Annotated in this window: 30 protein-coding genes and 5 pseudogenes; 17 read left to right on the top strand and 18 right to left on the bottom strand. The window is 58.3% G+C overall.

The annotated features are described in order from the left end of the window. Positions 1-92: 92 nt before the first annotated feature. Positions 93-1,043, top strand: a pseudogene (locus tag IVA96_RS00170) (IS3 family transposase); the annotation flags it as partial. 154 nt (positions 1,044-1,197) lie between these two features. On the opposite strand, the gene IVA96_RS00165 reads toward IVA96_RS00170, so the two are convergent. Next, positions 1,198-6,768 carry an ATP-binding sensor histidine kinase gene (locus IVA96_RS00165; protein WP_247414843.1) on the bottom strand — a complete coding sequence of 1,857 codons (5,571 nt, stop codon included), beginning with the start codon at positions 6,766-6,768 and terminating at the stop codon, positions 1,198-1,200. Positions 6,769-9,844: 3,076 nt separating this feature from the next. On the opposite strand from IVA96_RS00165, the gene IVA96_RS00160 reads away from it, so the two are divergent. The 6 genes from IVA96_RS00160 (at position 9,845) to nolL (ending at position 15,665) form a co-directional block, all read left to right on the top strand. Next, positions 9,845-10,528, top strand: coding sequence for a response regulator transcription factor (locus IVA96_RS00160; RefSeq protein ID WP_247333143.1), 684 nt, complete (start codon positions 9,845-9,847; stop codon positions 10,526-10,528). 91 nt (positions 10,529-10,619) lie between these two features. Further along, positions 10,620-11,009 (top strand): response regulator, encoded by a 390-nt coding sequence (locus IVA96_RS00155; RefSeq protein ID WP_247333144.1) that lies wholly within the window; start codon positions 10,620-10,622, stop codon positions 11,007-11,009. Between the two features lie 1,206 nt (positions 11,010-12,215). After that, positions 12,216-12,773 carry an aminotransferase class III-fold pyridoxal phosphate-dependent enzyme gene (locus IVA96_RS35435; protein WP_253075121.1) on the top strand — a complete coding sequence of 186 codons (558 nt, stop codon included), beginning with the start codon at positions 12,216-12,218 and terminating at the stop codon, positions 12,771-12,773. Continuing rightward, entirely contained in the window at positions 12,773-13,045 is a 273-nt protein-coding gene (locus IVA96_RS35430) for an aminotransferase class III-fold pyridoxal phosphate-dependent enzyme (protein ID WP_253075120.1), read from the top strand. The genes IVA96_RS35435 and IVA96_RS35430 overlap by 1 nt, the downstream gene beginning before the upstream one ends. Continuing rightward, a complete protein-coding gene (locus IVA96_RS35425; protein WP_253075119.1) occupies positions 13,036-13,323 on the top strand; it encodes an aminotransferase class III-fold pyridoxal phosphate-dependent enzyme in 288 nt (95 codons plus the stop codon). The genes IVA96_RS35430 and IVA96_RS35425 overlap by 10 nt, the downstream gene beginning before the upstream one ends. Positions 13,324-14,543: 1,220 nt before the next feature. Continuing rightward, on the top strand, positions 14,544-15,665 hold the full coding sequence (gene nolL, locus IVA96_RS00145) for a nodulation factor fucose acetyltransferase NolL (protein WP_247414841.1): 1,122 nt from the start codon (positions 14,544-14,546) through the stop codon (positions 15,663-15,665). A 439-nt stretch (positions 15,666-16,104) separates the two neighbouring features. On the opposite strand, the pseudogene IVA96_RS00140 reads toward nolL, so the two are convergent. Beyond that, positions 16,105-16,708: pseudogene (locus tag IVA96_RS00140) on the bottom strand (3-methyl-2-oxobutanoate hydroxymethyltransferase); the annotation flags it as partial. A gap of 434 nt (positions 16,709-17,142) precedes the next feature. On the opposite strand from IVA96_RS00140, the gene IVA96_RS00135 reads away from it, so the two are divergent. From IVA96_RS00135 to IVA96_RS00120, 4 genes and pseudogenes are all read left to right on the top strand, one after another. Then, positions 17,143-17,514, top strand: a complete 372-nt coding sequence (locus IVA96_RS00135) for a transposase (protein WP_247414838.1) — start codon at positions 17,143-17,145, stop codon at positions 17,512-17,514. Beyond that, positions 17,511-17,858, top strand: coding sequence for an IS66 family insertion sequence element accessory protein TnpB (gene tnpB / locus IVA96_RS00130; RefSeq protein WP_247414836.1), 348 nt, complete (start codon positions 17,511-17,513; stop codon positions 17,856-17,858). The genes IVA96_RS00135 and tnpB overlap by 4 nt, the downstream gene beginning before the upstream one ends. A gap of 45 nt (positions 17,859-17,903) precedes the next feature. Further along, a pseudogene (locus IVA96_RS00125) lies at positions 17,904-18,290 on the top strand (transposase); the annotation flags it as partial. Continuing rightward, a pseudogene (locus tag IVA96_RS00120) lies at positions 18,290-18,493 on the top strand (hypothetical protein); the annotation flags it as partial. The pseudogenes IVA96_RS00125 and IVA96_RS00120, both read left to right, overlap by 1 nt. Before the next feature lie 552 nt (positions 18,494-19,045). Here the strand turns inward: IVA96_RS00120 and IVA96_RS00115 are convergent. The 6 genes from IVA96_RS00115 to IVA96_RS00090 form a co-directional block, all read right to left on the bottom strand. Next, positions 19,046-20,311 (bottom strand): adenosylmethionine--8-amino-7-oxononanoate transaminase, encoded by a 1,266-nt coding sequence (locus IVA96_RS00115; protein WP_247414835.1) that lies wholly within the window; start codon positions 20,309-20,311, stop codon positions 19,046-19,048. Beyond that, on the bottom strand, positions 20,308-20,940 hold the full coding sequence (gene bioD, locus IVA96_RS00110) for a dethiobiotin synthase (RefSeq protein ID WP_247414833.1): 633 nt from the start codon (positions 20,938-20,940) through the stop codon (positions 20,308-20,310). The genes IVA96_RS00115 and bioD overlap by 4 nt, the downstream gene beginning before the upstream one ends. Next, positions 20,937-22,091: an 8-amino-7-oxononanoate synthase gene (locus IVA96_RS00105; protein ID WP_247414831.1), complete on the bottom strand. Its 1,155-nt coding sequence runs from the start codon at positions 22,089-22,091 to the stop codon at positions 20,937-20,939. Before IVA96_RS00105 ends, bioD begins: the two co-directional genes overlap by 4 nt. A gap of 86 nt (positions 22,092-22,177) precedes the next feature. Beyond that, positions 22,178-22,531, bottom strand: a complete 354-nt coding sequence (gene panD, locus IVA96_RS00100; protein ID WP_247333154.1) for an aspartate 1-decarboxylase — start codon at positions 22,529-22,531, stop codon at positions 22,178-22,180. Positions 22,532-22,581: 50 nt separating this feature from the next. After that, the gene (gene bioB, locus IVA96_RS00095; RefSeq protein ID WP_247333158.1) at positions 22,582-23,565 is read right to left on the bottom strand and encodes a biotin synthase BioB; all 984 of its coding nucleotides are present in this window, start codon (positions 23,563-23,565) and stop codon (positions 22,582-22,584) included. 579 nt (positions 23,566-24,144) lie between these two features. Then, a complete protein-coding gene (locus IVA96_RS00090; RefSeq protein WP_247333160.1) occupies positions 24,145-24,564 on the bottom strand; it encodes a hypothetical protein in 420 nt (139 codons plus the stop codon). Positions 24,565-28,311: 3,747 nt separating this feature from the next. Between IVA96_RS00090 and IVA96_RS00085 the strand changes: the two genes are divergently transcribed. The 6 genes from IVA96_RS00085 (at position 28,312) to IVA96_RS00060 (ending at position 35,984) form a co-directional block, all read left to right on the top strand. Next, a complete protein-coding gene (locus IVA96_RS00085; RefSeq protein WP_247302419.1) occupies positions 28,312-28,470 on the top strand; it encodes a hypothetical protein in 159 nt (52 codons plus the stop codon). 549 nt (positions 28,471-29,019) lie between these two features. Beyond that, positions 29,020-29,196, top strand: coding sequence for a hypothetical protein (locus IVA96_RS00080; RefSeq protein ID WP_247414829.1), 177 nt, complete (start codon positions 29,020-29,022; stop codon positions 29,194-29,196). A 355-nt stretch (positions 29,197-29,551) separates the two neighbouring features. After that, positions 29,552-30,637, top strand: a complete 1,086-nt coding sequence (gene gmd, locus IVA96_RS00075) for a GDP-mannose 4,6-dehydratase (RefSeq protein WP_247414827.1) — start codon at positions 29,552-29,554, stop codon at positions 30,635-30,637. Continuing rightward, a complete protein-coding gene (locus IVA96_RS00070) occupies positions 30,618-31,595 on the top strand; it encodes a GDP-L-fucose synthase (protein ID WP_275974883.1) in 978 nt (325 codons plus the stop codon). The genes gmd and IVA96_RS00070 overlap by 20 nt, the downstream gene beginning before the upstream one ends. Positions 31,596-31,815: 220 nt before the next feature. Continuing rightward, positions 31,816-33,642: a glutamine--fructose-6-phosphate transaminase (isomerizing) gene (glmS, locus tag IVA96_RS00065; protein WP_247414825.1), complete on the top strand. Its 1,827-nt coding sequence runs from the start codon at positions 31,816-31,818 to the stop codon at positions 33,640-33,642. Positions 33,643-34,634: 992 nt separating this feature from the next. Then, entirely contained in the window at positions 34,635-35,984 is a 1,350-nt protein-coding gene (locus IVA96_RS00060; protein ID WP_249816440.1) for an MFS transporter, read from the top strand. Between the two features lie 478 nt (positions 35,985-36,462). Here IVA96_RS00060 and IVA96_RS00055 read toward each other — a convergent pair whose 3' ends face one another. The 10 genes and pseudogenes from IVA96_RS00055 to IVA96_RS00010 form a co-directional block, all read right to left on the bottom strand. After that, positions 36,463-37,329, bottom strand: a complete 867-nt coding sequence (locus tag IVA96_RS00055; protein WP_247414823.1) for an electron transfer flavoprotein subunit beta/FixA family protein — start codon at positions 37,327-37,329, stop codon at positions 36,463-36,465. 417 nt (positions 37,330-37,746) lie between these two features. After that, positions 37,747-39,501, bottom strand: coding sequence for a nif-specific transcriptional activator NifA (gene nifA / locus IVA96_RS00050; protein ID WP_247414822.1), 1,755 nt, complete (start codon positions 39,499-39,501; stop codon positions 37,747-37,749). A gap of 260 nt (positions 39,502-39,761) precedes the next feature. Then, a complete protein-coding gene (locus IVA96_RS00045; RefSeq protein ID WP_247414820.1) occupies positions 39,762-40,598 on the bottom strand; it encodes an SDR family oxidoreductase in 837 nt (278 codons plus the stop codon). A gap of 929 nt (positions 40,599-41,527) precedes the next feature. Continuing rightward, a complete protein-coding gene (locus IVA96_RS00040; protein WP_247414818.1) occupies positions 41,528-42,502 on the bottom strand; it encodes a nodulation protein NodZ in 975 nt (324 codons plus the stop codon). 192 nt (positions 42,503-42,694) lie between these two features. Next, complete coding sequence (locus IVA96_RS00035) at positions 42,695-44,707, bottom strand: carbamoyltransferase (RefSeq protein WP_247414817.1); 2,013 nt, start codon at positions 44,705-44,707, stop codon at positions 42,695-42,697. Positions 44,708-44,906: 199 nt separating this feature from the next. Then, positions 44,907-45,695, bottom strand: coding sequence for an ABC transporter permease (locus tag IVA96_RS00030; protein WP_247414815.1), 789 nt, complete (start codon positions 45,693-45,695; stop codon positions 44,907-44,909). Between the two features lie 3 nt (positions 45,696-45,698). Beyond that, on the bottom strand, positions 45,699-46,613 hold the full coding sequence (nodI, locus tag IVA96_RS00025; protein ID WP_247281314.1) for a nodulation factor ABC transporter ATP-binding protein NodI: 915 nt from the start codon (positions 46,611-46,613) through the stop codon (positions 45,699-45,701). 4 nt (positions 46,614-46,617) lie between these two features. Further along, positions 46,618-48,330 carry a nodulation protein NodU gene (gene nodU, locus IVA96_RS00020; RefSeq protein ID WP_247414813.1) on the bottom strand — a complete coding sequence of 571 codons (1,713 nt, stop codon included), beginning with the start codon at positions 48,328-48,330 and terminating at the stop codon, positions 46,618-46,620. 11 nt (positions 48,331-48,341) lie between these two features. Beyond that, entirely contained in the window at positions 48,342-48,971 is a 630-nt protein-coding gene (gene nodS, locus IVA96_RS00015) for a nodulation methyltransferase NodS (protein ID WP_247281312.1), read from the bottom strand. 23 nt (positions 48,972-48,994) lie between these two features. Next, positions 48,995-49,269: pseudogene (locus IVA96_RS00010) on the bottom strand (chitooligosaccharide synthase NodC); the annotation flags it as partial.

The raw sequence follows: 49,269 nt of genomic DNA, 5'->3' as shown, positions 1-49,269 counted from the left end.
GCCGCGTCGTCGCCAACCTTCAGCGGAGGGCCAAATCGCTAGGCTTCCTGTTGCAGGCCATTCCGGGGGACGCCAATCCGGCTGTTTCTTAGGAAGGCCGCAGCCTACTTCGCGAAGGAAGCGACATGAAGTTCGCCTTCGTCGCGAAGCACCGGACGATCTGGCCGGTGGCATGGCTATGCGATGCGCTGGGAGTGTCGCGGTCGGGCTTCCATGCCTGGCTGAACCGCTCTTCCAGCGCCAGATCCCGCAGCGACGAGGAACTCGGCGGCAGGGTGAAGGCCAGCTTCATGGCGAGCGACCGCACCTATGGTGCGCGCCGGGTGTGGCGTGATCTGCTCGCCGATGGGGCGGACTGTGGCCTGCACCGGATTGAGCGGCTGATGCGCCTGCAAGGCTTGCGGGCACGGCCGCGACGTCGGCGCGTGCCGAAGGACAGCGGCGATCGACAGCTCGAGACGGTGCCGGCCAACCTTCTGGACCGGCAGTTCGCTGCCGAGCGTCCGAACCAGAAATGGATCGCCGACTTCACCTATCTCTGGACGGCCGAAGGCTGGCTCTATGTGGCAGCGGTGATCGACCTGTTCTCACGCCGCGTGGTGGGCTGGTCGATGAGTGCCGCCATGACGGCGCAGCTCGTGACCGACGCATTGTTGATGGCCGTCTGGCGGCGCGGCAAGCCGGATGCGCTGTTGCATCACTCCGACCAGGGTAGCCAGTACACCAGCGAACAGTTCCAGCGCCTGATGGCCGACCACGGCATCGTTTGCAGCATGAGCCGCTCCGGCAACGTTTGGGACAACGCGGCGATGGAGAGCTTCTTCTCCTCGCTCAAGACCGAGCGTACGGCCAACAAGATCTATCGAACCAGAGATGAGGCACGCGCCGATGTGTTCGACTACATCGAACGATTTTACAACACGACCCGCAGGCATTCGACCATCGGCTATCTCAGCCCGGTTGAGTTCGAGCGCAAGGTGGGATTAGCTAATCCTGGTGTCCATCAAACCGGCAGCAGCTCAGATGTTACGGTCAGACTGTAGATCTTCTGACAATTCGCGACAATCTGCGCTCGTTCCAACACTCCCCGATGGGCAGTAAGAAACGCGAATGTCTCAAATCCTCGAGGTCTCGCCGCTCGCTTCTGTCACGATGATCGGGGCTCCCGGAGCGCCCTGCTCGATATCGAACTCGAGCCTAAGACGTTGAAGAGACCTGTTCCGACCGATCCACGCCCTCCGGCGCAACCGGCATGCTGAACTGAAAGACGGCCCCGCGAGGATCATTGGCGCCCGCCCACATCCGGCCTCCGTGCGCCTCAATAATAGAATGGCAAATAGCGAGCCCCATGCCCATCCCTTCGGACTTGGTGGTGTAAAACGCCTCGAACAGGCGGTCAGCGCTGTTCGGATCGAGTCCTGGACCCGTATCCCGAAAAGTGACCACTACGTTATTCGAGTCATCTCTCCGCGCACTGATCAGTAACTCGCGGTCACCTTCGTTGATCTCGCTCATGGCCTCGATGGCGTTCGTGATCAAATTGAGAATCACCTGCCGGAGCTGGACGCGATCCGCGCGGACGAGCGGCAACGCCTCAGCCCGTCGCGTTTGCACCCATACATCATTTTTCGCAAGTTCCGCGCGAACTAGCGCCAGCACCTCTAAGATCAATTCGTCAATTGCGAGAAGCTCCGTTTGCATAGGAGCCTTATTCAAAAGAGCGCGGATCCGACGGATCACGTTCCCTGCACGCATACTGTCACGGACAATCAAACCGAAGGTCTGTCGAACTTCTTCCAGATTTGGCGGCTGAGCACCGAGCCAATTTAGCCCCGCCCCCGCATTACTGCTGATCGCGGCAATCGGCTGGTTGACCTCATGGGCGATTGAGGCGGCCAGCTGTCCCATTGTCGTGATCCGATTGGCGTGTGCCAGCCCCATCAGAGTCTCGCGATACCGTCGTTCGCTTTCACGGGCTTCCGCTTCCGCTCTCTTTCGCTCTGTCAGGTCGAGGACGAAGCCAACACCTTGGTCGTCGCGCGCATCGAAGACGGCGAGGCCAATTAGCACCGGCACGCGGCTGCCATCCTTGCGGACATACTCTTTCTCGAACTGCTGAACAGCTCCGGTCCGTTTTGCTTCTGTTCCAGCATCCAGTGTGCGCTCGTGCCATTCTGGCGGTGTCAGGTCGAGACCGTTCACTCGCCCCGCGACGAGATCCTCTCGGTCGTATCCAACCATCGTGAGGAAGGTTTGATTTGCCTCGATGATCTCGCCTCCTTCGCGGATGATAAATATTCCGATGATGTTAGCGTCGAGTAAGCGCCGGATTTTCGACTCCCGTTGCTGAACTTCGCTGTACAACCGGCTGTTTTCCAGCGCTGTTGCGGCTTGCGAGGCAAGCATTTTCAGCACCGAGTTGCGGGCAGCCGAGAATATGCGCGCGGCGAGATTATTCTCCAGATAAAGTACGCCGATCAGCTTGCCCTGCGTGATCAGTGGCAGGCAAAGAATAGAACGCGCTTTGCGCTCACGGATATACGGATCTTCCGCAAATGAAGCCTCGGCGGCAGCATCTTCGAGAATGACGTTTTCGCGGACACGTAGGACGAAATGCAGCACGGACTCGGGAAGTGCCATCGGAGTTACGGGTTCTTCATTCACCTTTACAAGCAGCGCATCCGCTACCGTTGCGGCTTCCGCCTCGATCCGCGGCTCGCCTCCATGCAGCAGAATTAACAAACCTCGTTCGGCGCCGGCCTGCTCAATGGCAGTCCGCATAAGCGTGTCGATTAGTTTTTGAAGAACCATCTCGCCGGAAATCGCCTGCGACACTTTTGTCACCGTCGCGAGATCAAGATGCTCAACCGGAGCTCCGATCCTCATTCCATTCGCGGCAGGAGTGGTCTCCTCATGGTTGAGATGGGGATTCAACTCGTCGAGCTGACGCACTTTGCCATCTGCTCCCCAACGAAGGTAGCCGCGCCGCGCGTCCTGCAGGTAAACCCGGGAGATTCTGTCAAAACCGCGCGCAGCATAAAAGCGCGCTGCAAGTTCGCAAGCGATTGCCTCGTGGTGGGCGAAACCGTCACGTGCTGCGGTCTGGATTGAGTGTTCATACAGTCGCATTGCGTCTGTATCGCGGTATTCCCGCCTTGCAATTTCAGCGCCGACCAAGGCAGCCCGATTCTCAAAATTTTCGGGGCAATTCGCCGCCCATATCTGCAGCTGTCTGTAATGGGCATCAATGATATCCCGATGTTGCTGTTGTTCGCTTTCGCCTGGCTTGTCGCAATAACATGAGTGAGACAGCGCACCATAGAAGTGAAACTCCGCGATCAACGGCTCTGTCGGCATGGTCCATAATTTGGGCTTCGCCTTGGAGCGAGCATCAACAGCCGCAGCATAATCGCCGGCTATAAATCGCGCCTGAAGTTTACGGATCCAGTAGACGGTTTCGCTAGGTGACAGCTCCGGACTCCGTGCCAACGATCGCTCGACGTCTAGCTCGTCAAATTGTTGGTCATCGAAGCAACCGAATGAGCGCGTGAGGCCGCGCATGCTTCTAATGATTGCCAGCTGAGCGGCTACGGTATCAGCAGCAAACTGAACCTTTCTATTCCGTATCGTAGCGAGGCTTTTCTCTATCTCGTTCTGTACCTCTTTCAGGGGATCTCCGGCCATGATCATATTTGAGGTTAAATGAAGCAAGCTGTACGCCTCATAGATGACATCGCCGCTGCTGACCGCAGCTGCGAGCGCTCGCCGGATCAAAACCCGGCCACCTCTTAGGGGCTTCGTCCACGGGATGACGTTGCACCCGAAGGCCAAATAGACGGGAGCCCGAAAACGGGAGAACTCACCGCGATCAACCAGGTCGCAAGCAAGACGACCAAATTTGTCAGCTGCTTGGTAGTCACCGAAGCGCCCGGCCAAGATTCGGCCTAGCCATGCGTAATGGGCGCAAGAAGCATCAGTGTTGCCGTATTCGAGGCTGATGGTGACAGCTCTGCAGATGACCAAAGCGGATAAATTGGCGTCCGTGAAACCTGCGGGCGGAAGAATCCGGGTCAAGACGGCAAGCGTGGCAAGCGTGGTCTGATCTGTCATTGCAGGCAAACTAGCAAGATCCTCGATTGCGTCGGGCAGTTGTGACCACATCCGCTGATATTCGGCTAATGTTTCCTGGTCCGTCGGATGCTGCGACCACTCGATCCCGACGTCGTGAAGATATTCGAGCCCTGTGAGCACTGCCCGCCCGTGCTGACCGAGCGTCAAGTAAAGATCGACCCGCAAACATGCGACCGTTGCTCGCTGGGGCGCGTTCAAGGCGCGCTTCGACAGTACGGACAGGAGGCTCTCTGCAATGTCCAGCTGGCCTACCAAGAATTCGCATTCGGCCCGGCCTGTCTCCAGTGCGAACGCGAGTTCGTGGCGCCTTTGCCAAGAGTGCTCCGCGAGCAGCGCAGCACCGACGGTGAGATATGTGAGTGCCGAGGCGTAGGCCGCCGACGCCCTGGCACGCTGCCCTGCGACTAAATTCAGCTCTGCGAGCTGCTCACGCTCCTGACCGGAGGCAATTAGCGCGACAGCTCGATTGAGTTGGCTGACGATGTCGAAGATAGCCTCTTCGCGTTTGTGCGCAGGGACGTGTGCCGCCAGCATCCTACCGATCCGCAGATGGGCAGAAGCGCGCGAGGATTCTGGCACCAGCAAGTAGGCCGCCTCTTGAACGCGATCGTGGAGGAAGCGGTAGGCTGTTCCGTGGCGCGCGATCAGTTCCTGCCGGATCGCCGGCCACAGGGTCGCGTGCACCTGCTCCTGCGAAATTTCGAGCACGATCGCAAGCTCCGCCGTCCCGGCGATGTTGCCGAAACAGGCCAGCTGTTGCAGCGCGTCCTGCGTTTCCTCGGGCAGGCGGATGAGCTTGCCGAGCATCAGATCCACGACGTTCTCGGTGTACGCTTTTGCGTGAATACGCTCGAGATCCCATCGCCAGCGCGCCGACTCGTGATCGAACGTCAATAGCTGCTCTTCGGCCAGTTCAGAAAGGAATTGAATGGCGAAGAACGGATTACCCATCGTCTTCTGATGCACCAACTTTGCAAGCGGGGCAGCGCGTTTTGGTCCGCAGCGAAGGGTATCCGCGACTAACTGCGCGACATCGTCTGCAGTGAGCGGCGAGAGCGTGATCTCCTCGAAATTTACGTCGGCTCCCCTGATGGAGTCGAGCTTGCGTTTGAGTGGATGGCCTGCATCAAGTTCGTTGCCGCGGTAAGCTCCAATGAGCAGCAGGTGCAGATCCGACTGGGTCAGGAGATCCTCGATCAAGTCGAGCGTTGCGGCATCATGCCACTGCAAATCGTCGAGGAAGAGCACCAAAGGATGGGTTCGCCGGGCGAACACGCCAATAAAGCGACGAAGCACCAGCTGGAAACGAATTTGCGCTTGCCGGGCTGGAAGCTCAGCAACCGCGGGCTGCTCGCCAATGATCAGGCTCAGATCGGGAATCAATTCGGCCATCAGTCGTCCATTCGCGCCGAGCGCCTCCCGGAGCGCTTGCCGCCAGGTGGCGAGTTCGCCCTCACTTTTGCTGAGAAGAGGACGGACAAGACTCTGAAACGTCTGCACTAGCGTCACATAGGGAACGTCGCGCTTCAGTTGGTCGAATTTGCCTGACACCAACTGCCCGCGCGAGGGCACCAGTGCTTTGTGTAGCTCGTGGACGAGCGAAGACTTACCGACGCCGGAGTAACCGGCGACGAGCACCAACCTCGGCGTGCCGCTCTTCACCGCGCGATCGAAAGAGGCAAGCAAAGCCTCGATCTGAAGGGCTCTGCCATAGAGCTTCTCGGGGATGAGCAACCGATCAGGTGTGTCGTCTGTGCCGAGCTCAAACGGGTCGATGCGACCGTGGGTGACCCATGCTGCGAGACAGTGTTGCAGATCGTGCTCAAGGCCAGCGGCAGTCTGGTAGCGTTCCTCGGCGGTTTTCGCGAGGAGTTTCATCACAATCTGAGATATCGGCTGGGGGAGGTTTTGTGATTTCTCGACGGGCGGTATTGCTGTTCTTGCAATATGACAATGGATCCACTCCAAGGGATCTGAGCCCGTGAACGGCAGCGCGCCGATCAGCATCTGGTAGAATGTCACGCCAAGTGAATAGAGATCACTGCGACAATCGACCGAGCGATTCATTCGTCCGGTCTGTTCGGGCGCCATGTAGGGCAGCGAGCCGGCGATGAACTCGGCAGGCTCAGGCGGCACGCGCTCGCGGGAAAGACGGGAAGCCAGACCAAAACCAGTGAGTCGTACCTGTTCGTCAGGACAATTGACCAGAATGTGAGCGGGTTTCAGGTCCTTGTGGACTAAGCTGTGCCGGTGAAGCTTGCCCACGGCCCTGGCAATACCAACAGCGAGGCGCAGGAAGCGCTTGGGTTCCATACGGACCCCGAGTAAATTTAGCAGTGGCTCGCCGCATGGATCCTCCAGGACCAACATAGTCCGACCAGCTTCCCGGATCAGTTCCAACGGCCGCACCGCCCATGCCTCGTCTAGCTCCTCCCTCAGCTCATACTCATGGGCGAGGCGGTCGAGCGTCGTTGGGTCTTCCGTGATGGGCCGCACGACAAGCACGACAGCCCTGCTGCCGTGGATTTGCCGGCGCCACGCACGGCAGAACGCGCGATCACCGTCCTCCCACAGGGGCTGGATGTCACTGTCGACATTTGACCCGAACAGAGTTCGGCTGAGGGGGTCCCGCGGCATTTGCCCGCCCGGTCAATAAGGACTGAGCCGAAACCTGACACATATGGGGCGAGCTTGTGAAGGGACTTCGCAAAACGGCGCGAGTACCGATTAAGGCCGCCAAAGAGTGGACCGCGGCACGCCGAGATGCGACTTACACACCCAATGCGTGGCCCGATCGTGTCGATCCAGCCCAGTCGTGCGCGCCGGCCGGGCCTGCACAGCATCGGCGGCGGGCGCTGCCGACTAGCGCAGTATGTGGGCGAAGGATTGTGTTCGATAGAGCGGCTCGTGGCCCGTTACCCGACCACGGCCCACTGCGCGACGTGCAGCAGCGCCCAGATCGCTGTTACCGCTCAAGCAGACAATGACATGTGAAACCTGATCGGTTTGCCCATGATCGGCACAACGCGCGAGGCCATTGGACGCCGGCTTCTGAGCGCTGCATCGGCCTGAGCGTCCGGGCCGCGATGCGCAACGCCATCCCATGAGCCAATTGCGAGATCTCCTGGCGAGAACTGAAGCCCCGAGCGCCACAACCCGGCGCGCGCTATCAGGACCTTAGCGTGCGCCCGGTCCGTCCCGGCGTTATCTGTGAAATGTCGATCCTGCTGTCCCCATGAAACAAGCAGCGCGGCGACACTGAGGTCGCCGTACCGAGCTAAGGAAGCACAGAGCCTGTGTATCCGACACGATATTGAAGGAGCTCGCCGTGCACAACATTGGACTTGAGGAAGGCTGCCCCTTCGACAACGCCTCTCAGACGCTAGTCACGAGCCTGATTCACGATCGCAGCAGAGACTTCGCTCCAACGAGACGCATCCAATGATGCGGCGGCGCGTTTGGACATTGACCAATAAACGACAACGCCTGATCGAGCGACTTGGGCCAAAGAACTGAAGCAGCTTCTTGGTTGCATGAGCCCCTCGAAATCGGATGTACTAGGGCTGGGAGCGCTCGGTCCATTGCAGCAAGTCGCACAGCTGGACCTTTCCGCCGCTTCGATGGCTACCCCGCGGACATAAGCGGCCGATATTGCTTTTTCGAGCTGAAACCGCACTGGCGCGGTATCAGCTCAGCCTATTCCCCTCGAGGCCGGCACGAAGCTGTCGATCTCCGGGCAGTCCCTAGATCTGAGGTCGATGCCGGCCGAGGAATACCGGACGGCAGGGCACTTACGCTGACCGGCGGAATGTCGCTTCCCTGGTTGACTATTGTGCGAACCGCTCTGAATGCGATCAGACGATCAGTGAGCTCGGCGATCGCCTTGCTGATATCTGGCATGTCGAACGACCCTTTCTCACAGAAGCTGGTCCCGAGAATTCACCCACGCTTAACAGCACTGTCGCCAAAGAAGTTTGCTCCACAATCGCCCATGAAGGCGTGCTTCTAAGGCCCGAGGAGAAGCAATATGCTTGTCGAATCACTGAACATAAACGCCGCAAGGGCGCTCAGGCTAGAAATCCGGCCGACAAGCGGGGTGCCGTTTTCGAGATCGACGTTCACTCCTGGCTCCATGTTGGAGGCGCCATGCAGTGATCGACTCTGAACCACAGCATCAAGGGCAAATCTGCGAGCCACTGTGAGCGAAACCGCGCTCATAACTATTCTCTTCATTGTTGCTCCCATTGATGGAGCAACTGACCCGCGACAAAGGCACCCCTGATGCTCACCGGGCGCCGCATAGGCTCTCGCTGATCGGAATGCCGCTCGCTGCGGTTCGCTGCTTGAACCGCTGTTCAAGAAAGGCGTAAGCTACCCCAAAACCGGTGAAGAGAACTGCAATTAAAATGAAGAACAGCGGAACGCCTTCTTTGCCAATAGATGTACACCGGCATCGTACAACCTGACGCTACGAACGATTCAAGCCCTTCCTGGCCGGTGCGAAGTAGCAGGCAGTCACTACCTACGCTGCCTTGCTGAGCGAGCCTCAGTTTTGCCGCGCTGGTTGCTCCATTCGAGGCAGCGTCACCACGGATGTCCTGGCGATGTGGGGCGAGCTCGACGCGCTTTCTGCTCAACGGAGGGCATCGGGCCGCCCGTAATGACCCTGCCTGAGCCGTAGGCCCTGAGCAAATCGATGAGCTACTGGCAGATCTGACAACAGCTTCAGGTTGACGCTCGGGGCGCGTTTTGTCGTTCCTATGTAGGTCAAAGAGTGGATCTTCAAGGTGCCCGGCACGGACCTGTGATGTCCGCCAATTCTGGTAGGAGAATGATTCTTTCGCTGGATCATCGGTTGTTTGGCTGAAGCAGGAGAGCAAATACTACTGCCTTTTGGCGAACTGGTCCGCAGCTGGACACCGAATGGAGTGTGTCCCGCCTCTCCATTCAGATTACGCCGCCTCATCTTGGGGTGCGAGCCTCGTGAAGGAAGCAACGGCACGAACGCACGTGAGCGCCCCTGCAGCAGCTCGAGTTCGAGCATCTTTACGGCAAACATGACGGAAAGGACTTGAATCTCACCTAGCGTCAGGTTGTACGAAGTCGGTGCAAGGTGCTTTCCTCAACCTCGCGAAGAGCAACTCACAGGCGCTCTGAGAAAAAGAAAAGTTCATGTGCTGATGCCGCTGCTACTCGTTCTGATGTCTATTTTCCTTAGTATGGGTGCGATAGTCTACGCCGCTTGCCGATCTCAACGCCGGCGGGATCGGCGCATGCACAGGCACCATAGCGCCAATTCGCTCAGCTCGCGCCCCCGCGTTCAACTACCAAGGCGCCGGGCATTCTGATCCTTCAGCCGCATAATGGGTCGTCCGCTGCAGCTTCATTCGCGAGGCCCAGGCGACACGCGCCGCCATGCTAAAGCGAGCGCCTCAAGTTCTGGAGTCGGTGCTTCTCGATCGCTGCTGATCGTTTGATCGATGCCGCGGGGCCGATCCGACGCGACGGCGGACAGACGCGAAAGGCAGTTCTCGACCAGTCGGGCGGTTTTTGCTAGACTTTCCTGTAATGTATGACGCTGGCGCGAATGGCTGACCCGTCACATACCTGGAAAATCTCAAACTTTGCACTGCGCGAAAGTCCTCGAAATGTCAATCAAAGGTTGTAGTGAGGCGACGATTCTACTGTAAATCGTACAAGTGAGGCTCTGATCGTGACCAAGCGCTCTGAACCGCGGAAGGAAGCCGCAAATGTCGTAGGGCCGGAGGTCAGGCCGAGCGTCTTCCTCGTCGACGATGACCTCTCAATGCGCGAATCGCTGGTCAACCTATTTCGTTCGATCGGTCTGGATGTCGTTGCTTACGGATCGGCCCGGGAAATGCTCCAGAGCGAGCTCCCTGATGTTCCTAGCTGCCTTGTGCTTGACATCAGGCTGCCGGGATTGAGCGGCCTTGAGCTCCAGAGTGAGTTAGCCAAACTGAAGATTCACATTCCTATTATTTTCATCACCGCTCATGGCGATATTCCGATGACTGTCAAAGCCATGAAGAGTGGAGCAATCGATTTTCTCAGCAAGCCGTTTCGCGATCAGGAACTACTCGATGGCGTAGTCGCAGCTATCGAACAGGATCGGAAGAGACGAGGTGTAGACAAGGTGGTCAGGAGGCTGCAGTCCTTGTTTGAGGCCCTAAGTCCACGAGAGCAGGATGTATTGAAACTAGTCGCCGCCGGCCTATTGAACAAACAGGTAGCTGCGGAACTCGGGCTCGCCGAGATTACAGTCAAAATCTATCGCGGTCACGTGATGAAGAAGATGGGAGCTCGATCGCTGGCCGATTTGATCAGGATGACTGAGAGGCTGGGAATTGGGACCGACCGTTTCAGGGTACAAACCTAGGTATGATTTTACAATTTCGTCGTGCAAGCGCATCCTTCTGCTGGCCGTCATGCTTTCGCCAGCGCCTCCGCCCAACTAAGAACGGGTCGTCTTGTCTAGGTATTCAACTGTTTCCGTTGTCGACGACGATCCTTCGATTCGTGCCGCACTGAACAACCTTTTGAAATCGCAGGGTCACAACGTTCGTACGTTTGCATCGGCTGAGGAATTCTTGCGGTCATCTCAATTGAACGATACGTCCTGTGTCATTGCAGACGTGCAGATGCCCATGATGAGCGGCTTTGAACTTTTGGAACAGATGCGGGCCCAGGGCCACGCTGCGCCATTCATCCTGATGACTGCCTTCGCAGATGATCGCACGCGAGCCCGCGCGTTGAGCGCCGGCGTAACCGGCTTTTTTGCCAAACCCTTTGCCAGCCTGGAGTTGATCGCCTGCGTCGATGAAGCGCTTAGCGAGCATCGTGGTGGAACGAACGCGTGAAAGATGGGGAAGCAGTCTGGACCAAGCCGCACCCGCGCGGCGCTTACGATGTCGATCAATGCGCGATTGCCCGTGCTACCGCGTGCCAGTGGCGATCCTCGCCTTTCGATCTTGCCGCATTCCTGTCGTTGTTGTTGCACTTTCGGCATCTGGTTGAAACACTTGCAACGTCGGGCTCCTGACAAGACGCCTCTGGTATGATCGCGCAATCAGACGAGGAGAGGCCCTCCTCGCTTTAACGAAGGAGCGCCCTACGTTCAGTGCTACGACTGAGCTTAGCGCGAAAGTGCCACGGCACCGACTTGCCGGCAGTACCTCGTTAGAACAAAGAACTCACCTAAAACTTGTGCGACCGCTCCAGATAGGTCGGGCACCGGAGTTTGTGGGAGGAAAGGCGCGGCGATCGCGGCCAAAATCACGCAGTCGGTCGAAACGATCGGTGCGGAATTCACAAAAGCCACAAAGATCGCATTTTGGCGATGTTGGCTTTCGCAGGATCGAGTGGTGTACGCCAAACTCGCCAACTTGCATTCGCTCCCAGCAACCCTTCGGCGGGCCGAAGCACCGGAAACCTACGCATCCGCTGCGGGGCAACACAAATGCCACTGGTCGAAGCGATTTCAAGCCCACGCCTTTGCTGCCGAACGCATCCACGCCTCTCCGCGCCGGTCCCGGCCAAACGCAAGGCCCAAAGCGGGGCTCTGGACGCGCGATAAGCCCGCGCGCCGGGCCAGATCTGCGGCGGCCGTGTCCCTTCTACTCGCCGGGACCGTGAGCGTGAGCCTCCAACACACGCTTCCGGCTGGCGGGCTCCGCCGTCGCCGGGAGCGCATCGGCCCCTCTGGTCGCGATGAAATTTTTCGGCCCACATACTTCCCCGTTTCCAAGCTAACCGCGCAGTACGCGCAAATTCTTCAATCGCGCGCGGCTAAGCAAATCTGCCCGCGAAGGACGACTTAGCCGGGGCCCTCGCCGGATGGGGACGAAACTACTAAACATAGTAGCTTTGTTCCGCCTGGTTCTCGGGTAAGCCGTTGGAGCTGATTTTCAGACGCCCTACGCATAGCCCAAAGGACGCCGAGAGGCGCCGGAACCGTGCGCTCGTGGTCTGCCAATCCTGTACGATGTTGGCCGCGCGCTTGTTCGTCGGGCAGATTTTCTTGTCTAGGAGACGACCACATGGTTGGAGGACACGAGCCGCACAGAATGAAGACGGTCGAAATGCTAGAGTCCAACGTGCGCTTGTACTCACGTTCCTTTCCTGCTGTCTTCAGCAGGGCGCGCGGCTCGATTATGTTCGCAGAGGGTGGCCGAAAGGTCATTGACTTTCTGTCCGGCGCTGGAGCGCTAAATTATGGCCACAACAATCAGGAGATCAAATCGGCAATCAGCGAGTATCTGGAGTCGGACGGGGTCGTCCACGGCTTGGACATGGCCACTCCAGCAAAGGTCGAATTCATGGAGACCTTTAGCTCTGTCATCCTTCGTGAACGGAATCTTTCCTACCGCTTTCAATTTACGGGGCCTACGGGAGCTAACGCTATTGAAGCAGCTTTAAAGCTCTCGCGTAAGATCACAGGACGTCACAACGTCATTTCTTTCACGAATGGATATCACGGCCAAAGTTTGGGAGCCAAAGCCGCGAGCGGTAACCGCTTTTACCGCAAAGGCAGCAGCATTCCTTTATCGGCACAACGTTCATGCCCTATGATGGGTATCTTGGCTCCGCTCACAGTGCGGCGGATTACGTGCGAAAGGTATTAATGGACGAGAGCAGTGGCACTGATCTTCCAGCCGCCATTCTCGTCGAAACCGTGCAAGGAGAGGGAGGCATTAACGTCGCTGGCGAGGAATGGTTGCAGTCAATTCAGGCTTTGGCAAAAGAGGTCGGAGCTATTTTCATAGTTGACGATATCCAAATGGGCTGTGGCCGTACAGGCGAGTTCTTCAGTTTAGAGTTCGCTGCGTTGTCGCCAGGCATTGTTGTAATGTCGAAATCGCTGAGTGGGTACGTTTGCCACTATCGATGCTCCTGATCAAAGAAGCGATTGACGCATGGGAACCAGGCGAGCACACGGGGACGTTTCGAGGAAACAACCTTGCACTCGTCTCTGGCAAAGCGGCTTTGAATCTGTATTGGCGCAACCAGACGTTCTCGCAACAGGTCCGACGCTTGAGCGCATTTATGCGGCGTCGACTCGATGCTATCGCGCACCAGCACGGAAACAGGTTTGCTGTTCGTGGACGGGGCATGGTATGCGGATTCGATTGCAAAACGACCGAAATCGCAGAGGCGACGTCACATGGCGTTTGAGAAGGGATTGATTATCGAGCGATGCGGACCGACCGATCAGGTTGTAAAGTTCTTGCCTGCACTTACGATCGAGCAAGAAACGTTGGGACAAGGGCCTAGACATATTCGAGGAGTCATTGACCGAAACGTTGGATTCAGCCCGAGCAAGCTAAACTTGTAGGCGCACGAGAGAACCTGTTGCTAGCGACCGCATCGCCGCACAAGTCGTGGCGTGTGTTCTCGCTTGCCGCCGAAATGGTCAGGAGTTTTGAGGCCATGATCATGAAGGTGAAGCCTGAAGGCCAAGGCTATCTGTGATCCGCCGAGTCGGCTGATGCGTGGAGAACGCCTGCTGCCCTCCTCGGTCCACAGCACGTGAGTGCGAGCAGCACCTTTGAACCTCGCAATCGCGAGCGACTTTGGTCGAGCTGGTTATCTAAAGTTTCCACTCTGAGGTCTGCCGAAGGTGAGCTCGCAGCGGAATGGAGTCGAATGGCGTGGTATGGCTTCTTGGTGGCCACGTGCCCAGCCGCACGGGCGCGGACTTTGTTAGGACCGTAGATTGTGCAGCAGCGATCCAGCCTGAGCCGTTTAGAGCATAGGTGCAGCAATAATCACTCCGGCGGCCGGCTTTGCGACGAAAGCCGTCAAGGAATGAGCGGTGGGGATGTCCCGGGTTCTGTTGAATTTCTGAAGAGGTCGGCGTTGTCACCTTGAGCCGGTAGGCTCGGGGTGCTGATTCCAAAGGAGAGCAACGCGATTACGAGAGATATCACACCGACTGGTTGGCCGGCGACCGGCGCTGTGGACGAAGCATTTGCAGAAGTGCAGGCGAGTGCCCGAGTTCAGCTATCAGAAGCCCCTATTTGGCGTGAGCGCCTCGGCGGCAAGCGAAGGTGACGGACCAAATGTCAACTATGCTGGGCCAACCGAAGAAGCCCGACGCATCTGCCGGGTCCGAGATGCGTCGGGCTGAGTGGAGGACTGAGCGCGACAGTCTTCCTCCCAGAACCGCGTCTGCAAGTAGTATGCCGTGCCCGTACTGCTACACAAATATCTCAAATTAGATATCTGCTCTGCCACAAAGTTCCGCGAGGCATTCAGAGACGCTCGGCCAGCTCCATCTTCAAGGCCTGACTATTCCCGTTCCAAAAACTCCCGCCATCACCTTTCGTTTGGATCAAAAATGAGGCAGAAGAAGCGGACAACGGGCCGCCGGCTCATCAACAACAGATATCTAGATGTTTGATACATTGCTACGCGTGACTGGAACGATCGCGCCGAGCTCGCGCACGACAGAGGCAAACGATCGAGATCTAAGCTTAGATTTCGCGAAAGGTGCGCTCATTGTTTTGGTGATCGTTGGGCACCTGATTCAGTATGTCATCTACCGAGACGACGGGTTTTGGTATTCGCCGTACTACAAATCGATCTATATGTTTCACATGCCGCTCTTTATGGCGATAAGCGGATATCTTTCTTCTCGATCACTGCTGCAAAAGTCGTTCACTCGAGCCGCCAGCGACCGTGCGAAGCAGCTCTTGCTGCCGATGCTGTTTTGGTGGACGTTCATGGAGACAGCTAAGCTGGCGGCATTGTGGCGCGCGCCCAGCCTAGCGAGCGGACTTTTGGAATTTGTAGACGATTTCGCTGGCACATACTGGTTCATCTGGGCCACGTTTGTTTCCTACCTTCTCCTCAAGATTTCTACCAGGCTAAACCACCAATCGTGGGTCATATCTGGCTTAGCCATACTGGTCGCACTCGCGCCTCTGACATTCTCCATATCACCCCTGATCAGATTCACTTACCCGTTCTTCTGCTTCGGCTTCTTGCTTGCTCAATCGAGAGAACGATGGACGCGTGCGTCGCGACATCACAAGCCGCTCCTAATTTTACTTCTCTCGATAGTGACCTGCGTATGCTTTCTAGCTTGGGGCAAGGATACCTATGTCTACAATAATCTTGGGGTAATTCACGATTTCCGGTCGGCTAAAAACGTGCTTCTGATGTTTGTTGGCTCTGCAGCTGCCTCAGCAATCGCTATCGAACTCCTGCTGCAATGCTGGAGCGTTGGCCGTTCAAATCGAATGGCCCGCTTTATCGCTGTGGAGTTGGGCCAGACCACGTTGCTGCTCTACCTGGTCCAGGGTACCGTGTTCCGTCTCATGGATTTCGTACAGTTCGGAGAACTTTGGGATCTCACGACCCGGTTGATCATCGCGGGTATGCTCGGTGCGGCGATTATTGCGATCGCGCTAATGGTGCGCTCGATTGTTCGCGGCGTTCCATATCTGTCGCAGCTCGTCCTTGGAATGCCGCCACGCTCAGGTCTTCCGCAGGCCAAACCTGCAATTAACTAGCTGTATGCATTTGATTGTTTGAGTACGGCAGGGTATGGCGATAGCATCGACTTGTGACGCCGCCGGAATAGCGTTCGAAGCCAGATCCGGCGGAGACGGCGTGCCGCCGGTCGAGCCGGTGATCGGCATAAGAGCAACCCCATCGAAGCGTGTATTGCTCAGGGTTTGTATGCCACCGGCGAACTCAGCCCATTGCGTCCGTCCAAACAAGATCGACTGTCGTGAGATTAGCTTCGCTGCACCAGTCGTCTAGCCGCCGGTTTTCGACCCAGATCTGGCGATTTCTTCGAGCGCCGTACTCAAGTACTGAACCCGAGACGTCCCAGTCGTTCGAATTTCCGTCTCGGCCCGCAGCTGCCCGAAGTAAAAGGCCCTCGGCAACGAACAAGCCGTTCTTGTTCGATGAGATGGCGAGGCGTGCTCATCTCGAGCCTGTTGTGCTCAGAGATTCAGTCGCTCGCGCAGCGAGCTCGGCCGGGATGCCTTCGAGGACAAGAGCAAAGCATCCGGCCTGGTGTAGCTGGTGCGCATCGTCAAGCAGACGTAGGGCATCGTCCGCGTTCCGACCCTGTACCTTGAAGCCACCCATCGCGTTGACGCTTTGTGGCGTGAGACTAAGATGACCCATCAAGGGAATTTCGCAATTCACCAAGGCTCGGATCATCTCGACCCGCTTACCCCCTCCCGAAGCTTGACGGCGTCTGCGCCACGCTGCAGGACGCCTCCAGCGTTGCGTATCGTGTCGTCGGAACTGAGATGAAAGCTGAGAAACGGCATGTCAGCTAGCGCCAGGCCCTGTTTGTGCGACCACGTCCAGGTGGTGATTCATCATCGCCATGCTGACCGGTAAAGTGGTCATCAAACCCAAGGCATACGTTGCCGACGCTATCGCCGACAAGAATGACGTCGACGACAGGATCGGGATGCGTGCCGTTACCCGCATCATAAGCCGTGATCATCACGATGGCGCGCCCTTCCTCCTTGCGTCGTTGCAGAACTGGAATCGTGACGCGTTCAACCGCCAGCTGCGAAGTGTGGCTCATGTCGATCTGATCCGGCCCCGCATGTCTCTGGAAATGGCCTTCCCATTGGAGAGCGAAAGGTATCTGTCATTAGGGAGCCCGAAAAGGCGCGTCACTGAGAAATCGGAAGCACAAAGTTTCCAATGATTGGGCGGTCAGCAAATAAGGTCTTTCAACATGTCCTCTGCGCGGTGTTCCTGGGACTGACCATCCGAACATTCTGAGCGTCAAAAACGGCGGCCTGGAGACGACGCACGCGAGCGGCGATAGTGGATGTGCTTATGAGGCTGCGATCTACGTGTCAAAGCCGCTGTCGGCCCTTTAAGGCGGCATGTCCATCACCTCTGGCTGCTGACAAGGAGTAAGCCTCCGAGGGGAGACGCCTTGCGGCGGGCTGGCCTGATGGTTGAGAACTGTACGTATGGACAGCCATACGATCAGTACGCTGAATCGACTTGAAGTGGTTGATACAGGCCGGCGGCGCCGCTGGTCTGAGGAAGAAGGCGCGGATTGTTTTGGAAAGCCTATCCGAGCCGCGCCTGGTTGCGGCGACAGCGCTGCGATACGGCTTATCACGTTCTCTGCTGGTGACCTGGCGAAGAGCCTTCGCAGCGAACCGAACCAAATCCGAGGCTGGGTTTGTCAGGGCAGTTATGGCCGAGGGCGGGCCCGTGGCGTCGGTGGCGGCCTCATCGGAGAGCGCGACCGCACATTCGACGAAGCGTCGGATTGAGATCGAGCTGGCTGGCGGACGGCGCGTCATTGTTGATGCGGGCGTCGACGTTGAGGCGCTTCGCCGGATTATCGAGGCTCTGGATCCGCAATGATTCCGGTCCCTACGGGAGTTCGGGTGTGGCTGGCGACGGGCCACACCGACATGCGCAAAGGCTTCGCCTCATTGTCGTTGCAGGTGCAAGAGGTGCTGCGCCGCGATCCGCTGAGTGGTCATTTGTTCTGCTTCCGTGGACGTGGGGGTGATTTGTTGAAAGTGATCTGGCATGACGGCCAGGGAGCATGCCTGTTTACGAAGAAACTCGAGAGAGGTCGTTTTGTCTGGCCGTCGCTGGCGGACGGCGTGGTGTCGATCTCGCGGGCGCAGATGAGCTATCTGTTGTCTGGCATCGACTGGCGCAATCCCCAAGAGTCCTGGCGTCCGACCAGCGTAGGGTGAGACTTTGTTATTTTAGTTTGGCAGCGAATGTGATTCCATCTGGCCATGGACTCCAGCGCCGATCTGCCGCCCGATCTTGCCGCCGCGCATGCAATGATTTTGGCCGAACGCACGGCCAGGCTTGCGGCGGAAGCCAGGCTTGCTGAAGCGGCCAATGCCCAGGCGAAGCAATCGAGCACCGAAGCGCTGATTGCCCATCTCAAGCTCGAGATCGAGAAGCTGCGGCGGACGCTCTATGGCACGCGCTCGGAACGATCGGCGCGGCTGCTCGATCAGCTAGAGCTGGAGCTTGAGGAGCTTGAGGCGGCCGCGACCGAGGATGAACTCGCCGCCGAGAAGGCAGCAGGCAAGACGCAGACGGTGCGTTCGTTTGAGCGCAGGCGGCCCGTTCGCCAGGCCTTTTCCGACGACATCGTGCGAGAACGCGTCCTCGCGTCGCAACAGACCTCGGCGTAGACGAGGACTGGCTCTGGGACGTGGCCAACGGAATGGACACAGAGGATGGCGTCATCTGGGTTTACGGCATAGGTGACGACCAGGTCATGGCGTTCACCGACTTCGGCATCGAAAACCTGACGGAGCTCATCAGGATGCACAAGGAAGACCCCGAACTCCTCAAGCGGTGGAATCGGTGAGCCCCTGTCCGCGGCCTAGCTCGGATGGATACGACAAGGATGGGCTTATGGCGCTTAAAGCCGCGGCTTCGGCGGACTGCAGGTTCCGCAAACGACCGCGACCCAGGCGAGGGAAATAGGAAAGATGCACCAACGCTCGCACGGCTGCCGCAAACTCCGGAATGCGGATGACGTGTCCAGCATCTCCACGTCCGTAGAGGCTTGATAAGACCTGCCGTCCAGGCAATCTCATAATCGAAATAACGGCGGAACTTCCGCAACAGGCCGTCACCAATGGACGCATAACTTCATGATTTTGTAACAACTTCGCGCAGGCATCCACACAGATGAACACGCAACCAATCGCGATAACGCGATCGGACTGAAACCGAACGCGCATGACACTGTGGGCCGGCCCGGCGAAGCCCGCGATCTCGCCCGGCCGGCAGAACCCACATTGCAGATGCGAGGTCACAATCGTCCATTTCGTAGGTCTATGGCAAGGCTCTCTCAAGTCGTTCGGGAAGCCGACGACAGCTCAGGATCCTTGATCTTGCGCTGCCGCGCGCGTCTTCAGGCCAGTGTATCGGCAGCGTCACAAATGCCTACATATATTTCGTCCAGGTCACCTGCTGTTACACAATATGGCGGCATCACATAAATCGTATTACCGAGTGGGCGCAGCAAGAGATTACGGTCTTTAAAGAAGGCGTGAAGCCTCGGGCCGATGCCTGCGAGATAGCCGGTATCTCTCGTCTTCAGATCGAGTGCTGTGATGGTGCCGCTACGGCGAACGTTTGCAAAGCGCGGATCGGCGCGGAATGCTTCAATTGCGTGCTCCTGCATGGTTGCAACCGCAGCGATGCGCCGGTGACATTCCTGGTCTTTCCACAGATCCAGGTTAGCCTTAGCGGCGGCACAGGCCACCGGATTTGCCGTGTACGAACTCGAGTGAAAGAATGTGCGCGTACGGTCTTTTGAATAATGGGCATCGAAAATCTCCGCCCGGCAGAGTGTCACCGCGAGCGGCAGCGCCCCTCCCGTGAGACCCTTCGAATAGCACGCTATGTCTGGCACAACATTGGCCTGCTCACAGGCGAAGATTGTTCCGGTGCGGCCCCAGCCCGTCATGACCTCATCGGCAATGAACAGGACGTCCGACGCCTCGCAGATCCGCTTCATCTCTCTTAGCACCCAAGCTGGGTACATCAGCATTCCGCCTGCCCCTAACACCAGAGGCTCGACAATAAAGGCTGCGGGATTTTCGTTCCGACATGCTGACTCAAGCGCATCAAGCGTCGCCCGCTCAAGACCGCTCGCAGGGAACGGGATTGAGGTCACGTCGAACAGGAGAGGTCCGTACGCCACGTTGAAGACACCGCGGGCACCAACTGACATCGCACCGAACGTGTCCCCGTGATAGGAGTGCTGCATGACAACGATGCGTGTTCGCTGTTCGCCTATATTGTGCCAATAGCCGAGCGCCATCTTCAAGGCGACTTCCACGCTGGCTGAGCCACTGTCCGAGTAGAACACGTGGTCCAAGCCTTGGGGTGTGAGTTTCAAAAGGAGCCGAGCGACCTCCTCAGCCGGATCATGCGTGTAGCCGGCGAAAATGATTTGGTTCAGCTTGCCGGCCTGTTCCTGAATCGCGCTCACGATCTGCGGATGGCAATGGCCGTGAGTGACGACCCACCAGGATGAGATTGCATCTATGATTCGATGACCATCCGCCGTGTAGAGATAAGCACCGTCGCCACGCACAACCTTGGTCATCTCGTTGTGAAGAGCATGCTGCGTGAATGGGTGCCAAATTGGCCACCTCTTGTTTGGCTTCATGGCTTGAAATCGCCGGGAACAAACGAGCCTTTGAAGACATCCCGTAGGCTGTCTGCCGTCAAAGGAGAAATCCAGGGCAGCCGTCCTAACCAACGCACCCGCGCGATGTCACAAATTGCGCTCTCAGTTTCAGAATTTCTTTCCCCGATGAATGCGATCCCAAGAATGTCGATCTGGCGCTTTCGCAAGGCCTCTATCGAGAGCAGCGAGTGATTGATGGTCCCGAGTAGCGTGCGCGCGCAAAGCACGACGGGAAGTCGCCACCGCTGGAAGATATCGATGTAGAGTGCGCTAGAATTCAGCGGCACCATCAGCCCGCCAGCGCCTTCGATGACGAGCGGTCGCTCCCCGGTATCCGGCAGGACGAGCGAATCGGGGTCGATGCGAATTCCATCTATTCCGGCGGCATGATGCGGGGAAGCGGGCGTTTTAAGGCGGTAACGCTCCGGAACGATCCGATCGGCCGGAAGACCGCTCAGTCGTGCGACCTGCTGGCTATCGGTCTCTCCTTCAACACCGGCCTGAATTGGTTTCCAGTAATTCGCGCCGAGAAGATGGGCAAGGCCTGCCGAAAAGACAGTTTTGCCGATCCCTGTATCTGTGCCGGTCACCACGATTCGCTGACTCATCGAGATCCGCCCCTCGTCTCCTCAGCGAGGGCATCGAGCATCGCACGCACCTCATTCTCTCCGACGTTGAGCGTCAGTGAAATTCGTAAACGGGCCGTGCCGGCCGGCACCGTTGGCGGTCTGATTCCTCGGATGTCAAATCCGCGAGCCTGTAGCGCGGACGCTAGCCTCATGGCGCGGGCATTCTCGCCAATGATATAGGGCAGGATCTGCGAGTTCGAAGGACTTCTCTCGCCTCTCGCAACCATCTCCCGATGCGTGAACGCGACAAGCCTCGCCAGCCGCTGTTGGCGCTCCGGCTCCTCCTGCAGGATCACGAGAGCCTCCCGTACGGCTACCGCCATTAACGGCGAAGGGGCGGTCGCGAAGATAAACGGGCGACAGCGATTGATTATGAAGTCGCGCAGCACGCCAGACGCGGTGACAAGCGCGCCGGCGGCTCCCAGCGCCTTGCCGCAGGTATGAATAACCAGGAGATTTTCGCGTCCTTCATAGGCCGCTGTGAGGCCTCGCCCCTGCTCGCCGTAAACGCCGGTGGCATGAGCTTCGTCCACAACCAAGAACGCATCGTGCCGGTCCGCGATCGCGAGCAGGTCTTCAAGCGGTGCGAAATCGCCATCCATGCTGTAGAGGCTCTCGACTACGATCCAGACCCGCCCCGCTCGGCCCGCGGCACGCCAGTCGCAAATTGCGCTTTCGATAACCTGGGGGTCGTTATGGGCGCTGATTCGAAACGCGGCTCGGCCAGCTCGTGCTCCTTCGTGAATGCTGGCGTGAACCAGGGAATCAAGGACGAGCAGGTCGTCCCGTTGCGGCAACGTTGTCAGCACCGCAAAATTTGCGACATAACCACCGCCGAAGAAGAGCGCGGTCTGCGCGCCGAAGAACCGCGCCGCTGCTGCTTCGAGGCGTTCGTGCTCCTCGCAGTTACCGCGCAGAAGCCGTGATCCGCCGGCTCCGATCGGAGTACCCCCTTCGAGCGCGGTGACGATGGCTTTTTTCATGCGCGGCGCGCTCGCCAACGCCAGATAATCGTTTGATGAAAAGTCAATCCCGGTGCGCGGCCTGAGACTCCGCAGGCGGTCGTCGTTTTTAAGCGCATCTAAGCCTGCCGCATAGCTGGCGACTTTACCCGCAATGATGGAATTCATTCTTCACTCGCTGAGCAAGGATGGACGCAGCAAAACTCCCAACTGGTCGCCAACGACAGGGTCTTACGGCGGCTAGCTTGTTGGATTCAAACCGGAACGATGCGATTTTGTCGATCAACCAGCACAATGCGCGGCCTGAAGATTCTTGCATCCGCCTCGTCAAGTGAGGCGTATGCAACGATACTTATTTTATCGCCGGGCATCGCCAGTCGCGCCGCCGCACCGTTCACGTCTACCGTGCCGGACCCTTGTGGCGCTTCCGTCACAAACGTTGCAAAGCGTGCCCCCGTCTCGAGGTTGTAGAGTTCGACGCGTTCGTTAATCAGGATACCGGCCGCGTCCAGCAGTGCGCGATCAACCGAGATCGAGCCTTCAAAGTGCAGGTCGGATTCAGTTACCGAGGCGCAATGAATCTTTCCCTTCATCATGATAATCTGCATTTCTTACCTACGCTGATAGCTTGCACGCAGCACGCCGTTGTTCTGATGACTTAAGCGAGTCCAGACGTAATGCCGAGCCGGGCTAACAAACTTGCATCACGGTCAAGTTGCGGGTTTTTGGTAGTCAGCAACACATCGCCGACAAAGATGGAATTCGCACCCGCCAAGAAGCATAGGGCTTGGAGTTCATCAGTCATATACTGGCGCCCGGCGGCCAACCGTACGACGCTCTTGGGCATCATGATCCGCGCGGTCGCTACCAGGCGCACCAGTGCAATCGGATCGGAACGCTCCGCCGTGACCTTCACCGGCACGCCATCCACCTCGTTCCACAGGTTGATCGGTATACTTTCCGGATGCTTGGGAAGATTGGCGAGCAGTACCAGCATACCGAGACGGTCATCGACGTGCTCACCCATGCCAATAATGCCGCCGCAGCAGACTTTGACCCCCACCTCGCGCACGCGCGTAAGAGTGTCGATCCGATCTTGCAAGGTCCGCGTAGTGATGATGCTGCGGTAGAACTCCGGCGAAGTGTCCACGTTATGATTGTAGAAGTCGAGGCCGGCGTCGGCGAGCCGCGCGGCTTGCTTTGGCGTGAGCATGCCGAGCGTTACGCACGTCTCCATGCCGACACGTTTAACGGCGGCAATCATGTCGCAGACCTTATCGAGATCGCGGTCCTTTGGACTGCGCCACGCCGCGGCCATGCAGAAGCGACTCGCCCCGGCCGCCTTGGCGCGCTGCGCGGCGGCGACCACATCAGCGCGATCCATCAAGCGAGTCGCCTTCAGGCCAGTGTCGTAATGCACGCTCTGTGCGCAGTAGGTGCAGTCTTCAGGACAGCCGCCCGTCTTGATGCTGAGCAGGCTTGCGGTTTCGACGTGGTTTGGGTCAAAATTGCCGCGATGAACGGTCTGGGCCTGAAATAGGAGCTCGGCAAATGGCTGCGCGTAAACCCCTTCCGCCTCGGCACGTTCCCAGTCGCGGCGGACCGGCGCGCTGTTGCGGCCGCTATTGCCTTCGACTTCCACAGCACCCCCAAGATTTTCGGTCGATCATACAGGCGACACCGTCGTGCGTAGCTTCGCAAAGCAACACTCTTGCCCGGTATTGACGAGAAATATCGCCGAGTTGCGCGGGCATGGCGCTCGTATCAGGCTAATCGCCGCTCCCTCATGCAGGATTTCCTCGCGAGGCCGAGACAAGCGCAACAACGCTCCTCGACGCGCCTCACTCAGGTAACTAGCCGATGCGTACGGTAGTTGCGCCCCGTAGGAGCCTCTCCTGATACAAATGTATTTGGCCGCGCGCCGTGTACAACGGATCCACGAATCTGCTCACCTGGCCGATTCCACGATGGTGTGGTTATGCGCGTCACATCCCCGTACAATAAACGGTGGCCCGGACGAGCCGACTCTGCGAGCGTTACCTCCCGCCGCCTCCAGAAGCGCAGCGGGTTGGGCTCTGGGGCGCAGAGTAGCGGCCCGGCGCGCCCTTGGCGGGTCTGTGGCCACCTAGGCTTGCTCGCCGCCCCTGGCTGTGGTGAGCAACTCCGCTGGACTCTCGATCACGTCGTCGCCGCCCGACTTGGCACGACGCGGCGAGATCTGCTAAGACGTCGCACTCATCTGCGCAAACAGAATTGCCGCTTCAGACGGCCCGAGCCCGACGATGCCCACGAAGGCTGCCGGAGGCATCGGAATGACCTGACGGGTCGGCCTCCAGAGATGCAGGCAGTAGCGACTATTGTTCACATACTGCGAATGAGGAGGATGCAGCTGCATCACACATTCCTCTTCATCCCAAAACATATCTTTGGCGAAGCACATCTCCTCCCAGTTTGGAGATCGCCGTGGCGTCGACACAGAGACATGCTCCCATCCCGGACGGATGAAGCCGACGATCTTGAGTTGGCAGCCACAAGGCCCCTGCACGAAGAAGAGACCGGAAGGACCAGACCCCGGTGCGGTGGCGAATCGGCCATCGCGGACGCGCCCCGCTTCGAGTCTTTCTACACTTTGCTTCCTCATGCGTCCTCCTTCTTCTTTTGGCCGATAGAGTTGCATCCGGCACCAGTCGTGTTGTCCGACTCGTACATCGAACGGCTGGTACCCTGGCATGGGCGGCCCCAACTGCCGCTGATCATCTGCACCGACTTACTTGGATGAAGAACATCGGTTCTGTCCGCATCGTTCACCGGGGAGTTCTCTTGGGTTTATCTTTCGACATCTGAGCTCTCTTAAACTTTCTCGTCATTCGCGCGTTCGTTGCGAACTAGGCCTCATGCAGACAATCTGCGCAGACATCTACGATGGCTTGTCTTGGCAAGCCGTGCCCGCAGGAGCTTCTGCTCGCCTCGTCGCCTGAACAAGTCCGCAACGTATGGCGTTGAGCTCGCCGTGCTTGGTGCAAGATGCCAGAATTCGACTGAAACGCTTAATGGCGGCGGAAGCCAATTCGCGTGGCATGATCCGGCGAACCGGCTACTTTGCCACCCAAACAAACGTCGCAGGCTTCAGCACATGATGCAAAGCGACGCCAATGCCTCGCCAGTTCATCGAGCGAGAGGCTTTGATTTCGACGATCTGACGGTGGGCTTTCATCTCATTCCTTCATGTCTAGCGGTTAGCCGGCTTGCCGCCTGAGACACCGTCAATGCGTCATCTATGTGGCCGGCCACCGTGACCCAGAATGGATTCATGGTCAGAGGCTCGCACGCGCGGTCCGCACTCGTTCAGCAGCCTCGCTCATTGGCCTTACCGCATGACGCAGTTTCGCAGTTCAGCCCTAGCGGGCTGTGAGCTCCAACGGAGAGACACCCCGCGCCGGGGTCACAAGCATTGGCGATCGGTGCAACCGTCCGCCCGGTCGATCAGAACTGCCCGTCAACCTCATTTCTTTGCCGCCCCTCCGCGAGGCGAGCCAGCTTATCATATTCCTCAGCGACCTTGATCAGCCTGCATCTGGATGTGTCGTCCTCGAGCGACTCCGCTTTTCTTCGGGTCGCTTCAGCACGGCTTCGCCAATGTTTGGCGTCTGAGAACAGGTTTTTTTGCTTCATGCGGAATACGATGCAGTTTTTAGATCAAGAAAATGCGACACATGCCCTACGTAAGATCCCGTAGGTTGGCTGTCGCAAAAGCACCTCATTTGCCGTTATCTGCCGACCGCTCTGTTGATGTCTGAGATGCGACAAGCCGCTCGCAGCAAGCGCGGCGAGGGGCGCGAAATGCGCGACTCTCGACATTAGGGCTTGAATCGTACGTAGCGTCAGATTGTAGGGTCTTCTTACAGGTGGCGAGCGTGCTTGGCCGTACAACAGCTTCCGGGCGACACAATTTCGAGTGTGTCATTTGGCGAGCCAGATTGCAGAAGGCCCGCGTTGTCTCGGACGCCGCAGTGAAGCCGCCTCGGCGAATCATTGCAACGTGTCGCGATGAAGCCAGGCTGCAGGAGAACCGGATTCTAAGATCGCAGCAGCATCGTCGCGTGGCGATTGCCCGCTTTGATAGATTGCTCACGCAGAGGTCGCGGTCCGGAGATCGGGGCCTCGCAGCTCAGAGTGGAATGGAAGTTGGAGGCCATACTCATCTTACATAGCCGTGATGCGGCCGCGGCGAACCTGCAATAGCTTGCTCACGCCGAAACAGGTAGCTGTAGGCATACACCGTTGGCAGCATTCTCGCCAGAGATGCGTCGCCTGGTCCGCTCATGCCGGAGCCCCCCTTCGGGCGCCTGGATTGCCTCCGCCGCCGCGTCCATCATGTTTTTCGTATCCAAAGACGGGCAACAGGGCCTCCGGAGCAGCAATGACTTCTGCAGCTTTGGCTGCCAAGCAGTCGTTCAATTGATGGCCATGGAGCGCGCGAGGTCAGACCACAAGGAAATCTCGATTTATGCTCTGTCCGAAATGTCACACAGATAACTGGTGCGAGATCGCAATGCACGATCCCTGGAGCGGCCGACCAGTGATCAACTGCAATACTTGCGGTGAGTATGCCGAGTACGATTGCCTCCAGCGCAAAACAGCGCACGCGATCATCGCAGCTACCTTGGCCTGTAACGTGAGCAAAGAGGACCAGCGAGATCCGCGGGCGGTTGCTGAGAGGATTTTGGATGTGCTGGAGAATGCCGGTCTAACAATCGCACGCGCCTCAAGATGAATGGGAGGAACGCCGATCGGCGCCGCTACAAGGCCCCGCCCGTCCATCAGAAAGCATGGCCAACTGCGCCGCTCGTTCCAACAGCCACTTGGTTGCCTGGAAAACCACCGTCTTTCCCCCGGCCGACCTGGAGTAGTCGCCATAGCAACTCTTTGATACCAACAACGATTGTAGCAAACGCGCCAATCTGGACCCGAGCCGCGATACGCTCTCAACGGGACCAGGGCTGAGTACCGCTTAGGCGCGGGCTTCCAACGTGACGCCCGGCAGATCTTCCCACAAGTATCGAACCCGCGATGATCAACCCGGCGTGGCCTGCACCTGACGGCGCCTTTCGAGGTCCATAGTTCAAAGTTATCTAGAACGGCGAAGTCACTGTTAGGTGCCTTGACGGGAGTTTGGCTCATGACCAGATTAACGCGCTGCCGATTGATCTCGTTTCCTATTCTGCTCAGCCGCCGCGGCACCGACAAGTCCCGGGAAGCAGCCTATTATGATGGTGACAGCGGGAGAGCTTGGCTGGATAGACAAAGCCAATTCGCATAGACTCGAGAGAGCATTCAGCCATGGACGATTGATTCCGGCGCCGAGGCAGCTCCTATCCACACATTCAAGTAAGCTTGACTGATTCGCTTGATCACTCGTGGCCGGCGACGAGCAGCCTCACAGCTGGGCGTAGCTATGCGCGCACACTCGAGCGGACCCGAGCTGCGCGTTCCGCAGACGACGAATACAGAAAGCCAACTGCCTTGGTGAAGCGCCTCCCGCCCTCCTCGTCATGCGGCTGGCTCCTGGCGAACGAAGACGGTTTCGACATATTCACGCGATAAGCCCGCAGGGGGATTGAATCGTACGTAGCGTCAGATTGTAGAGTGCCCCCTAGGGAGCACCAATGTTCGGTCGCTTCAGAAGTTCCTGTGCTAAAGCGGAGCAGGCCGGTTGCTTGCGATGAGAGCTTTTCTGCCAAAGCGGCTGAGGATCGCGCTCACTGCGAAGAACGCTGTTTCTGTCCTGTTCACGCAGATCGCCGGCCCGTATGAAGACAAGATCGCCCACATGTAAGAAGGACCAATCCAGCCTTGCAGGCTTCGATATACGTTTGCGGGCACTGAGTGCCCAACCCGCCGCTGCGAGATTGATGCGCTATCCCGGAGCGGACATGTGAGAGGACCCGATGGATCCAACAGGGTCTTGCTCGTCGATCACTGTGAGGGCCAATGCCGGGCCATTGTTGGCTTCAAGAATGGCGATCCTGGAACCGCATATATGTGCGGCGAACCTGTTGTGATGGGACCTCGCCAAAAGCTGTCATCATGGTGCGCTTATCACCATTCCCGAATGCACGTCATGCCATGGTCGGAGGGACGCAGCGTCGTTGAAGGAAAGCAGACTAGATGACCAACAGTAATCCGAGACGAGCGCGCGCAATTGCTAGGCATGGGCAGCCGTCGTCGCGGGAGCAAGAGAGCTGCCGATAGATCCGCGAGCTGGATCTGCGACGTGCAGGCCTGACGATTGCCCCAGGGCCGAACGCCGATCCACGCAATGAGGCCCATCAAGACCTGATGAACAAGTATTGAGAAGCTCATGTGAGCGCCTTGGATCAGAAATGATGTGGAAGTTTATACCCGCGAGGGACTGAAGATTGATCTCGGCACCTTGATTGAGGGCAACACCGCGTTCGAAGCCGATAAGCCGGCGATCCATTTCGAGGGCGCGCCTCTAAAGCTTACGCTGCTTTCGGCGCATGCGAGCGGGTGGCACGTGGTTTAAAGGCCCGGGTCGACCTCTCCACGAGCAGCTCATCCGAATTCTTTCTGCCGAGGGGCTGCAAATCAAATGTGATAATTGAGGTAGAAGGCAGTTGATCCGTCAGCTCAGGCTGCTGTCCGCAGAATGCTTGCTCAAGAACCGAGACTTTGCCGCGGGCATAAGAGAAGGGGCGCTCGGGACCAGCAAACCGCCAGTTTCAATGGCAGCGGCACGTGCTCAAGGCGGCTTATTCACGCACATGCGGGCTTTGCCTAGTCATACTACGGCCGGCCCAAAGACATGCTTGCGAGCGCGGAAAACACCCCAGGCCGAATGGTCGCCGAACCGAGCACTGACCTTCTGAGCCATATCGTCCGCGCGCTAAACGCACCATTGTTGTTGATTCCGTGGCCACTCGCGAGCAATGAACCGCCAGATGCTTTTCGCTACTGAATTCGTCATTCGGTGGCGCAGGGCACACTGATCGTCGCGATAACCCCTTGAGGTCCCATATAGCACTGCCTCATTCATGCAGCGTTTTTCTGTGAACTCAAACAGCACAGAGTTAATATGCGCGCCTTCACTTTTGCTTGCCAGATCACCAACTTGATTGTCCAGAAATGGATCGATGATGATAAGTACTGCGCGACAAGAGAACGAATTTCAATGCTTTGTTTGCCCGGCTTGCTCGCGGTTGCACTGGATGAACAGCAGACTGGAAAACTCTTAGGCAAGGACACGAAATGAGGGAAACTCGCTGGCTCAACGCGCGAGTTGACCACGCAGGGACTGTGGAACGCTTCTCGGCCAAACGGGTCTGCTTACCTCCTATCCGCGCCGCAATTTCATTAGTTGCACCCGCGCAATAGAGAAACGCCTGACGACGGCCGAACGAAATCTTCTGGGCTACAAACTTTCGTATAGTCCTTCAAAACCCTTTCGATGTGGAAGGTTACCTCCGTACAGTTGAGCAATTGATGCAATGCCTATACAGAGACCAGAACTCGGCAGTTCGAGAGCGCGACGCTTCCGCATTCGAAGAGGCCAGACGCGATTGACGTCGTCGATCGGGGACCGACATTAGCCTGCGCAGAGCAACGATTTGTCAAACCAAGAGAGCAAACGGCGGGTCGCTCTAATCACCGGCGTGACTGGACAGGACGGCGCCTATCTCGCCGAACATCTGCTGTCGCTCGGCTATATCGTGCACGGCATCAAGCGGCGCTCGTCCTCGTTCAACACTGCGCGGGTCGACCATCTCTACCAGGACCCGCATCTCGGGGACGTGCCGTTCCTGATGCACTACGGCGACATGACGGACTCGACCAATCTGATCCGCCTGGTGCAGCAGATCCGGCCGACCGAGATCTACAATCTCGCAGCCCAGAGCCACGTCGCCGTCAGTTTCGAGAGCCCCGAATACACCGCCAATGCCGATGGGATCGGCGTACTGCGGCTGCTCGAGGCGATCCGCATCCTCGGCATGGAGAAGGACACGCGGTTCTACCAGGCCTCGACCTCCGAGCTCTACGGCCTCGTGCAGGAGATCCCGCAGAAGGAGACCACGCCGTTCTATCCGCGCTCGCCCTATGGCGTGGCGAAGCTCTACGGCTACTGGATCACGGTGAATTACCGCGAGGCCTACGGCATGTTCGCGAGCAACGGCATCCTGTTCAACCATGAGAGCCCGATCCGCGGCGAGACCTTCGTCACCCGCAAGATCACGCGCGGCGTCGCGCGTATCGAGGTCGGGCTCGAACAGACGCTCTATCTCGGCAATCTCTCGGCCAAGCGCGACTGGGGCCATGCCAGGGATTATGTCGAGGGCATGCATCTGATCCTCCAGGCGGACAAGGCCGACGATTTCGTGCTGGCGACTGGTGAGACGCGCTCGGTGCGCGAGATGGTCGAGCTGTCCTTTGCGCAATTCGGCCGCCGCATCGAATGGCGCGGCGCCGGCGTCGCCGAGACCGGCATCGATGCCAAGAGCGGCAAGACGGTGGTGAAGATCGACCCGACCTATTTCCGTCCGACCGAGGTCGATCTCCTCGTCGGCGACGCCAGCAAGGCGCAACAGCTGCTCGGCTGGAAGCCGAAGCGCAGCTTTGCCCAGCTCGTCGAAGAGATGATGGCAAGCGATCTGGCGGAAGCAAAACGGGAGGCGGCCCATGGCAAACGCACCGTTTGAGCTGAAGGGCAAAAGCGTCTACGTCGCAGGCCATCGCGGCATGGTCGGCAGCGCGCTGGTGCGCCGCCTCGCGCGGGAGGACGTGCAGCTCGTCACGGTCGACCGGCGCGAGGTCGATCTCTGCCACCAGGCCGCCGTGTTCGACTGGTTCGCGAAAACGCGGCCGCAAGTGATCTTCCTCGCCGCCGCAAAAGTCGGCGGCATCGTTGCCAACGACACGCTGCGCGCCGAGTTTATCTACGACAACATCACGATTGCCGCGAACGTGATCCAAGCCGCGCATCAAAACGGTGCCGAAAAGCTGATGTTTTTCGGCTCGTCCTGCATCTATCCGAAGCTGGCCCCACAGCCGCTGCGCGAGGATTCGGTGCTATCAGGCCCGCTAGAGCCGACCAACGAGCCCTATGCGATCGCCAAGATCGCCGGCATCAAGATGGCGCAAGCTTATCGCAGCCAGTATGGCAGCGACTTCATCAGCGTGATGCCGACTAATCTCTATGGGCCCGGCGACAATTATCATCCCGAATTGAGCCATGTCGTTGCCGCGCTGATCCGCCGCTTCCACGAGGCGAAGGTCGCGGGCGCAAGGAGCGTCGCCGTGTGGGGCACCGGCACGCCGCGGCGCGAGTTCCTCTATGTCGACGACATGGCGGATGCGTGCGTGCACCTGATGAAGAGCTATTCGAGCGCGGACCTTGTCAATATCGGCACCGGCGAGGACATCACCATCGCCGAGTTCGCGCGGGTCGTGGCTGAGGTCGTCGGTTACGGCGGCGAGATCACTTTCGACACGTCGCGCCCCGATGGCACGCCGCGCAAGCTGCTCGACGTCAGCCGTCTCGCCAGGCTCGGCTGGCGCGCGAGGACATGGCTTGTAGATGGAATGCGGCAGACCTACCAGGCCTTCTTGGCGGTATCTGGTACATCGGACAAAACGAGAGACTCATGCAGCTGCTAACTGCTGACGGCGCTCATTGTCCGATTGCCAGAAAGTTGCTTTAGGATCTTCCGGCGAATTCGACTGGGCTCCACGTGTTGCTTGGAGCTCGCGCACCTCCGGGTGCCGCGTGCCCGATGGAGGGCAGGCACGGCTAGATTGGCCGATAACTAAAGCGAGCGAATTGGTCAGGCGCGCCTTGCGGGACGCTCTGTTTTGAACTTGAGGTAAACTGATTAGCATGTGCGGAATTGTCGGCATCTTGGGGCGCGGTCCGGTCGCGGATCGTCTCATCGATTCACTGAAGCGACTGGAATATCGCGGCTACGACTCAGCGGGCATCGGAACGCTCAAAGGAAACTATATCGAGCTTCGACGCGCCGAGGGCAAGCTGAGGAACCTTGAGACACGCGTTCGCTGCCATCCGCTCTCAGGCCATATCGGGATTGGGCACACGCGCTGGGCTACTCATGGCAAGCCGACGGAGCACAATGCTCATCCGCATGCAACGGACAATGTTGCAGTCGTCCATAACGGCATAATCGAGAATTTCCGCGAGCTGCGAGCGGAGCTAAAACAGCATGGCGCCTGTTTCGCCTCTGAAACAGACACCGAGGTGGTGACGCATCTCATCGACTTTTATCTGAAAGATGGCTGCTCGCCGCAGGAGGCAGTAAAAGCGTCGCTGCCGCGGCTAGTCGGCGCGTTTGCGCTTGCAATCCTGTTCAAGGGTCAACACGACCTCATGATCGGTGCGCGCAAGGGCTCACCACTCGCGATCGGGCATGGCGAAGGCGAAATGTATCTCGGATCGGATTCTATCGCGCTCGCGCCCCTTACCGGCTTGATCACCTACCTTGAGGACGGCGATTGGGCTGTGCTCAACCGCAACTTCAGCGTGGTCTACGACGCACAAGGCACAGTTGTCCGCCGGGAGGTGATGAAATCTGGCGCGCCGTCGGTTGTCGTCGACAAAGCAAACTACCGCCACTTCATGGCGAAGGAAATCCACGAACAGCCAGAGGTGATCGGGCAGACGCTGGCGCATTACGTCGATATCGCCACCGAAAGCGTGGCACTGCCGCAGGAGCTTCCGTTCGACTTCAACGAGATCGGACATATCTCGATCAGCGCTTGCGGTACGGCAGGCTACGCCGGCCATATCGCCAAATACTGGTTCGAGCGGCTGGCTCGTATTCCAGTCGAGCTCGATGTCGCCTCCGAATTTCGCTATCGTGAGGCGCCGATGCGCAAGGGAGATCTTGCTATCTTCATCTCGCAGTCCGGCGAGACGGCCGATACGCTGGCCGCGCTCCGCTATGCCAAATCGCAAGGCCTGCATACCCTCTCGATCGTGAACGTACTGAGTTCGACCATTGCGCGCGAAAGCGGGACAGTGTTGCAGACACTCGCCGGACCTGAAATCGGCGTTGCCTCGACCAAGGCGTTCACATGCCAGCTCGTCGTCCTGGCGGCGCTTGCGGTCGCTGCTGGCAAGGCGCGCGGTGAATTGCCGGAGAGCGACGAGGTCGATCTCGTGCGAGCGCTGATCGAAATTCCGCGGCTCGTTACAGCGGCGCTTGCCAGCGAGCCGCAGATCGAGAAGATCGCACGCGACATCGCCAAATCGCGTGACGTGCTATATCTTGGTCGCGGCACGTCGTTTCCACTGGCAATGGAGGGGGCACTGAAGCTGAAGGAGATCTCCTATATTCACGCCGAGGGCTATGCGGCCGGAGAGCTCAAGCACGGCCCGATCGCCTTGATCGACGAGAGCGTTCCCGTAATCGTCATTGCTCCCTGCGACCGGGTGTTCGAAAAGACCATCTCGAACATGCAGGAGGTCGCCGCACGCGGCGGCAAGATTATCTTGATAACGGACGCTCGGGGAGCCGCAGAGGTATCCACGGATTCACTCGCGACGATTGTGCTGCCGGAGATGGGTACGACATTTACGTCGATTGTCTATGCGATTCCGGTGCAGCTTCTGGCCTACCACACGGCCATCCTGATGGGCACGGACGTCGACCAACCCCGAAACCTCGCGAAATCGGTAACCGTCGAATAAGGCAAGGTGACGCGACCTGGAATTGTCGTGGTCAGATTCCGAATGCGCACAAGCGGTCAGATCGAATTACGATGTGCCGCCCGGCTCCTGGCCCGATGCCACCGCATGGTTTGTGCCGGTTCATAGCCCTTGCTTACGGAGGCTGAGACTCATGTGCAAAATCTACGGCCAATCAGGTTGCGAGGCTGGCGTGGCGTTGCCTCCGGCAAGCAAGGAGTCGCGAAGGGCTTATCACGGCATTCCGATTACTTTGACCTGGGTCATAATTCGTGACAAACATCCAAGTTTTTTTTCAAACGGCGTGGAAGCCAGATGAACCTGTTCGATTGATCCAAACGAATGCCCATTATCGCTGAGGTGGCCCGCTATGTTTCTCCCCCTCAGCGCGGGTTTTGGACCGCATTTAGGACCGCAGCGGCCCTCGAAGTATGAGGCGCGCCTCGCTTCGAAGAACAACGTGGCACTTGCCGAGCATGGCGATCGGCGCTATCGGACGGGCTCGATCGCCAGCACGCTCACCAAACGTTTTTCCGTCAAACCTCAGGTTAACTTGAGCAACTCGAGGCCAAATCGCTGGACATCGGGGTGAGATGCTAACGCACCTCGGCCCCAATCGCAGGCTCGCGAGCTGTTCTAGCACGACATCTCACGGAGCTCTTCCCTGCCGCTCGCATGCCATGCATCTCGTCCTTCCTTTTCATTGCATGTCGGTGCGCTCAATGAGCGAATTCGGCCACGCCACAGACAACAACCTTGTCACCGAGAATTGCCCGAGGTTTCAGTAGCTTGAGAGTCACTCCTGCGGCGCGAGCGGAATAACGCCCGAAAAACTGTGCGAGTTTGCGGCAATTGCCGAAAATATGCCGGAAACGTCAGGCGCTTACGGGTTGGTCGATAGTGCCCTGATGGCAGATTCGCGGCCATGATACTGCACTCGGCTGGCGTGAGATTTTCTCCGGAACCGGCCATTTCACACCGAGAGGAAACTCGCCATGTCACCAGTGTCCATCGCGCAAGCGTCAAATGCCAAATCGCGCATTGGCGCCATCTTACGTGCGACGAGCGGCAACTTCCTCGAGCAGTTCGACTTCTTCTTGTTCGGGTTCTACGCCAGTGCCATCGGAAACGCGTTCTTTCCATCAGGAAGCGAAACCGCTTCACTGCTTAACACCTTCGGTGTGTTCTGGCTGGGGGCCTTGATGCGACCGGTTGGCGCGATTGTGCTTGGAGCCTATATTGACCAGATTGGCCGTCGCCAAGGCCTGATTATCACGCTTTCGATCATGGCTATTGGCACCGTCATCATCGCCTTTTGTCCCGGCTATGCAACAATCGGCATTGCCGCACCGGCGATCGTGCTGTTCGGACGGCTGTTGCAGGGCTTTTCTGCCGGCGTTGAGGTTGGCGGCGTTTCCGTCTACCTCTCCGAGATTGCCACTCCGGGCAACCGCGGCTTTTACACATCCTTTCAGTCCTCGAGCCAGCAGGTTGCGATCTTTGTCGCCGCTCTTATCGGATATTTTTTGAGCGAAGCACTTCCGGCCGAAATGGTTGCCGCCTGGGGCTGGCGGATCCCATTCTTCCTTGGCTGCTTGATCGTTCCGCTTATCTTCTTCCTGCGCCGGACGCTGGAGGAAACTCCGGAGTTTCTGGTCATGAAGACCCACCCAACGGCCCGCGAGGTCTTTGCCTCCACAGTTGCGAACTGGCGCATTGTCATTCTCGGCATGATGATCGCGATGCTGACGACCACGACCTTCTATTTCGTCACAGTGTACACGCCTACGTTCGGCAAGCACGTATTGCAGCTGTCCTCGCAGAACACGCTCTTGGTGACGCTTTTGGTCGCCGTGACGAACTTCATCTGGAACCCAATTGGCGGCGCGATCTCTGACAGAATCGGTCGGAAGCCGGTCTTGCTGACCATTGCCGGCCTTGCCTTGGTGACTGTATATCCGGCGTTGTCTTGGCTTGTGACCGACCCAAGCTTCGGCAAGATGCTGGTAGTGGAGATGATGTTCTCGTTCTACTTTGGCACCTATAGCGGCGCCATGTTGGGCGCTCTGGTCGAAATCGTGCCGAAGCACGTTCGCACAACCTGCTTTTCTTTGGCCTTCGCACTCGCCGCAGCTCTCTTTGGCACCTTTACGCCGCTCGCATCGACTTGGCTGATCGATCGGACTGACGACAAGGCTTCGCCGGGTTTCTGGTTGATGTTTGCAGCTTTGCTCGGCATTATCGCCGCGCTCACGATTTATCCAGGAAACACCAAGAGAGTTGCGAAGCTGTCGCGACCCGAGCGGTCTAACCGGGCCGTAAGCGCGCAATTTACTACGCATTAGCAGCGCGCCCACGGGGGGATCTTCACGTCCAAGACTGAACTGAGCGGGGTGCGTGGCGGTCCTTGCGGTGAACTCGCGGTGGTACGCGTGCCACTCTGCGGGTCACGGTTCTTTGTCGAGCAGTATCGGGACGAGCCGTCGCTGATGTTTACCGGGAATGGCTGAGCACTATCGGCACGCTCCATTCGTTCTGTGGTCGAGCGGCGCGCTGATAATGCTCGCACTTTGCGGCTACTTGAAACACGGCAGAGCTCGCGCGAGGGAGATACATCCCTCGCGCGAGCTCCACGTGCGCTGCCAAGCAAACTTAACGGGCAGTCTTGACGCTGCATGAATTTCCCAGTGGACTGGTGTATCGCAGCTCGCCAAACCTTAGCGAGCGCTCGAAAAGCTTGAATCGTGCCTGGTGCACCGAGCGACGGGCCAATGCATGACCACGACCCAGGCCAGCGCTGGCTCCGCTCGATCAGCCGCGACTTCACGCACCGCTAGTTTGCGCGGATGAGGTACCGCGCGCAAGCTGTGCGAGCTCCGTCTCGAGCGTAGGGTTGCGCTTGAACATGGCGTCGATCAACGCTTGCGCCGGCTGCTCGGCCGCTTCCACCCACGTCGCCTTCTCCGCTCGTACGGAGGGCGCGAAGACACGCTTGACGACGGTCGGCGACCCCCTCAGACCGCATTTGGCCATGTCATCCACGCCGGCAGTTTGAGCGCTCCATTTTACGATTGAGGCACGGGCCGCACGCAAGGCATCGATCATTGCACCGCGGCGAATTTGATTGCTTGCCTCTAACATGCTGATGAGACAAGGAAGCTTGGAACGCAGCACCTGGACTCCTCCTTCGCAGCGCCGTTCCGCATCGATCGTGCGTGCTTTGAAGTCCAACGCTTTGATTGTGGAAACATAAGTAAGCTGCTGGACCCCGAGCCTCTTCGCAATGCCAGGTCCCACCTGCGCCGTATCGCCGTCGATAGTCTGCTTGCCAGTGAATATGACGTCTGGTGGGCCATATTCCTTCCCGATGTTGCGAATCGCGCACGCCAGCGCGTAACTCGTCGCCAGCGTATCGGAGCCCGCGAAACTACGATCAGTGAGCAGGACAGCACGATCGGCACCAAATGTCAGCGCCTTTCGGAGAGATTCTTCAGCCGACGGCGGGCCCATTGTCAGAACAGTGATTTCGCCGCCGAACTTGTCTCGTAGCTCGAGCGCAGCTTCCAGTGCGAACAGATCATATGGGTTGATGATTGTCGGCACGCCCTGACGCATGATCGTATTCGTGACAGGATGCACGCGGATTTGTGCGGAGTCGGGGACCTGTTTGATGCAGACGATGCTGTGCATATGCTTCTCCTAAGATGTTGAGCAGGCTCCCCACGAATAGCAACTGTCATACCACCCCAGGCATTTCGCCGATGAGGGACGAATGCAATGGCTGGCGACTGACGGTGAGACCGTTGTCGGAACTGCGACGGGCTGCGCAAAGCGGACGTGATCTCTCTCTGATCTGAGTCGCAGAAATGGCGCGGCCGTGATCTTGCGCTAGTTCGACACCTAATCATTTCTCATAGGGCGAATACATTGCAAGCAGACGATGACCAGCACCCGGCTAACGCGAATAGGGCTTACGCTTCCCGGCATGGCCACCCCCAAGCAGAGCACATCGGTTTCGTATCCGCTTCATGGACCAGAGTACCGCCTCTTGGCACGTTCTCCTACCGCGCCCGGGCGAGCGAGAGAGACGCGAGCCCGACTTTTTATTCAGAAACGCTTGATCTCGATACCGTGCCTTCTCAAGGCATAGCCAATCTGGCGCGGCGTCAGTCCAAGCAGGCGCGCCGCCTTGGCCTGTACCCACCCGGACCTTTCCATCGCCGCGACTACGCGCTCGCGATCTGTGACCTTGGCGGCACCTATGCTAAGTCGGCCGGGTGGCTCTAGCGGCGTCAGTTCGCTACCGAACGGCTGAACGTGTGCCACAGCTTGTGTTGGCGGCATGCTCAGCCTCGCGGGGAGTGAGATCATCGGGCTCGGCTGTCGCGCCACTTGCTCCGGCCCGCACTTCCATAGCGTGGCCGACAGGCATTGCCCGTGGCAGCAGGCAAAATCGTCTCTTACGATCGACGATCCGTGCGCCAGGGTCGCGGTCCGCTGCACACAGTTCTCCAGCTCGCGGACATTACCGGGAAATCCGCAATTCATAAGAACGTCAATCGCACTTGAATCGAAGACCAGAGCACGGCCGTTCTCATTGTTGAAGTTCTTCAAGAATCGAGCGGCGAGAAGCGGAATATCAGTGCGTCTTTCGCGCAGCGGCGGCAGTAGCAGAGGAACCACGCTGATGCGATAATAGAGATCGGCACGAAACTCCTTCCTTGCCACCGCCTCTTCAAGATTCTTATTCGTGGCTGCAATCACGCGGACGTCCACTTTGATCGTCTGATTGCCGCCCACCCGCTCGAACTCCTGCTCCTGAAGCACGCGCAGGAGTTTCGCCTGGAACGACGCCGAGATCTCGCCGATCTCATCCAGAAACAACGTTCCCTTGTCGGCGAGCTCGAAGCGACCCTTGCGCGCGTTGAATGCGCCCGTAAACGCCCCCTTCTCGTGGCCGAACAATTCGGATTCCAGCACCGTCTCGGTGAGGGCTGCGCAATTCAGCTTGATAAAGGGGCGTTTGGCGCGCGCTGAACGCTCGTGAATAGCCTTCGCGACCAGCTCTTTGCCGGTACCCGATTCGCCACGCAACAGAACGGTGCTATTCGATTTTGCGATCAGCTCGATCTTCTCAAGCAACGCGCGCAGCGCCGGGCTGTCGCCGATAATTCCATCGACTTGGACCTTCTTACGCTCCCGCCCATGAGGCTTGAGTTCGGACAGCTGCTTCTGCGGCCGGAACTCCTCGTCCATAGGCCGCCCGCGATCGCGCGCAAAAACGCAATGCAGCTTCGCCGTCTGGCCCAGAAGGCTTGCGACCATCGTCAGCAGGCGGAGGTCGTCCTCGAGCTGCGCGTGCGTCCCGTTGTCTGCGATGCGGTCGATGCTCAGCGTACCCACAACTTTCTCGTCAATGTCTATGGGAACACCGATGAACGCAATACGCGTATTACCGGCGGCGTCCAGCATCTCGACGTCCGAAGAACTGAAGATCGAATCCAGCGCTACGTTCTCGGCGATGAGCGGCCGCCCCGTCGCCACAATTTGATCAATTGCTCCTTGCGGCAAGCGCACCCCGCAACGCGCGTCGCGCCCTTCGCTCCGGCCGTCGTCTACGATGATCTCGGGCACCCCGTCATGATCGAACAGACATACGATGCCGCGCCGCATCTGCACGAGCAATGGCAGACGCTCGATGACGGTCGCCAGCTTGGCTTCGAGCCGGCATAGGCCGGTGAGCGTGTGCGCTATTTCAAAGATCGTGCTTAGCGATTTCTCTTGCGACCGCAGAATAGAAGCTGAAGGGTCCGCGTCGGAGGTTGAGTTTGGTTTTTCGCGCAGGGAAACGCTGTCCAGCATAATGACTTCTCCGTTCCTTTCTTGATCCTCCCCATCACCTCGATCGGACTTGTTGGACTCGTGTTGCATGCCTGCCTCGATCTGACATCCAGTTCTCAGGGCGGGGCGAGAGATGACGCCTCTTCATGGCACGCCGGCAGCACTTACAGTGACTAGATTTGCCGCTTTATTCTTTCCAACTCGCTGCGCGGATTCGCCCCGGCCAACATGGCTTCCATCGATGAAACTCAGTTAGCCGGGTTCGGCAGGGACGGATTCACTCACAAGTGTTGCCCGCCATTGATCGGCACTTCGGCGCCAGTGACATAACTTGCCGCATCTGAACATAGGAAGAAAATGACCTTGGCGACCTCTTCGGGTGTACCCACCCGGCGAAGTGGGATCTTTGGCACAAGATGCGCTTCCGTGTCAGGCGACAAAATGTCCGTCTTGATTTCGCCCGGCGCGATCGCAGTGACGCGAATGCCATGTGAGGCGCAATCGTGCGCCAGTTCGCGCGTGAGACAAGCGAGCGCAGCTTTCGACGTCGCATATGCCGTGCCTGCAAATGGATGCACCCGCGCGCCGGCGATCGAAGTCACATTGACGATCGAGCCTGAAGCCGCTTTTAGCTCATCGAACAGACCCTGAGCGAGCAGGATCGGCGCCACCAGATTGAGGTGGAACACGCGCATCCAGGTATCGACTGAGGTCGCCAGCGACGTCAGCCGGGCACCGTTTGGCGTTTTTGGCGAGTTTCCGGCATTGTTTATCAGTCCCTGCAGCGGTGCGCCGGCAAGGCGCTCCTTTATCTGGGCAATCGCGCGCGGCAGCGTCCGATGATCGCTCAGGTCGACTTCGATATAGCTATCCCCCTCTGAGTCCCTTGGGCAGCGCACCGCGTCGAATGGTTGGCGCGCGCAAGAAATGATGCGCCAACCGGCTTCCGAAAACAATCTTCGGGTGGCGCGACCGATACCGCGCGATGCCCCGGTCAATACCAGCGTTTTCCGCTCACGCAGCGGACGGCCCCCTCCATCGGCGTGAATTGGACCGCGAGCGTCCGTTTCCGACGATTGAGCTGCGACCGCATTGTCATCTGGTAGACCTAGATTCACACGCGACTCCCCTCCGCTCCCCTCGCCTGTGCACCTGGTGCAGGATCCGGGCCAGAGCGATGCAGGGCACAGGTGGCGCGCTTTTAGGACGCAAATGGCAGGTTCCGAACATCTGGCCTGTTTGCTTTTCGACACCAGCAACGCAGCAATGGCTGTCGTCGAGCTCCCGGGTGCTGCCCACTACGTGCGCTAAGCCTTCGAGCCGAGAGGCTGGTGTTTCCATCGCGAGCTGACTGCGTCGCCCTCCAGAGTGGTCTGTGGGTCATGCGGGCTGGACGAGATAGGTTAGCTGCCTTTGGCGGAGATCAGGATTTAATGGCCAGTTCGTCCAAGTTGCTCTCGGCCAATGGTACGCGCGGCCGCACATGCGGCTCTTGAGCAATATCGATGGGCCGCCGGCCGCGCGGTTCATCACACCTCCGTCCGAAAGGACTCTGCGAGCGGCGCATGAACAAGGCCGTCGTCCAGAAAACGAGCTGACCGCAAAAGGGTTGCCCAGCAAAGGCGATCCATCTACCGGACGCGCCTCCTTGCTGCTGGGACATTCTGACGTGACTGTCTGTTACGTCAGATTTCCTCGGCGACCCGGACCGCCATTGCCGTGCTTTTCACCGTCTGGCCAGCGATGGCGGATTTGGCCGGAGGATGACAGAACCATAACCTTTCCGCGCGACTCGACTTACACAGGAGGGCCCGAAGCATTGCGGGGCAAGGCCGCCGGCGCCCGCGGGCGTTGGCCCTTACGCTTCGCAGGCGTTCGCCCTCGCACCGCACCGCATCCGTGGTGGTGCGCCGGTCAGCCGTCGCTTGCGGGACGGAAGTCGCCATCCACCGATCCTGCGAGACGTTGCGAAACTCGATGGTGTCGAAGCCAGCAGTATCAGACCGATGATCTAGCCCGCCATTGCTCAGGCTCACATTCTGGCGCTTCATGAAGCCGCGAAATGCTCGTATGGGTTATCGATCATGGTCAAGTGCTCCGGCTTGCTCTGGTCGAATTCAATAATTCGTGGCACGAGCAGACGGGCATAGCGCGTGAAGGCGCTGGTGGGGGGAAAGCGGATCACTGTAGCGCATCGCGCAAGAAGATACATGTCGATGAGAGCGGAAGCTCCACCTTCAATTCCCATTTCCGCACTATGCAACGGCCCTGCCCGATCGGCCTGGAAACGTTTTGGTACGGCGAAGACATCGGGAAACAGATCCGATAGTCGATCGAGCACCTGTGCACTGTCCGTGCACAGGAAGACCTTTACAGGCTTTGGATATGGCAAAGCCTTGGCTTTACGGATTGCCATGCAGACCTGACGAAGGGCGAGCTCCGAATCGGCCCAGTACGGCGCATGCTCCATGATATCTTCGCCATTGCCGTGCCGAACATGAACGCCAATGATGCTATGGCCGTTAAAGTGTTCCTCATACAAGGCGTCGATCCGCGCTTGAATCTCAGACCTGAGCTTGATGTTCCGAAAGATCAGTCGTTCGGCTTCCTCGCCACAACGCCACATCAGGCAGGCGTCACAGACAATGGTGTTGGCTTCGTTATCTTCTCTTGCCTGGAACAGCTCGGTCAGTTCGTCACGTTCTTTGAAGATCTGCTCATCCGGACGATTGATGCAGTCGATCGATGGCCTATTCCACCACCGCGGGAAGAACGGTCCGGGAAACGAGATCTGGTTGACCCGGTCATCGCAAATCACCGGTACCCCAGCGATGTCCTCAAGCGGCTCGAAGAACACCGGAAAGGCGTTGCTGAACGGTTGGTCGATGTAGCAGGAACCGCGCCAGTCAACGACGAGCGTCCGCCCGGTCCGCTGCGCGTACGACCAGGCTGACGCCAGCGACCAGAGGCAGTCACCAAAGCCGGTACGCCTCCGAGAAATAACAAAGCGTTCCTTCGTCAAGTTATCAAACCCTTCTCGTTGCGTAAGATTGGTTTTGTGTGGCGCACCTACTCTTGCGAATCCGATCCACGCCAATGGACGGCTGGTCACCTGGACGCAAGGCGATCAACCCGCAAGCCCTCCTCCACGGCACCGCGATTGGCAGGTCATGCAAGAGGCGTCCAAGGAGCCCTCTTCCGCATTGCCCACCTTTTACGACCGCGCAGTCTGTGACGGATGCAGCCGAATACGGCGCAGATCCCAGAGCCCGCGCAGTTCGTTCACGAGAGCTTCTCGCCTAGTCCTGTCAGAGGTGACCCTGGCGAGAAGATCGGCAAGAACAGCTTCCTTCTCAATTTGCATCAGCATGTCGAACAGGTCATGCGAGACGCGCACGCTGTCCTGGCTGGAGTGACCCATGCGGATCTCGCAGACTGTCTCCTGGCGTTCTCGGCCCGCATGAGCGCGAACCCGGTAAAGAGATACATGGGGCGGCAGTGATACGGCGAGTGCAGTCCAGCTTTCGAGCGTTGTTGCCCGCTTCTTGACGAGGAATGACCCGACTACAAGACCATCCAGCTCGGTCGATAAAAACGCCGTAATCGCATCGGCAACGGAATCTACGATCGGTTCGGCATTGTTGTTGAAGGACGTATTAAGCAGAATCGGGACGCCTGTCCGGCTCTTGAACGCATTGATGAGTTCCCAATAGGCGGCATTGTTCGTGCGGGAAACCGTCTGCAGCCGAGCCGTACCATCGATATGCGTGATCGCGCCTAGCGAAGCACGCTTGGATTCGCGCACGCGAACGACGAAATTCATGAAGGGATATTCTGCGCGACCATCCGGCAACTCAAAGAACGCGCCCGCATCCTCCTCCAGAACCGATGGCGCAAATGGTCGATAACTCTCGCGCTTCTTGACCATCGCATTGATCCGGTCCTTGTTCGCCGCGGGCCTCGGGTCGGCAAGAATACTGCGGTTGCCGAGCGCACGAGGGCCGAACTCCGATTGGCCCTGTACCCACCCGATCACGGCGCCATCAGCCATCCACTCGGCTGCTCTGGTTGCGACGTCAGCAGTCCGTTCAATCTCGAGGTGTCCGGCCCATCCCTTCAGTTCCTGTTCGATGCTGTCGTCGCTGCCGACATCTGGCCCCCAATAAACCGCCTGTAGTCGCTCGCGGGGCGCAGGCCGCCCGGCCTCGTTCGACACCATCAGTGCCGCGCCCAATGCGCATCCGGCGTCATGCGCAGCCGGCTGCACGAAGATGTCTTCGAACAGGCCTGAATACAGGAGTTTTCCGTTCAGCGTGCAGTTGTGAGCCACCCCGCCAGCCAGGCACAACCGTTTCATTCCAGTCGACTCACGGTAATGCCGAAGAATGTGAAACACGATCCGCTCCAGCGCCTCCTGCAACGATGCGCTCACATCTCGATGCTGTTGCGTGAACGGCATTCCCTTTCGCCGGACCTCAATATTGCGCAGCAATGCCGGACCGATACGGTCGAGGTGAACGCGGTAGCCACCGTTTGCGGAGAGCTCATAGAATTGGGAAAAGAGCTCGCGATAGCGTGCGGGATCTCCGTAAGGAGCCAGCCCCATAACCTTATACTCGTCGAACAGGCCGTAGCCGAGATATCGGATCGTCTCCAGATAGAACAGTCCGAGAGAGTTATTCTCTGGAAAGGTCATAAGCTCGGTCATTTCGGTGCCCGACCCGACCGCCAAGAGACCCGACAGGAAGTCGCCACAACCGTCGATCGCGAGGACCAGGCTTTCTTCAAAACCCGACATCGCCAGAGCGCTCACGGCGTGGGCCTGATGGTGGCCTACGAATGACACCCGCGAAGGATCAACTTGGGTACCGAACTCCGTGGCTAGAAGATGCCGTAACAGCAGATTCGCATCTAGCGGAATTGAGATTTCCGGTTGTGAGATGAACAACCGTTCGAGCATCGCATTGCAATAGGCTTCAGTAGCGTAGAACGCAATACGATCGACGTCGCGAAGCTCCACACCCGCGGCTGCAAGACAGTATTCAATCGCACTGCTCGGGAGCTTGTTTGAATGTTTGATCCGGTTGAGGCGCTCCTCTTCCACGGCAGCGAGCACGCGCCCGTCCTTGACAAGTACTGCGGCGCCGTCGTGCAGAAACGTGTTCGGTAGTCCAAGGGGGTTTTCATAGACCCTGTCGAGGCCGCCACTCAATCCTAGACACAGCATCTTGTTCTCCGTTAATCCTGAGAGGCCTGTCGGCCTATTTCGTATCGCTTGCTTTGGGAGTAGGCCGCACGTCGTCGCGGGGCCGATCAGGCATCGCTAGCGTGACAAGACTCACATAAGCGTCGCACGCGATCGGAAGTTCGTTACGCCCGATATCTCATCTCGCACGCGCGATGCTTCGCTTTAGGTCTTGTTCCTCTCACCGCATCAGGCGCTGCCGAAGCAGCATGGCCGAGACGAGGAAGGGAAATGCTGCGTAGATGCAAAGTGCGCCCACATGCAATCCGACGCTGTCGACCGTCCGACCGAGCATTGCCGGACGAATGAGATCGACCGAATGAGTCAGCGGCAATAAGGCCGCGATGCGTTGAAATGAACCGGGCAACTGGCTCATTGGGAAGATCGCCCCGCTCAAATACATCATGGGCGTGAGAATGAGCGACTGGTAGAAGATGAAATAGTCGTGGCTCGGTGCAAGTGCTGAAACGACCATTGCGAGGCTCGCGAAAGTAACGCCAGTGAGGGCGATGGCTGGTAACGCATAGGGGATGGATGACCACTCTGCGTAACCCAGCGCGACGGCGACAATCGTGATCGCGGTCCCGGCGAGCAAGGCCTTGCTCGCTGCCCACGCCACTTCGCCGAGAACAATGTCGCCGAGCGTAAGGGGCGTACAGAGCACTGCCTCCCACGTGCAATTTGTCTGCATGCGAGCGTAAGCCGCATAGATCGTTTCGAAGGTTGCGGAGACCATCGCGCTTGTGGCGACCATGCCAGCCGCCAGAAACGAGATGTATGAGGTCCCCTCAACACCACCTATGATCATTCCAAGGCCAAACCCGAGACCGAACAGAGAGCTCATCGGCTCGGCCAGATTCCCAAGAATCGATGCCAGAGCGACTTTCCGCCAAACCAAAAAATTGCGGCGCCATACCGCGATCCAGTTCCATGGATTAGCAGGGAGCGCCGGCGCAAAACGTTGCCACATCGTTCAGTCCTTTATCTCTCGCCCGGTTAGCCGCAAGAAGACATCCTCCAGATTTGGAGGACGCTGCAGAAAGCGGAGATCCGTGCGGTTGGCAAGCCGGAGGCGCACCTGCTCTGGATCCGTGACATAGCAGAAGAGCGTCTCCCCGCTCACCTCAGCGCGCTGCACTTGGGGTCTGACCAACGGCAGCAGTTCATGCGGATTACCGCCGTAAATCTCGATCACTTGGCAGCCGATCTGCTGCTCGATCAGCGCGTGGGGCTGACCTTCGGCGATCTTACGGCCGTGCTCAAGCACGCACAGGCGGTCGCACAATCGCTCCGCCTCTTCCATGAAGTGGGTGGTGAGAAGGATCGTTTTGCCGCGCGCTAATAGCGAGCGCAAGCGTTCCCAGATCAGGTGACGGCCGTGCGGATCAAGGCCGGTCGTCGGCTCATCAAGCACCAAGAGCTGCGGGTCGTTAATGAGGGCCCGTGCCAACGTCAGGCGTCGCCTCATGCCGCCGGACAGTTCGGCGACGCGGGCATCCGCCTTGTTCTCCAGGCGCGCGAATTCGAGCAGTGACGGCGTGACCGCTTTCACCTCAGCCGCGCTCATGGCGAAGTAGCGCCCGAAAACGAGCAAGTTTTCGCGCACCGTGAGCTGAAGATCAAGGTTATCGAACTGTGGGACAACCCCGATCCCCCGCCGCGCCAAGGGCGCCCGTGCCGGCACTGGCTCGCCGAGCACGCATATCTTACCTGCGTCGGGCGATGCAACACCCAGGATCAAACGCGCGAGCGTGCTTTTACCCGCGCCGTTTGGTCCCAGCAGACCGAAGCACTCTCCCGGCGAGACCATAAACGAAAGAGCGTCCACGACGACCCTGTCGTCGTAGAACTTGCTCACCTGGAAAAGGTCGACTGCCGCGGTTGACATTTGCTTACGCCATCGCGACGGACGTTATTCGCGCCGCTTCCTCGCTTGCGCGTTTTTTTGTCCAAAGCAGCCCGTCACACCATACGTGATCGACGCGTCCCCACTGGCACGCGGCGGCAGCATCCGGGAAAAAGCCGCGTCCATGCAGATTGGCGCTGGTATTGCAAAGCAGCGGAATGCCTGTGAGCTTCTCGTATTCGACGAGAAGCTCGGCCACTTTATGCTGAGAGGTTCTGGAAACGGTCTGTAGACGAGCAGATCCGTCGAGATGTACGACGGCGGGAATTTTGTCCCGCCATTCCGGTCGCGTCTGGTGATCGAACAGCATGTACGGATCGGGTATTCCAGGGCTAAAAATCTCCGCCGCACGATCCTCCAGGCATATCGGCGCTACCGGCCTGAAATGCTCGCGAAGTTTGATGTCGTTGAGATGATCTTTCATTCCTTCCCAGCTCGCAGCCGCGAGAATGCTTCTGCCACCCAAGGCTCGTGGTCCGAGCTCGGCACGCCCGGCAAGGAAGACCACTGGCTTGTCGCAAGCGAGGATTGCCGCAAGTTCGCCCATAGTGCAGGGCGCGCCCTCCCATTCGGGCGGGACTTCGCTGGGACGCACGGCCGGTCCACTGTAGACCGACCATTCCAGAGCTCTAAAGCCTTGCTGTGCCGCCAGCGCAGAGCAAGCAGCACCAATGGCTGAGCCGCTGTCGTTCGGAAAGGGCGGCACCCACACGACATCGAATAGGCCGGTCGCACGAAATGCACTATTCCACTTAATATTTAGGCCACAGCCGCCGGCTATGCAGAGGTTACGCGCCCCCGCAAGATCCGAATGCCGCTCCACAACATCAGCAATGGTGCGAACCAGCAGACGCTCTAGAAAAACGTGAAATGACGCAAGGACGTCTTCGGCTTGCTTTTCCTTCAATCGCATTGCGCACGCATCGAAGAAGTCGTGCAGAGCTTCAAGCGGCGCTTGTGAGCTGTTGATCTCTCCAAGCTCAGGACAAGCGCCCTCAGCATCCGTGGCAAAGTGCGCCTCATAAAGTTCATGAAACGTCTTAATACTGTCCTCGTCGGGCGATCCCAGCGCGATATAGGCCATCAGCTTGCCGGCAATACCGAGATCCCAGCTGGTGCGGTCTGCCCGCCTGTAAGGTCCAAAGTGATGTCCTGCCGTCGCATAGGCGTGACCTATCATCGGAAACAGGCACTCGATGAACCGGATGCCATGGGGCTCGACATAGTAGAGGCGTGGAAACATGCAGCCGTCCCACACCAAGCAGAAAGCAGATTGCGCGGATTTGGCAAACGAGCTGGCGCAATATGCGGATGCTACGTGCCCGGTGACATGGGGATAGCTTTGATAGGGATATAGCTTCCCATCAAGCATGAGGCCGATGCCATCGCGGGACGTCAGGGGGCTATCGCCTAGCCGTTCGACATACGGCGCGCCCTTGAGCTTGATGGTCGTCGTCCCACTAAGGACTTCAAACTGCGACTCGAACTCTCCATCCCAGCCATCAATAACGAACTGATCAACATCGCTCGGATGCAGCCCGTGCTCCGCCAAGGCGCTAACAACGGCATCCAGGTTGTCGATGGTTTGATAGCGCGGATTGTTGTTCAGCTTCTCCTGTTCGACACAAAACACCACCCGGCCGTGCTCGATCAGAGCGACTGCCCCGTCATGCGTCAGCTTGATACCGCAGATACGCATAGTGGCTCCTTTCAAGCTCGGCCGTTAGGACGGATCGAAGATCGCTCCGGATTGCGAAAGCGGACCAACAAGCAGTCTTCGTCCGCCGACTGCCCCTGGCACTGCACGCGTTCGACCTCGATGAGCGCTTCAGTCAACATCGTGATGACTGTCTCGGCGCCAGCGACATGCCCCCATCGCCTGCAGGTGGCATCACGTGCAGATCCGAAGACCAGATGCCCACCTGGAGCAAGCATCTTCACTATTTTGTCGATTGCGGTACGCATCCGTGTCATGTCTTCGAGATAGTAGAGAACTTCGGCGACCACGATCAGATCGAACAGCTCTTCGGTCGAGAACTGCAGAATATCGCTCGCCGCCCAGCTGATATGCGACCACCTCTTGGTCCGCTGGACCGCTCGACCGATCGCTCGCGGCATAACATCGATGACCGTGAGCCGTTTGCAGTGAGGAGCAAGCTTCTCTGTGAATGCACCGGCCGCGCACCCGATCTCGAGCCCGGTTGAGACGGCGCCGTTCGACAGCGATAGCCGTAGCAATTGGGTGTGACGCTCACGTTCGAACGGATTGTCGTCAAGCCGCCACGGGTCATCGTTAGTCAGCTCCCGTTGCAACGATTGATGTGTCTTGTCCACGCTCACCACTAAATGCCCCTATAAAGCTGTCAGTCAGTCTCGGCCGCAATGCCATCAGACGCGGTCAGCTGCGAGGGAGCGCGCGAAAGACCGGCCCCGCGAATTGAGCCAGGCGTTTCCGATACCGGGTTAAGGCTTGGTCCAGTTGTCGCGTCTTCGATCGAGGCCTTCGATTCGTCAACGTGTGATGATTTCGCTACTTTGCGCGAGAGCCAGTCGCTGTTGCTCAAGGTACAGAGCGCATAGGCTTTCATCGGGAGCAGGAGGAAGATGTTGATCGGGGTGTGGAGCGAGAAGCCGATAA

Origin of the sequence: Bradyrhizobium sp. 159, from assembly GCF_023073795.1 — a bacterium.
Classification (GTDB): Bacteria; Pseudomonadota; Alphaproteobacteria; order Rhizobiales; family Xanthobacteraceae; genus Bradyrhizobium.
This window is presented reverse-complemented; position numbering and strand designations above follow the sequence as displayed.

Bases quoted from the DNA above. Each gene is read 5' to 3' on its own strand.
- IVA96_RS00165 (WP_247414843.1), bottom strand. From the start codon at position 6,768: ATGCCGCGGGACCCCCTCAGCCGAACTCTGTTCGGGTCAAATGTCGAC.
- IVA96_RS35435 (WP_253075121.1), top strand. From the start codon at position 12,216: ATGAAGACGGTCGAAATGCTAGAGTCCAACGTGCGCTTGTACTCACGT.
- IVA96_RS35430 (WP_253075120.1), top strand. From the start codon at position 12,773: ATGGACGAGAGCAGTGGCACTGATCTTCCAGCCGCCATTCTCGTCGAA.
- IVA96_RS35425 (WP_253075119.1), top strand. From the start codon at position 13,036: ATGCTCCTGATCAAAGAAGCGATTGACGCATGGGAACCAGGCGAGCAC.
- nolL (WP_247414841.1), top strand. From the start codon at position 14,544: ATGTTTGATACATTGCTACGCGTGACTGGAACGATCGCGCCGAGCTCG.
- tnpB (WP_247414836.1), top strand. From the start codon at position 17,511: ATGATTCCGGTCCCTACGGGAGTTCGGGTGTGGCTGGCGACGGGCCAC.
- IVA96_RS00115 (WP_247414835.1), bottom strand. From the start codon at position 20,311: ATGAAGCCAAACAAGAGGTGGCCAATTTGGCACCCATTCACGCAGCAT.
- bioD (WP_247414833.1), bottom strand. From the start codon at position 20,940: ATGAGTCAGCGAATCGTGGTGACCGGCACAGATACAGGGATCGGCAAA.
- IVA96_RS00105 (WP_247414831.1), bottom strand. From the start codon at position 22,091: ATGAATTCCATCATTGCGGGTAAAGTCGCCAGCTATGCGGCAGGCTTA.
- panD (WP_247333154.1), bottom strand. From the start codon at position 22,531: ATGCAGATTATCATGATGAAGGGAAAGATTCATTGCGCCTCGGTAACT.
- IVA96_RS00090 (WP_247333160.1), bottom strand. From the start codon at position 24,564: ATGAGGAAGCAAAGTGTAGAAAGACTCGAAGCGGGGCGCGTCCGCGAT.
- IVA96_RS00080 (WP_247414829.1), top strand. From the start codon at position 29,020: ATGCGCGCCTTCACTTTTGCTTGCCAGATCACCAACTTGATTGTCCAG.
- IVA96_RS00070 (WP_275974883.1), top strand. From the start codon at position 30,618: ATGGCAAACGCACCGTTTGAGCTGAAGGGCAAAAGCGTCTACGTCGCA.
- glmS (WP_247414825.1), top strand. From the start codon at position 31,816: ATGTGCGGAATTGTCGGCATCTTGGGGCGCGGTCCGGTCGCGGATCGT.
- IVA96_RS00060 (WP_249816440.1), top strand. From the start codon at position 34,635: ATGTCACCAGTGTCCATCGCGCAAGCGTCAAATGCCAAATCGCGCATT.
- IVA96_RS00055 (WP_247414823.1), bottom strand. From the start codon at position 37,329: ATGCACAGCATCGTCTGCATCAAACAGGTCCCCGACTCCGCACAAATC.
- nifA (WP_247414822.1), bottom strand. From the start codon at position 39,501: ATGCTGGACAGCGTTTCCCTGCGCGAAAAACCAAACTCAACCTCCGAC.
- IVA96_RS00035 (WP_247414817.1), bottom strand. From the start codon at position 44,707: ATGCTGTGTCTAGGATTGAGTGGCGGCCTCGACAGGGTCTATGAAAAC.
- IVA96_RS00030 (WP_247414815.1), bottom strand. From the start codon at position 45,695: ATGTGGCAACGTTTTGCGCCGGCGCTCCCTGCTAATCCATGGAACTGG.
- nodI (WP_247281314.1), bottom strand. From the start codon at position 46,613: ATGTCAACCGCGGCAGTCGACCTTTTCCAGGTGAGCAAGTTCTACGAC.
- nodU (WP_247414813.1), bottom strand. From the start codon at position 48,330: ATGCGTATCTGCGGTATCAAGCTGACGCATGACGGGGCAGTCGCTCTG.